Here is a 46804-nt window from a genome sequence, read left to right as displayed (position 1 = left end):
CCCAGCCGTGGCACCGCGCCATGCCGCGCCCGGCAGCCGCGTAACGCCCAATTCCCCAACCATCGGGGATGGTTGGGGGTGCGTCAATCGCGCGCGGGGGGGGGGGGCGTTCTCTTTTTTTTTTGTGGGGTTGGGGGTGGCTGGCTGGCGGGGGGCGGATGGGCGGGGGCCCAGGGTGGGGGGCCGAAGTGGCCCGGCCCGCGGGCGTCCTCGCTCCCAGCCGTGGCACCGCGCCATGCCGCGCCCGGCAGCCGCGTAACGCCCAATTCCCCAACCATCGGGGATGGTTGGGGGTGCGTCAATCGCGCGCGGGGAAGGGCCTCGTTCTCTTGTGACCGGGTGGTTTCGCCGGCCCCGGCGGGCACGCGCGTACCTCAGCTCGCGGGGGAGTCGCTGACCTTGCCGACCGGGCCGATGGACAGCTTCGGGCCGCTGTCCGAGGAGTCCTCGCCGCTCACCGGGAGGGAGCCGGCGGGCCAGGCGATCGTGACGGTCTTCGTCTCGTTCGGCGGGGTCACCAGGATGTTGGTGATACGGACACCGGAGCCGCCGGTGGTGTTGACCGGGAAGGTGATGTTGAAGGCGGCGGACTCGCCGTCCTTGAGGACGTCGGGGTGGGGCTGGTCGCCGTCGCGGTCGACGGACAGGGTGTCGCCGGTGGCCGTTTTGAGGTCGACGCCCGCGTAGCCGCTGATGGCGCAGTCGCGGCCGCCGCCGTTCTTGAACTGGACGGTGATGACGCCTTCCGTCTTGTCGGTGGTGTTGTCGGCGGCGGTCACTTCCAGTTCGTCGCTGCGGCAGTTGCCGACCTCGCTGTCGGTGTTGCCCTCCCCGGAGGAGCCGGAGCCGGACGATGAGCCGGAGTCGCCCGTTCCGCCGCTGCTGTCGGCCCCCGTGGACACCGTCGGCTTTGCACCGGACGGGGTGTCTCCCGCCTTCACGCCGCCGTCGTCGTTGTTGCAGGCGGTGAGCGAGAGCGCGCCGAGGAGCGTGAGGCCGGCGAGCAGGGTCTTGGAGGCGTGCGTGAGCTTCATGGGGTCCCCGGTGAGATGCGAAGCGCGAAGTGCGAAGTGGCGTGGGCATTGGTGTTGGCCTTGTGTGAAGCCGTGTTTCCTGGCTTGGCCAACAGCGAAGCCGTCCCCGGCGGGCGGGGGCAAGGGACGCTGGGCGATCGGGGACGCTGGAATGCTTCCAGGGGGTCCGACCTGGGGTGACGCACTTCGCGTGGGACGTGGGGGTGGGATGCGGGGGTGGGACGGGCCGGTGTGTCAGGCCCGTTCAGGCCCGTTCAGCCCCTTTCAGGCCCTGGGCTCTCCGTACCACCGCCACTTGGTCAGGCGCTCGCGGCCCGGGAGTTCACCTCGGCCCGTCGCCCACAGGAGGGTGGGCCAGGGGGCCGTGTCCGTGGGGGCGTCGGGGAAGAGGCGGCGCAGGACTCGGGTGCAGAGGTCCGCGGGCGGGGTCCAGGCGGCCCCGATGCCGAGTCCGTTCGCGATGTCGTACGTGTGGACGAGGGTCTCTACGACTCCCATCGCGGCGAAGCCCTCGGGGTCCGAGGCGCCGAAGCCGTGGTGGGCGCGGACGGTCGGCGGGGTGGTGGCGACCATGGCGGTCAGCAGTGCGCCGCACGCCTCCACGACCATGAGCAGTCCGGCCGGGCCTGCCGCGGGGTCGGCGAGGGTGACGTTCGCGGGGCCGCCCGGGGTCCGGCTGACCCAGCGGAAGGGGACCTCTCCGTCCAGCGGCGGGTGTTCGGGGCCGAGTTGGGCGGCGTACGCGAAGAGGTCGTCGGCGAGGTGCTCGCCGGTCTCCCAGCAGTCCCACTCCAGGCCGCCCGCTTTGACGCTCCAGTCGGCGTCGGCGGGAGCTGCCCGGAGGGTCGCTACGGCCTGGCGGACGGCTCGGGTGACGTCGTCGGCGGTTACGGGGCTGGGGCAGTGAGAGGGCTCAGACATGGCGGGACGGTAACAGCAGTTGGCCCGAGGGTGGTCAGCGGTTTTCGAGCGGATGTGTCCGTCGGGCGGTGTCAGTTCTGGTCGATTCCTTCTACGAAATGATCGAATTCGCCTGCCTGTACGCCGAGTACGAAAGCGTCCCACTTTTCCTGGGTGGTGGTGACGACGTTGTCCGGGGTGCTGGTCTCGCGGAGGTAGACGGCGTCGCCCTCTCCGAAGGCGATCTCGATCCAGGGGCCGGGGCCTTGCTCGTCCTCGGGGGCGGCGCGGATCCAGTCGAGGCCGGCCGGGGGCGTGGGCGTGGGGCGGGGGCTGTCGGTCATGGCTGGGGGCGGCGCCCTTTCTTCGTCTGTGGGGCGGGGCCGCGGGGGTATGTGCGTACTCGCCATCTCTGCTGTGCTGCCCTCGCGGCCGCTCGGGACGCGGAGTGCTCGGTGCTCCGTGCGCACATACCCCCACGTCCCCTCAGGCCGGTTCGGCGCCTGCGGGCTGCTTGGCGGTGCGGATCAGCGCCGCGAAGGCTCTGGGCGTGGCGCTGACTATCGCGCCGGTGGGGTCGCTGCTTTCGGTGAGTTCGACTGTGCCGGTGGCTGTCGCGGCGACGTGCACGCAGGAGCTGCCCTCGGAGCAGTACGAGGACTTCTGCCAGTGACGGTTCATAAGTGCTTCCCCTACAGATCTTTCATCACGGCGTGGATAAGGTCTCGGGTTTTTCCGGGGACGAGTGCAACTGCCTCCAGACGGTCGAAGAGGGTCCGGTACTTGTGAAGTTGCGCCTCGGCATCGAGGAACGCGAGCCCGTGAGACTGGTCGAGATAAACCGTGTCGAGCGGGGGTACCGGCCCGTGTACGTAGTAGATCGACTGTCCGGACCCGGGGTAAGCACCGGCGTCGAACGTGACCGCACGCAAGGTGACTCCGTCACGCTCGCTCATGTCGAGGAGATGTTGCAGCTGACGCCGCGCAATGGCGGAGCCGCCGACCTTCATGCGGAGCGCGGCCTCGTGAATGACTGCCTCGTAGGGGAGAGGGGCGTCGCGGTACAGCACGGACTGGCGCTTGATGCGGAACGAGAGGCGGTGCTCGATGTCGGGCGGCGAAAGCTCGATAACGGCCTGGCGGAAGATCTCGCGGGCATGGTCGTGCGTCTGGAGCAGGCCGGGGATCCGTGCGGTGACGCTGTCACGCAACGCCCGGGCGTGATGCTCCAGTTCCGCCAAATCGAGCAGTGAGCTGGGCAGCAGCTCACGGTAGTCCTCCCACCAGCCGCGCGTGCGGTCGCTCGCCATGCGGGTGAGGGCTTCGACGAGGGCCTTGTCCGGGCACTCGTAGTGACAGGCAAGCATCCGTACGCGCTCGGGGCTTACGCCCATGCGGCCGGACTCCATGTTGCTGACCTGGTTCTGCTTAACGCCGAGCAGTTGACCCGCTTCGGTCGACGTCAGGCCCGCGCGTTCACGGAGTTTGCGCAGCTCCGCGCCGAGTCGGAGTTGACGGCCCGTCGGGTTGGATCTCACCGTTCGCTCGCCTCTCACCACGACTGGTCACCCACACGAGTGGCAGATCAGCCCTTTTACGCGATGCCGATAATTTCTTATCCGGGCCTCGCTACCTTATAGCTCAGGTCATCCACCCAGAAGAACCCCGCTCGACGGAGCGGCAAGGTCACTGGGCCTACCCGGCAACTACCGTCCCGCAGGGGAGACTTCCATGAACGCCACCGTATCGCCGCCCTGGACCTACACCCTCCAGCTGCCCCACGACCCTCGCGCACCCGGAATCGCCCGCGCCACCCTCCGCGCGGTCCTGGAGGCGTACGGGCTCGGTGAACTCTCCCCCACCGCCGAACTCCTCGCAGGAGAACTGCTCAGCAACGCGCACTGCCACACCGAAGGGCCCTACGCCCTTCGCGTCCGTTCCCGCTCCCCGCAGGGGATCCGCGTGGCCGTATGGGACTCCGATCCGCGGATCCCGCCCGGGTTCGGGGGCGACGGAGGCGTCCTCGACCCCTACCCGCCGGGAACGGCGGAGAGCGGCCGGGGGCTGCACCTCGTGCGGGCCTGTGCGGACAGCTGGGGGGCCGGGGCCATAAAGGAAAGGTGCGGGGGGAAGCTGTTGTGGGCGGAGGTCTCGCCCGGGTGACCCGGCGGGGCCCCGCCCGCATAGCGCGCTGGCGCTGTCGTACCCGGCCTCTACACTGAGCGGCGGTGGACTCCCGTCGGGTGAGGGGTGGTTGACGGTGCGTAAGGCGTGGCTGGTCGCGGCCGTCGGGATCGGTGGCGCCCTCAGCTTCATCGCGCTCCTCGTCCTGGGGACGTACATGGCCGCGGGAAGCATCGCCGGCGGCGTGGGCGGCGGGTCCGTCGGGCTCGCCAAGGGAGCCGTGCCCGCGACCTATCAGCCCCTCGTCCAGAAGTGGGGCAATCTCTGCAAGGCCATCAACCCCGCCCTGCTCGCCGCCCAGCTGTACCAGGAGAGCGGGTGGAACCCGCGGGCGACGAGTCCCGCCAAGGCGCAGGGGATAGCGCAGTTCATCCCCGGGACCTGGGCGACGCACGGCCTCGACGGCGACGGTGACGGCGACCGCGACGTCTGGGACCCCAAGGACGCCATCCCCTCCGCGGCCTCGTACGACTGCAAGCTCGCGGGCTATGTGAAGGACGCCCCGGGGGACCCCACGAAGAACATGCTCGCGGCGTACAACGCGGGCGCGTACGCCGTCATCAAATACGGGGGCGTGCCGCCCTACCGCGAGACGCAGAACTACGTGAAGACCATCACCACCCTCTCGAAGAGCTTCGCCAAGCCCGTGGGGCGCGTCCAGCCGTCGCAGCAGGCGGCGGGGGCGATCGCCTTCGCGCAGAAGAAGCTCGGCACGCCCTACCTGTGGGGTGGCAACGGCACGCCCGAGCAGAACGGCCGTTTCGACTGCTCCGGTCTCACCCTCGCCGCCTACCGCACGGTCGGCGTCACGCTGCCGCGCGTCGCCAACGACCAGTACAACGCGGGACCGCACCCCAAGCGGGACGAGCTGCTCCCCGGTGACCTGGTCTTCTTCTCGGACGACCTCACCAATTCGCGCGCCATCCGGCACGTCGGGATCTACGTCGGCGGGGGTTACATGATCAATGCCCCGCGGGCCGGCGCCGTGATCCGCTTCGACCCGATCGACACGCCGGACTATTTTGGCGCGACTCGTGTGACGGATGAGGGCGCCAAGGCGGCCCCGGTCAAGCCCACAGCGGTCTGAGGGGGGCGCGGGCAGGGGCGTGCGGAGGGCGCACGCGGGGTGTGACGTGGCTTGAACTCTCTGTAAAAACACTCCCCTGAGCTGCGGTGATGTGTCTCTCTTCGATAACGTCTGAGTGATCTTTCGGTGGAGAGTGGAACGTAGGGGTGGGGACCGTGCGTTCCCTTGACTGGACCGACCGCGGGGGTTGATGGAAGGGCGCACGGAAAAGTGCGTCCATGGGCTAGGAGACAAGGGGCCGCAGCGCCATGGCTGGACTCGAGGAATCCGGGTCGAACCCCGACGTCGGCCTGCTCTACGACATCAACGGCCTGACGCGGGATACGCCGCACTGGCTCGACCGCGCCCTGGCGTTCGCCGGTGAGTACGGACTGCTGCTCGCCCTCGTCCTGCTCGTGGTGTGGTGCTGGTGGGGCCAGCGCAAGCGGGGCACCCTCGACGACGCCGCCTCGTCGGTCGCCGCCGTCGTCTGGGCACCGCTCGCCGCCGGCATCGCGGTCCTCGTGAACGTCCCCATCAGGGGGTTCGTGGAGCGGCCCCGCCCATTCCGTGACCACAGCGGCATCGACGTCCTGGTCGAGGGCAAGAGCGACTTCTCCTTCGTCAGCGACCACGCCACGCTCGCCATGGCCATCGGCGCCGGACTCTTCGTGGCCCACCGCAAGTTCGGATTCGTCGGCCTCGGGCTCGCCGCCGTCGAGGGCTTCTGCCGGGTCTTCATGGGCGTCCACTACCCGACGGACGTCATCGGCGGCTTCGCGCTCGGCACGGCCGTCGCCCTGCTCCTCTCCCCGCTCGCCATGGCGCTGCTCACCCCGCTCGCCAAGGCGATCGGGCGCTCGCGGCACGCGGGGTGGCTGGTGTGGGACCGCGAGGCCGGGCCGGTTCCCCCATCGGCGGTGAGCGAATCCCCGGCGTCGTCGTCGTCGGAGGCCGCGGCGGACCCGGACGAGCGGGACCTCGCGGCCTAGACCGAGCGCCCAGGAGGTCCGGCGGCCGCCCAGGAGGTTCGGCGGCCGCCCAGCGGGCTCAGCCGTCAGCCAGGAGGCTCAGAGCGCCTGCGGGAAGTCGAAGAAGCGGCCCGGGTCGTACTGCTTCTTGAGCTGCTTCAGGCGCGGCGCCGCCGCCCCGTAGTACGCCTCGCGCCAGTTCGTCAGCGTCGAGTCCGTGTAGTTCTGGTACGCCGCGCCCGACGCGTAACGCCCCATCGCCCCGTGCGCCGACTTCAGCCACGCCCGTGCCGGTGAGCCCGAGGTCCCCGCGCGCCACGACGCGATGTACTGCGCCAGCATCCGCGAGCGGCGGTGCACGAACGCCGTCGCCGTCGGGTCGACGCGGTTGATCGCGCCGCCGAGCGCCGTCAGCGCGACGCTGCCCGCGCTCGCGCCCGTCACGTTCTCGATCTGCGACAGCAGCGTGCGGATGCCCGCCGCCGACAGGGAGCGGTCGAAGAAGTCGGAACTCGCCGCGTACGTCTCCCGCTTGAGGGCGCCCTGCGGGCTGCGGCCGGGCGTCGTGCCGGGCAGATGGCACTGGGCGTCCGTGGCGAACGACGAGCAGCCCGCGTACACCTCCATCGCCTCCTCGTACGTACGCCGCTTCAGGGAGACGCTGCGCGCGGGGGCGCCGATCTTGTCGGCGAGGCGGTCGACGGCGTTCTGTAGTTCGCCGTACGTGCCCAGCGAGAAGCAGGCGACGGAGACGGTCGGGGTGCCGCCCGGGGTGTTCGCCAGGTGGAGGGACGACCAGATCTCGTCCGGCTGGTCCGGGCCCCACGCCTGCCACGCCTTGACGACCGCGGCCGCCTTCGACCAGGGCCAGGTCAGGTACGCGGAGACGGCCTGGGGCGCGGGGTGCGTGCGGTAGGACAGCTCGGTCACGACGCCGAACTGGCCGTTGCCCGCGCCGCGCAGCGCCCAGAAAAGGTCCTTGTGCTCGGACTTGGAGGCGGTGAGCTGCTTGCCGTCCGCCGTGATGAGGGTGGCGGAGGTGAGGCTGTCGCAGGTCAGGCCGTACGCGCGGGAGACCACGCCCTGGCCGCCGCCGAGGGTGAGCCCCGAGATGCCGACGGTCGGGCAGGAGCCCGCGGGGATCGTCACGCCCTTCGCGGCGAGCGAGCGGTAGACGTCGATCAGCTTGGCGCCGCCGCCGATCGTGGCCGTCCTCCCGCTCGCCCGGATCCTGCTCAGCTTGGATACGTCGATGATCAGCCGGCCGGTGCCGGAGGACCAACCCGTGTACGAGTGGCCGCCGTTGCGGATCGCGACGGGGGTGTGGTGGGCGCGGGCGTACGTCAGGGCGGTGCGGATGTCGTCCGGGTGCGCGACATAGGCGACCGCGGTGGGCCGCAGGTCGTCGAAGCGGGTGTTGTACAGCTGCCGGGCCGCCGCCCACTTGGCCTCGCCGGGACGCACGAGGGTGCCGTCGAGATCCTTGGCGAGGGCCTTGAGGCTCGCGGGCGCCGCGGCGGCGGCGCTGGACGTCCTGATGGGCGTACCGCTGCCACCGCCGGCGCCGGTGCCGCTGCTGCGCGTCGCGGTGCCCCCTTCCCCGGCGCCGCTCGTGCAGCCCGCGACCGTGGCCGCGGCGAGCGTGGCGGCCGTTGTACCGATGAACGTACGTCGTTCCATGACGCCTCCCGTTGCTTCCCGGAGAACGAGACGGTGCGCGGGGCGGGCGGGTTCCCTCGGTGGGCTCCCTCGGCGAGTGCCGGGTGCCGGGTGCTCTCAGGGGGACGCCTCGTGCTCGGCCGCGTCCGTACGGGCCTTGCTGCGGGCTCTGCGGGCCGGGCCGCGCCAGCCGCAGGAACAGTGGGCGGCTATGAAACGGCCCTTCTCGACGGTCGTCGTGCGGTGCGGGGCGGAGACTTCCTGTTCGGCCACGCCGTCACGGTACCGACCCCGGGTGAAGCCGCGTCGGCCGGTCCGCCACGGGCGCCGCGGCGTGACGGGTCAACGTACCGGTCGTTATCCCGTACGACGGGGGGATCGACAAGCGCGGAAACGCTTGGGGGTACACAGGCGATGGGGCAGCAGCACAGGCGCACGGGCCGGGCGGTCACCGCGGTCGTGGCGGTGGCGCTGATGGCCGTCGCCACCGGCTGTTCGGGCGGTGCCGTCGCCGAGGGCAGCGGTGCGGGCGCCCCCGGTGACCCCCGCGAAATGGTGCGGAGGTCCGCCGACTTCCTGGTCCGGGCGGGCAGCGCCAAGGCGCGTACGTCCATGGAGATGGCCAGCGGCGGCACGCGCGTGACCGTCCGGGGCGAGGGCGTGTACGACTTCCGGCGGCAGCTCGGGGAGTTCGAGGTGGTGCTCCCCCAGGACCCCGCAGGGGGCCGGGCGCGGCGTCCGGTCACCGAGCTGATGTCGGACGGCGCGCTCTACATGAAGAACCGGGGGGCCGGGGTGCCCGCCGACAAGTGGGTGCGGATCGAGACACGTTCGCTCTCCGACGGGAATCTGGTCACCGGCGGCGCCACGGATCCGCTCGCGGCGGCGGAACTGCTGCGCGGGGCGCGGAAGGTGACCTACGTGGGGGAGGAGCGGGTCGGCGGCGCGGAGGTGCGGCACTACCGCGGGGTCGCCGATCTGCGGGCTGCGGCGAAGGCTTCCTCCGCAGGTCAGCGTGGTGCGCTGGGGGCTGCCGCGGCGAAGGGGTTCAGCGGGGGGAAGGTGCCCTTCGAGGCCTATCTCGATGAGCGGGGGCGGGTGCGGAAGCTGCGCCAGCAGTTCACCGTGGCCAACGCCGATGTGGCGTCGACCACGCTGCTCTACGGTTTCGGGGTGCCCGTCGGGGTGCGACTTCCGGCCGAGAAGGACATCTTCGCCGGGAAGATCGCCGGTTCCTAGTCGCGTACGGCTGGAGGAAATGGTCCGTCCGTGCCATGCGCGGCGTGTGGGCCGCTCCCTACTCTAGGAAGTCGGTAAATCGGGAAGAGGTGATGAACGTGGCTCCTCTGCGTGGCGGTACGGCGGTTCAGGACCACGTCGCCCTCGCCGAGATCGAGCTGTGCGGCGAACTCATCATCGCGGCGAGTGCGGCGGCCGAGCGGCTCAGTGTCGACCGGATCGACGAGGTACTGAGGGTCTGGGACCCCCATGACAACGCGCCGCCCTCGGCGGGCGAGCGCGGCTAGTCGCTTGGGCGGCGGGGGAGGCTCCCTCGCCGCCGCGTGGGCGCGGGGGGCCGGGCCCCGCCGGAGCGGGCCTGGGCTGTTCCCCTCGCGGGAGCGTTACGTGCGGAGCATGCGTGCGATCGCCTTCGTCGCCTCTTCGACCTTCGCGTCGATCTCCGTACCGCCCTTGACCGCCGCGTCGGCCACGCAGTGCCGCAGGTGCTCCTCAAGGAGCTGGAGCGCGAAGGACTGGAGGGCCTTCGTGCTCGCCGAGACCTGCGTGAGTATGTCGATGCAGTAGACGTCCTCCTCGACCATGCGCTGGAGGCCGCGGATCTGGCCCTCGATGCGGCGCAGGCGCTTGAGGTGTTCGTCCTTCTGCTTGTGGTACCCGTGCACACCATGAGCGTGGTCACTTTGGCCGGAGGGCGCTTCGGGCGTCTCCGGGGTCACCGCTGCCGCGTCGGTGGTCGTCATCGCGTCCTCCTCCTGAAAAGGGGCCTGGGGCATTTCCGCTGATCCATATACCCCCGGTGGGTATATCTTAGCCGATTTCTCGGGGGGTGTGCTGATCACTGTGCCTGATGGGCGACACTGGGGGGCGGCCGGTTAGCCGTGGCCGGATGATGCGCCTAGCATCAGCCTGACCGCATCCAGAGCACCCCGAGGACCCCACGTGCGCTTTCGTCTGACCCCCAGGGAGACGAGCTTCTACGACATGTTCGCCGCATCCGCGGACAACATCGTCACGGGCTCGAAGCTCCTGATGGAACTGCTCGGAGCGGACTCTTCCGCGCGGGCCGAGATCGCAGAGCGTATGCGGGCCGCGGAACACGCGGGAGACGACGCGACGCATGCGATCTTCCACCAGCTGAACTCCTCGTTCATCACGCCGTTCGACCGCGAGGACATCTACAACCTCGCGTCGTCCCTGGACGACATCATGGACTTCATGGAGGAGGCCGTCGACCTGGTCGTCCTGTATCAGGTCGAGGAACTTCCCAAGGGCGTCGAGCAGCAGATCGAGGTCCTGTCCCGGGCCGCCGAGCTGACGGCCGAGGCCATGCCGAACCTGCGGACCATGGAGAACCTCACCGAGTACTGGATCGAGGTGAATCGCCTGGAGAACCAGGCCGACCAGATTCACCGCAAGCTCCTCGCCCAGCTCTTCAACGGCAAGTACGACGCCATCGAGGTGCTGAAGCTGAAGCAGATCGTGGATGTGCTGGAAGAGGCCGCCGACGCCTTCGAGCATGTGGCGAACACTGTGGAGACCATCGCGGTCAAGGAGTCCTGAGGCCCAGCCATGGACACCTTTGCCTTGATCGTGACGATCGGCGTCGCGCTCGGATTCACGTACACGAACGGCTTTCACGACTCCGCGAACGCCATCGCCACCTCCGTCTCCACCCGTGCGCTGACGCCCCGCGCGGCGCTCGCCATGGCCGCGGTGATGAACCTCGCCGGTGCCTTCATGGGCAGCGGGGTCGCCAAGACCGTCAGCGAGGGGATCATCGAGACCCCGCACGGTGACAAGGGGATGTGGATCCTCTTCGCGGCGCTCATCGGCGCCATCGTGTGGAACCTCATCACCTGGTACTTCGGCCTTCCCTCGTCCTCCTCGCACGCGCTGTTCGGCGGCATGGTCGGAGCGGCGCTCGCCGGCGGGATCGGAGTCATCTGGTCCGGGGTCGTCGACAAGATCGTCATTCCGATGTTCCTGTCGCCGCTCGTCGGTCTCGCCGTCGGTTACCTCGTGATGTGCGCGATCATGTGGATGTTCCGCAAGTCCAACCCGCACAAGGCCAAGCGCGGCTTCCGTATCGCGCAGACCGTGTCGGCGGCCGGCATGGCGCTCGGCCACGGCCTCCAGGACGCCCAGAAGACGATGGGCATCGTGGTGATGGCCCTGGTCATCTCCGATGTGCAGAGCGCCGACGCGCCCATCCCGATCTGGGTCAAGGTCGCCTGTGCGCTGATGCTCTCCGCCGGTACGTACGCGGGTGGCTGGCGCATCATGCGGACCCTCGGGCGCAAGATCATCGAGCTGGACCCGCCGCAGGGCTTCGCCGCCGAGACGACCGGCGCGGGCATCATGTTCACCACCGCGTTCATGTTCCACGCGCCGATCTCGACGACGCACGTCATCACCTCCGCGATCATGGGCGTGGGCGCGACGAAGCGGGTGAACGCGGTGCGGTGGGGGGTTGCCAAGAACATCATTCTTGGCTGGTTCATCACGATGCCTGCGGCCGCCCTGGTCGCGGCGGTCAGTTTCTGGATCGTCAACCTCGCATTCCTCTAGGCGCGGCTTGGTGGGGGTTGCTCGCGCAGTTCCCCGCGCCCCTTCGGGGCGCCCCCCCGTGCATTGGAAAGGCCCGCCCCCGGGAGCCAGGGGCGGGCCTTTCTTGTTGTCCCTGCGGTGGCACCGCCATGCAGCACCGCGGGGAGTCGGGGTGGGCCGAGCCCGGGGCGGCTAGCCGAAGCGGCCCGAGATGTAGTCCTCGGTGGCCTGGACGGACGGGTTGGAGAAGATCCGCTCCGTGTCGTCGATCTCGACGAGCTTGCCGGGCTGGCCGACCGCGGAGAGGTTGAAGAAGGCCGTACGGTCCGAGACGCGGGCCGCCTGCTGCATGTTGTGCGTCACGATGACGATCGTGAAGCGCTCCTTCAGCTCGCCGATCAGGTCCTCGATGGCGAGGGTCGAGATCGGGTCCAGGGCCGAGCAGGGCTCGTCCATCAGGAGGACCTGGGGCTCGACCGCGATCGCCCGCGCGATGCACAAACGCTGCTGCTGGCCGCCGGAGAGGCCCGAGCCGGGCTTGTTCAGGCGGTCCTTGACCTCGTTCCAGAGGTTCGCGCCCTTGAGGGACTTCTCGACGACGTCGTTCAGCTCGGACTTCTTGTACGAGCCGTTGAGCTTCAGGCCCGCCGCCACATTGTCGAAGATCGACATCGTGGGGAAGGGGTTCGGGCGCTGGAAGACCATGCCGATCGTGCGGCGCACGGCCACCGGGTCGACGCCGCTGCCGTACAGGTCCTCGTCGTCCAGGAGCACCTTGCCCTCGACGCGGCCGCCGGGGGTGACCTCGTGCATGCGGTTCAGGGTGCGCAGGAACGTGGACTTGCCGCAGCCGGACGGGCCGATGAAGGCGGTCACCGAGCGGGGCTCCACGGTCATCGAGATGTCGTCGATCGCCTTGTGGGAACCGTAGTAGGCGGTCAGGCCCGATACGTCGATTCGCTTGGCCATGGGGATCACTGCTTCTTTCGGGTCTCTACTACGAGGGTCGCTGACTGGCCTCCGTCGGCGGAGCCGACTCATGGACACTTAGCGGCCCGTCTTGGGGGCCTTCCAGCGGGCTACGCCACGGGCCGCCAGGTTGAGGATCATGATGAAGGCGATCAGGGCGAGCGCTGCCGCCCAGGCGCGGTCGTACGACGCGTCGGTGCCTGCCGCGTACTGCTGGTAGACGTACAGCGGCAGCGAGGCCTGCGAACCGTCGAAGGGGTTCGTGTTGATCAGGGGGTTCACCCAGACCAGCAGCAGGACCGGCGCGGTCTCACCGGCGATGCGGGCCACCGAGAGCATGACGCCTGTGGTGATGCCGCCGATCGCGGTGGGCAGGACGACCTTCAGGATGGTCCGCCACTTCGGTACGCCGAGGGCAAGGGAGGCCTCGCGCAGCTCGTTCGGGACGAGCTTGAGCATCTCCTCGGTGGAGCGGACGATCACCGGCATCATCAGGATCGCGAGCGCCATCGCACCGGCCCAGCCGGAGTAGCCGAAGCCGAGGATCAGGATCCAGAAGCTGAGGACGAACAGGCCCGCGACGATCGAGGGGATGCCGGTCATGACGTCCACGAAGAACGTGATGACCTTGGAGAGCTTCCCCCGCCCGTACTCGACGAGGTAGATCGCGGTGAGCAGGCCGATCGGCACGGCGATGACCGAGGCCAGGAGCACCTGCTGGAGGGTGCCGATGAGGGCGTGGTAGATGCCGCCGCCGGTCTCGTCGTCGGAGAGGACGCCCATCGAGTGGGTCAGGAAGTAGACGTCGAAGACCTTGATGCCGCGCTGGACCGTCTCGTAGATCAGCGAGGCCAGCGGGACGACGGCCAGCAGGAACATGACCCACACCAGCGAGGTGGCGAGGCGGTCCCTGGCCTGGCGGGTGCCCTCCACGGTCACCGCGAGGGCGTACGAGCCGACGATGAAGAGGATCGCGGCTATCAGGCCCCACTGGATGCGGCTGTGCAGTCCGGCGCCCGCGCCGATGCCGATGGCGACGGCGGCCGAGCCGGCGGCCACGGCCAGGGGGGACCAGCGCGGGAGGCTGGCCGCCTTGAGCGTCGAGGGGCGCTTGGTGAGCGGCCCGGTCGGGGTGGGTGTCGTGGTGCTCATGCGTTGGCCCCCGAGTACTCCTTGCGGCGCGCGATGATCAGGCGGGCCGCGCCGTTGACCAGCAGCGTGATGATGAACAGGACCAGGCCGGAGGCGATGAGCGCGTCCTGGCCGTACTCGCTGGCCTCGTTGAACTTGCTGGCGATGTTCTGTGCGAAGGTGCCGCCGCCGTAGTCGAGCACGGACGCGTTGATCAGGAAGGACGGGGAGAGCACGGTGGCGACGGCGATCGTCTCGCCGAGCGCGCGGCCGAGGCCCAGCATCGAGGCGGAGATGATCCCGGAGCGGCCGAAGGGGAGCACCGACATGCGGATGACCTCCCAGCGGGTCGCGCCGAGGGCCAGCGCGGCCTCCTCGTGCATCTTCGGGACCTGGAGGAAGACCTCGCGGCTCACGTTCGTGATGATCGGCAGGATCATGATCGCGAGGAGGATGCCGACGGTCATCAGGGAGCGCGGGGCGCCGCCGTTGTACTCGAAGATCCCGGTCCAGCCGAAGTAGTCGTCGAGCCAGCTGTAGAGCCCGGTGAGGTTGGGCGCGACCACGAGGGCGCCCCACAGGCCGTACACGATCGAGGGCACGGCGGCCAGCAGGTCGATCACGTACGCGATGGGGGTGGCCAGCCTGCGCGGCGCGTAGTGCGAGATGAAGAGCGCGATGCCGATGGCGACGGGGACGGCGATCACCAGGGCGATCAGTGAGCTGACCACGGTGCCGAAGACCAGGACGGCGATGCCGAAGTACGGCTTGCCGCCGGTGGAGGCACCGGCCGGGTCCCACTCGAAGGTGGTGAGGAAGTTGCCCGTGTTGTCGGCGAGGGCGAGGGCCGTGCGGTAGGTGAGGAACACCGCGATGGCGGCCATGATCGCGAGGAGCGCGATGCCGGAGCCCCGGGAGAATCCGAGGAAGATCCGGTCACCGGGACGGGTGGCGCCGCGGGCGGCGGCCTTGTCCACGGGGGCGACGGGCTTGGCGTCGTCGACGGGTGGAGGTGCGGTCGTGTTGCTTGCTATGTCCATGGGGTTCTCCGGTCTGCGGAGCTGCCGCGCGTGTGCTGCGGGCGCTCCGTGGCGGCGGTGCACCGGACGGTGCGGCCGGCCCGGTCCTGCGGGGCCGGCCGCACGCGGTTTGGCTAGCTCAGGCCCGCGACGGTGGAGCGGACCTTGGTGATGATCTCGGCCGGGATCGGCGCGTAGTCGTTCTCCTTGAGGACGTTCTGGCCGTCCTCACTGGCGATGTAGGTCAGGAAGGACTTGGTGGCGGCGAGCGTGTCGGCCTTGTTGCCCTTCTCGCAGACGACCTCGTACGTCACCAGGGTGATCGGGTAGGCGCCCTCGGCGGTGGGCTTGTAGTTCAGCGCCAGGGAGAGGTCCTTGCCCTTGCCGACGACCTTGGCCTCGGCGATCGCCTTGGAGGCGTTGTCGACGGTGGCCTTCACCGGCTCCTTGGCCTGCGTCTTCAGGTCGACGGTCTTGATGCCGTCGCCCGCGTAGGACAGCTCGAAGTACGAGATGGCGCCCGCGGTCTGCTTGACCTGGCTCGCGACACCGGCGGAGCCGTTCGCGGACTGGCCGCCCTTGGGCTCCCACGACTTGCCCGGCTCGTACGGCCAGGCGCTCGGGGCGGCGCCCTTCAGGAACTTGGTGAAGTTGTCCGTGGTGCCGGACTCGTCGGAGCGGTGGAAGGCCTGGATCTTGGTCTTCGGGAGCTTGACGTCGGGGTTGAGCTTGGCGATCGCCTTGTCGTCCCAGGTCTTGATCTTGTCGTTGAAGATATCGGCCAGGGTCTTGGCGTCGAGGTTCAGCTTGTCGACGCCCGGGACGTTGTAACCGACGGCGATCGGGCCGCCGACCATGGGCAGGCCGATGGCCTGGCTGTCCTTGCAGACCTTCTTCGACTTCTCGATCTCGTCGGGCTTCAGCGCCGAGTCGGAACCGGCGAACGCCGTCTGGCCCTGGAGGAACGCGGTGATGCCGGCGCCCGAACCCGTCGGGTTGTAGTTCAGCTGCACGTCCTTGCAGTTGGTCGTGTAGACCTTCCGCCAGGCGTCGATCGCGTTCTTCTGCGCGGACGAACCGGAGGCCGCGAGCTGGCCCTTTGCGTCGTCACACTTGATGTTGGCGTTGGCGTTCGTCTCCTTGCCGCCGTCGCCCGAGCCGCTGGTGTCGTCGGAGCCGCACGCCGTGAGGGCCAGGGCGCCGGAGACGGCGAGGGCGCCGAGGGAGAGGGCGCGGAGCCGGTTCTTGCGCTGAAGCTTCACTTTCGGATTTTCCTTCCGGGAGCCGCCGGCCCTGTGCTGGCGGCGTGCGATGTCTGTCTTGTGTAAGGCCGAAATTAGGCAGGACAGGTGAAGGCGCCGATGGACAGGAGTGAACGGAGGGTGAACCTCGGCGGTCGGCCTGGTGCGACATCACGTCACGGAACGTATCCGACAGGTTACGCCAAGTGAAGGGCGCTGAGGAGGGCGTCTACGAGGTCCCGGTCGCGGGGGTGCGTGAGCCGGGCGCGCGCGGCGGCGGGACGCAGCCAGCTGACGCGGTCGACCTCGCGGCTGGGCTCGAAGTGGCCGCCGCCGGCCTCGGCCGCCCAGTAGTCGACCTGCTTGGGGCGGCCCTGCGCGAGGTAGTGGAGCGTGGGGAGGCGGGCGCCGGGGACGCAGTGGTGCCCGGTCTCCTCCAGGACCTCGCGCACGGCGGCGGCCAGGGGCTCCTCGGCGTGCTTCAGCTTGCCCTTGGGGTGTGACCAGTCATCGTATTTCGGGCGGTGGACCAGGCAGATCTCCAGCGCCCCGTTCGCCGGGGAGCGGCGCCACAGGACGCAGCCTGCCGCGTGGACGGAGCCCGCCGCGGGGGCGGAGCCACCGGCGCGCGTCACCTCGTACTCACCGTCTCGTGCTGCCAGGCCTGCTGGAAGGCGAACCTCGCCGCTTCGACCTCGTGGCGCTGGTCGGCGTGGAGCACGCCCAGGGCGTACGCCGTGGCGGGGGCGATGCGGGGGGTGCGGGCGGCCTGCGCGGCCGCCGACGCGGCGGCGGCGGCCTCGCGGTGGATGTTCAGGGCGTGGCTCGCCTCGGTCAGGCGGGGCTCGGGGGCGGCGTGGCCGTGCAGGACCTCCAGGGCGTATCTGTGCAGGCGCAGCAGGGAGCGGACCGTCAGCCAGGGGGCGTCCTGGGCGTCCGGCGCGGTTTCGGCCGCCAGGCCGTGGACGAGGGCCTCGGCGTTGTACGGGTGTCCGGCCTGCCCGAGAGGGAGTGCGGCGACCGCTTCGGCGAGGTCGGCGTCGGCCTTGGCGGCCGGCGGCTTCAGGTCGTCCGCGCCGTCGCGCAGGGGGACCTCGCTGGCGAGTACGGCCACGTTGTCCGCTACCGCGTGGAAGCGGGAGGAGCCGATGGCTTGCAGGGCTGTGGAGTGGGCCCTCGTCCTTGCGAGGGTGAGTTGGCGTTCCAGGAGGGCCGCGGCTTTGGCTGCGCCGACCGTTAGGCCTCGGGGGGTGCTGCCTCTTTCGTCGGCACCCCGCGCTGGGGGCTGTGCCGGGCTCGGCACCAAGGGCGGACCCGAGAGGCGGTGCAGGGCGTCCAGGAGGCGGTGCAGGCGCGTCGCGTACGCGTGTTCCTGGGCCAGGGTGTCCGAGAGCCAGGACAGTTCGGGGCGCAGGGACGCCGCCCACTCGGTGTCCAGGAGCGGGCGGAACGTGTGCAGCGTGGCGCCGATGCGGCGGGCCGCGCGGCGCAGGGCGCGGGCCGCCTCCAGGGACGCCTCGGCGCCCTGCGCGTCCGTCGTGGACTCGCGGTGCTGCCGCAGCGACCGCAGGAACTCCGTGGCCTGCTCCTGGAGGTAGGCCGCGAGGACCTCGCCCGCCGTGCCGGTGGTACCCGTCATCTCATGGTGTTGCTGTGCCACGCCGGCGCCTCCGGGCGTCTATGAGCATCTCCTGGACGTTCCGCAGGGGCTGGCCGTCCGGGTCCACCGAGTGGCGGGTCCAGTTGCCGTCCGCGCCCAGGTGCCAGGAGGCGGTGGTGTCCGACATGCCGGTCTCCAGGAGCCGGCTGAGGGCCGCTCGGTGCGCCGGGTCCTGGACCCTGACCAGCGCCTCGATACGGCGGTCGAGATTGCGGTGCATCATGTCGGCGCTGCCGATCCACACCTCCGGTTCGCCGCCGTTGCCGAAGGCGAAGACGCGGGAGTGCTCCAGGAAGCGGCCGAGGACGGATCGTACGCGGATGTTCTCCGAGAGCCCCGCGACGCCGGGCCGCACCGCGCAGATGCCGCGCACCCACACGTCCACCTCGACGCCCGCCTGCGAGGCGCGGTACAGCGAGTCGACGACCGCCTCGTCGACCATCGAGTTGACCTTGATGCGGACGTAGGCGGGGCGGCCCGCGCGGTGGTGCTGTATCTCCTTGTCGATGCGGGAGACGAGGCCGTCGCGCAGGGACTTGGGGGCCACGAGGAGGCGGCGGAAGGTCTCCCTGCGGGAGTAGCCGGAGAGGCGGTTGAAGAGGTCGGAGAGGTCCGCGCCGACCTCCGCGTTCGAAGTGAGCAGGCCGAGGTCCTCGTAGAGGCGGGCGGTCTTGGGGTGGTAGTTGCCGGTGCCCACGTGCGAGTAGCGGACCAGGGTCTCGCCCTCCTGGCGTACGACGAGGGAGAGCTTGCAGTGGGTCTTCAGGCCGACGATGCCGTAGACGACGTGGCAGCCCGCCTCCTCCAGCTTGCGCGCCCACTTGATGTTGGCCTGCTCGTCGAAGCGGGCCTTGATCTCGACGAGGACGAGGACCTGCTTGCCGGACTCGGCGGCGTCGATGAGCGCGTCGACTATGGGGGAGTCGCCCGAGGTGCGGTACAGCGTCTGCTTGATCGCGAGGACGTCCGGGTCGGCGGCCGCCTGCTCCAGGAACGCCTGCACGGACGTGGAGAAGGAGTCGTACGGGTGGTGCAGGAGTACGTCGCGTTCGCGAAGGGCGGCGAAGATGTCGGGCGCGGACGCCGACTCCACCTCGGCCAGGTCGCGGTGGGTGCCGGCCACGAACTTGGGGTACTTCAGCTCGGGCCGGTCCAGCTTGGCGATGCTGAAGAGGCCGGTGAGGTCGAGCGGACCGGGCAGCGGGTAGACCTCGGCCTCGCTGATCTTCAGCTCGCGCACCAGGAGGCTGAGGACGTTGGGCGCGATGGTCTCCTCGACCTCCAGCCGCACCGGAGGCCCGAAGCGGCGGCGCATCAGCTCCTTCTCCAGGGCCTGGAGGAGGTTCTCGGCGTCGTCCTCCTCGACCTCCAGGTCCTCGTTCCTGGTGAGCCGGAACATGTGGTGCTCCTGGATCTCCATGCCCGGGAACAGCTCCTGGAGGTGCGCGGGAGCGGCGATGACGTCCTCTATGGGGACGTACCGCTGGGGGGAGGCCTCCAGGAAGCGGGAGAGCAGCGGAGGTACCTTCACGCGTGCGAAGTGCTGGTGTCCTGAGACCGGGTTGCGTACGACCACGGCGAGGTTGAGCGAGAGCCCCGAGATATACGGGAAGGGGTGCGCGGGGTCGACGGCCAGCGGCGTCAGGACGGGGAAGATCTGCTGCCGGAAGAGCGTGAAGAGCCGGGACTGCTCCTTCTCCGTCAGCTCGTGCCAGCGCACCAGGTGGATGCCCTCCTCGGCGAGGCCGGGGGCGACGTCGTCGTGGTAGCAGGCGGCGTGCCGGGCCATCAGCTCGCGGGAGCGGTTCCAGATGAGTTCGAGGACCTCGCGGGGCTGGAGGCCCGAGGCCGAGCGGGTGGCGACGCCGGTCGCGATGCGGCGCTTGAGCCCGGCCACGCGGACCATGAAGAACTCGTCAAGGTTCGAGGCGAAGATGGCGAGGAAATTAGCCCGTTCGAGGAGGGGTGTCTGGGGATCCTCGGCCAGTTCGAGGACCCGTTCGTTGAACGCGAGCCAGCTGCGCTCCCGGTCCAGGAACCGCCCCTGCGGCAGCTCGACGCCGTCGTGCCCCACCTGGGCGTCCTCGTCGTACGCGTCCAGATCGGCGTCGATGTCCGGGGCCAGGTCGGAGATGGTGGCGGCGATGGTGTGCGGCCTGTGCGCGGCGATGGAACCGACGGAAGGCTGGGCGTGCTGGACCTGTCCATGCGTGTTCTGCTGGCTCATAGAGCCATTCTTCCGCGTGGGTACGCCGATGGGCGCGTCGGAGAGCGCGGGAGTGAGGCGGAGCTTCCCGTTCTCCGGGGGCGGGTCGGGCACGGCGGGCTGCATTGGCCGAGCGTCGCAAGCCTGTCTGAATCAGCGGTTACGGCGATATGACGTGCGGGACATCGACGGGGGACCCCCGGGGGTTCGTGGTGCCGGGGGTCTCGGGGAACGTACGTTTCAGGGGGTACGGCGGCGGAGGAGGAGGAACGCGGCGTACGTTGCGGCGGCCGCGAGGGCGAGGACGATGCCGGTCTCCATGAGCTGGAGCGGCCAGAAGTGGGACGAGGGGTGGAAGTCGTTGTACCACCCGGTGACTTGGTGCTCGGCGAAGCACGGGTCGGAGTCCCGTACCGGGTCCCAGCACAGCGACTCCGGCAGCCGGCTCCCGTCGGAGGTGAGCATGCCCCGCTCCACCGGGTAACCGGAGCCGGGGGTGGCCGGGGGAGAGGTGCGCGACCAGCTGACCGTCTCGGTGGCCCACAGGTGGGGCCGCGCCAGTGGCAGTACGGCGACCGCGCTCACGATGACGGCCCCGGCGCCGGTCATCGCGGGCAGCGTGCGGCGCAGCAGGATTCCGGCGAGCGCTCCCACGGCGAGCCCGAGCAGGGCGTACCCGACGGCGACCGGCCCGACCGATCCGTATATCGCGCGCTCGTACCAGGCCGCCCTGTCGTACTCGAGTTCTGGGCCGCTGGTCCATGCCCAGCGCTGCACGGCGGCGAGGAGACCCATTCCGGTGATCACGACTGCGGCGCACACGGCGAGGCGGGCGGCGAGCCAGCGGGCCGGGGAGTACGACTGGGTCCAGGCCAGTTTGTACGTGCCCGTTTCCAGGTCCCTGGCGATGAGCGGGCCCGCGACGAAGACACCGATCAGACAGGGCAGAGCGAGGATCGCCATCCCCATGTAGTCGAGGTTTCTGCCGAACTGCATCTCGGCGTCGAGGTAGCCGCGGACCGGGCCGCCGCACTCCTTCGCGGTCTGCCTGATCGAGCAGTCGGACGCCGCGAAGGCATCGGCCGCGTGTGCGACCCACAGACGGTCGGCGATCAGCGCCGCGGCGCCGAGCGCGAAGAGCCCGAGCGCGATCCACAGGGCGGTCCGGTGCTGGAGCAGGACCGCGCGGTACGGGCCCGGCAGGGTGAAGGCGGTGCGGCGACCCGTCGGCTTCGCGGGCGCCGTCGTCAGCGTGGTCACGCGTTCACCCCCGCCCGGGACGGGGCGGTCGTGCTCGGCGTCAGGAGCACGGGTGCGTCCGGTGATCGGAGATGGGCCAGCAACAGTTCCTCCAGGGAAGGTTCCTCGACCTCCCAGCCGTCGTCGGGTGGGCCCTCGGGGCGGATCAGGGCGGTCACTCCGCGTCCGGTGGCGCGGGATTCGATGACCGTGTGCGGGGCGAGGTCCGTGGCCGGGCGGGCGCCGGTCACCAGGGCGTGCGCGGCGACGAGGTCGTCGATGCCGCCGCCGAGCCGGATCCGCCCGCCGGACACGAGAAGCAAGTGGTCGCAGGCGTCGGCCAGTTCGCCGACGATGTGCGAGGACATGACGACGGTGGTGCCGTGTTCGGCGGCCTCCGCCATGAGCGTGCCCATGAGTTGGTGCCGGGCGAGCGGGTCGAGATCGGCCATCGGCTCGTCCAGGAGCAGGAGTTCGGCGCGCTTGCCGAGGGCGAGGGCGAGGGCGACGCGGGTGCGCTGGCCGCCGGAGAGCGTGCGGACGCGGGCGCCGGGGTCGAGGTCGCTGCCGCCGACGACGCGTTCGGCGACGGCCATGTCCCAGCGGCCCGGGTTGAGTTCGGCGCCGAGGCGCAGCGTGTCGGCGATGGTCAGCCGTGGGTGGAGGGGCTTGTCCTGGGCGACGTACGCCACGCGGGCGCGGGCCTGCGCCGGGCTGGCGCCGAGGACGGTCAGGGCGCCCTCGGTGGGCCGGTCGAGGCCCGCCGCGAGGGCGAGCAGCGTGGACTTGCCCGCGCCGTTGGGGCCGACGACCGCGCAGATCCGCCCGACGGGCAGGCGGAACGAGCAGTCGTGCAGGGCGCGTCGGCGCCCGTGGCGTTTGGTGAGGCCGTGTGCCTCGATGGCGGTGTCGGTCATACGGAGTTCCCCCTGGTCGGTGCGGGTGAAGCGGCCGGTGCGGGTGAGGCGGCCGGTGCCGGTGAAGCGGCCGATGCGCGGGTGGCCGTCGGCGCTTGCGGCAGTGCGAACTGCTCTTCGAGTACGGCGGTGAAGATCGCCGCCATGTCGTCCTTCTCCAGGCCCGCCGCGCGGGCCCGCGCGGCCCACTCGGCCAGCTCCCCCCGGAGCGGCGAGTCGGCGGGCGCGCTGCCCAGTGACTTCCGGACGAAGGTGCCGAGGCCTCGGCGGGCCTCGACGAGGCCCTCGCGCTCCAGTTCGCGGTAGGCCTTGAGCACGGTGTTCGGGTTGATGGCGGTCGCCTCGACGACCTCGCGGGCCGTGGGCAGCTTGTCGCCGGGCGCCAACAGGCCCAGGCGCAGGGCCTGTTGGGTCTGCTGGACGATCTGGAGGTAGGTGGCGACGCCGCTGCGCCGGTCGATGCGGTATTCGACCACTGCCTTGCACCACCCTTTCACTAATTGAGTAGTGAAAGGGTGGTGCAAAAGAGGGGCGGCGTCAAGTGACGCCGCCCCTCGAAGAGCCTGCCGGTCCGGGCAAGGGCCCCCGCGCGACCCCGGTCAGGACTCCGTGCGGTACATCAGATCCGTCTCGTGCGTCACGAAGCCGAGCCGCTCGTAGACGCTCACGGCCGCCTTGTTGTCCGCGTCCACGTACAGCATCGCCGTCGGCAGGCCCGCCCCCGCGAGGTGGCGCAGGCCCGTCGTGGTCAGGGCCTTGCCGAGGCCGCCGCCCTGGGCGTCGGGGCGCACCCCGACGACGTACACCTCGCCGAGGTTCTCCTGCGCGTGCACCTTCGTCCAGTGGAAGCCGACCAGCTCCCCGCCCTTCTCGGCGAGGAAGAAGCCGGCCGGGTCGAACCACGGCTCCGCCTTGCGGTCGTCCAGGTCGCGCTGAGTGAGGGAGCCCTGCTCCGGGTGGTGCGCGAAGGCCTCGGCGTTCACCGCGAGCCAGGCCGCGTCGTCCTGCCCGGGGACGAAGGTGCGTACGGACACGCCTTCCGGGAAGGCCGGCTCGGGCAGGTCCAGATCCGCCAACGGGCGCCGCATCTGCCGCAGTTCGCGGAAGAGGGCGAGGCCGAGCACCTGCGCCAGGTGCCGGGCGGCGGAGTGGCCGCCGTGCGCCCACACGCGAAGGCGCCGCCCGGACTCCCCGAGCAGCGCCGCGCCGAGCGCCCGGCCGTGGCCGCGCCCGCGGTGCGCGGGGTGCACGACCAGCTCGGCGGCGGGGGCCTCCACGGGGTCGGTGTCCTCCAGCTGCGCGTACCCCGCGAGCTGGTCGCCGACGCTGAGCAGCAGGTGCCGCACCCCCTCCCGCGCGCCGCCGCGGAGCTGGAGCCGCCCCTGCTCGGACACCGCCTGCTGCCCGTCGGCGCGGGCGGCCTCCGCGAGGAGCCCGAGCACGGCATCGGCCTGTGCGGGGGCGAGGGCGGCGAGAGTGTCGATCTTCCGGAGGGGAGCGGGAGCCTCGGCGGGCCGGTCGTCAGTCATGGGTCGAGGGTACGGCGGCGGGCCACGGGAGGGACGGACCGCCGGGAACGCGGGACGCACACGGGGGCGGCGGGGCTGGTGGCCGGACACGTCCTAGGGCGTGGCAGTGAAGTCCCGCCTGCGCCGCGACGCCCGGCACGCACGACTCTCGCCGCGTCGGCCGAAAGCCCAAGTGAGCCCGGTACGAGGGCTTCCGGCCGGCTTGCCGAGAGCACGCACCGGACTCCGCGACGCCCGCCCGCCCGCCGGGCGAACAACGGGACTTCGCGGCCACGCCCTAGGGTGCGCGCATGAGAACTCCCCGTGAGGCGGCGCGAGTTGCCGTCGTCGACCCCGAAGGCGCCGTCTTCCTCTTCCGTTACGACAACGAGGAGGTCGGAGTCCACTGGGCCATGCCCGGCGGCGGCCTGGAGCCCGGGGAGTCGCCCGAGGAGGGCGCGCTGCGCGAGCTGCGCGAGGAGACGGGGTGGGCGGATGTGGCGCCCGGACCGCTGCTGTGCACATGGGAGCACGACTTCACGCGCGCCGGGGTGCCGGTGCGCCAGCACGAGCACATCTACCTCGCCCACGGCCCGCGCCGGGCGCCGGCCGAGCGGGCGGCCGCCGCACGTGCCGCGGACAGGATCCTCCACTGGCGCTGGTGGGCCCCGGCGGAGCTGGCCGCCACGGCCGACGCGCTGTGGCCGCCCCGGCTGCCTGAGCTGCTCGCGCCCCTGCGCGGGGCGGGCGGCGCGGCGCCCACTCCGGTGGACTTCGGTTACGTACCGAACCGAACCGCCCAGCGGGGCGGCCCAGCCGGGTGACAGAACCGGACATCGGGTGAAGTGCCCGTATCGCTCCCGATGGCAACCACCTCGTAACCCGTAACCCCCTGTTGCGCTACGCGCGTTGACTTTAGGCTGCGCTCGGCGGAATCGCCCTCCCAGTCGTCTCACACCACCCCCAGGGGGGACACGTGTCAACCACACCCCATCCACGCAGGCCCGGACGCCGCGCCACGCGCGTACTCGCCGCGGCCGCCTCGCTCGCCACGCTCGGCGCGCTGGCCGCCGCGCTTCCCGCAAGCGCGGGTCAGGAGCAGGCGGGCGGGGGCAAGGGCGGCAAGAAGCGCACGGTGGACGTGCAGCTGCTGTCCTTCAACGACTTCCACGGGAACCTCCAGCCGCCCGCCGGTTCGTCCGGGCAGGTGACGGAGAAGCAGCACGACGGGACCGAGAAGAAGATCGACGCCGGCGGTGTCGAGTACCTCGCCACCTCGCTGCGCACCGCGCGCAAGGCGCACCCCTACAGCGTCACAGCCGCCGCCGGTGACCTGATAGGCGCCAGCCCGCTGCTCTCCGGCCTCTTCCACGACGAGCCGACGGTCCAGGCGATGAACAAGCTGGACCTGGACGTCAGCAGTGTCGGCAACCACGAGTTCGACGAGGGCGCCAAGGAGCTGGCCCGCATCCAGAACGGCGGCTGCCACCCCAAGGACGGCTGCTTCGAGAAGGACGGGAAGGGCAGGCCCAAGAAGTTCGAGGGCGCCGACTACCCCTACCTCGCCGCGAACGTCACCGACGAGAAGACCGGCAAGCCCATCCTCAAGCCCTACTGGGTGTGGAAGCACAAGGGCGTGAAGGTCGGCTTCATCGGCGTCACCCTCGAAGGCACCCCGGACATCGTCTCCGCCGAGGGCATCAAGGGCCTGAAGTTCCACGACGAGATCAAGACGGTCAACAAGTACGCCGAGATCCTCGACAAGCAGGGCGTGAAGTCCATCGTCACGCTCATCCACGAGGGCGGCGCCCCCGCCAGCCAGTCGTACAACTACGACTGCGACTCGCCGGGCGCGGGCGACGGCATCTCCGGGCCCATCACCGACATCGCCAAGGGCATCACGCCCAAGGTCGACGCGCTCGTCACCGGGCACACGCATGCCGCGTACGTCTGTACGATCCCCGACCCCGCGGGCAAGCCGCGCATGGTGACCTCGGCGTCGTCCTACGGGAAGCTCTACACCGACACCACACTCACGTACGACCGCAGGACCAAGGACATCGTGCGGACGAGCGTGAAGTCCGCGAACCACGTGGTCAGCAGGGAGCAGGCCAAGGCGCCGGACATGACCTCGCTGATCAACCGCTGGGACAAGCTGGCCGCGCCCATCGCCAACAGGCCCGTCGGTTACATCTCCGGGGACATCCCCGGCCGTGGCGCCGGAGTGCCCGAGGCCCCGCTCGGCGACCTCATCGCGGACGCGCAGCTCGCCCACGCCAAGTCGCTCGACCCCGAGGCCGATCTCGCGCTGATGAACCCGGGCGGCATCCGCTCCGACCTCGTCCACAAGGCGAGCGGCAGCGAGGGCGACGGGGTCGTCACGTACGGCGAAGCCTTCACCGTGCAGCCCTTCAGCAACACGGTCAACCTCGTGGACCTGACCGGCGCGCAGCTCGTCACCGCCCTGAAGCAGCAGGTCGGCGGGGCCAACCAGGCCTCCCCGAAGATCCTTCAGGTGTCGGAGGGGCTGACGTACACGCTGGACATGACCAAGACCGGCGCCGACCGTGTCGTGACGGACTCCATCAAGCTGAACGGCAAGGCGCTCGACCCGGCGGCCACCTACCGCGTCGCGCTGAACTCCTTCCTCGCGGGCGGCGGCGACGGCTTCCCCGAGCTGGGCAAGGGCACGAAGCCGCTGGTCGGCGCCGACGACCTGAAGGCGTTCAACGACTATCTGGCCGCCAACTCCTCGGCGGACAAGCCGATCGCGCCGCCGAAGGCGGACCGCATCACGATCGTGAAGTGACGCAGCCGACGTCCGGCTGAACTTGGGGTGGGGTGTGAACGTATGGTGAGATCATCTGATGCGTTCCCCCCACCGCATAACCACGGAACCACCCCCGGACAAGCCCTACACCAACCCGTACGACGAGCTGGCCGCACTCGCGCCGAACCCGCTCGACGAGTTCCTCCACGAGGACAAGCCCGACGCGGCCGACGAGGCTCCCTGGGAGCCGCCCAACCACCGGCGCGGCAGCCGCCGCCGAAGCAGGTCCAGGGGCCGCGGCCGTAGCAGGGGCAGGGCCCGCGGCCGCTTCGCCGGGCTGCCGCTCGCCGCGAAGGCCCTGGTGGCGGTCCTGGTCGCCGCCGCCTTCCTCGTCCTGGGCGACCGCTGGGCCCTGCTCTACGCCGAGCACGAGGCCGCGGAGAAGCTCAAGGAGCAGATGGACCTGAGCGCGGCGCCCGAGGTCGAGATCGAGGGGTTCCCGTTCCTCACGCAGGTGCTCGACAAGCGCCTGGACCAGGTGAAGGTGACCGTCCCGGACGTGGCCGCCGACCGCGTCTCGCTCGCCAAGGTCTCCGCGACCGCCACGGACATCACGATCCAGGGCGATGGGCCCACCTCGGTCAAGGGCGCCCGCATCGGCGCGATGGAGGGCGAGGTGCTGCTCTCCTTCGAGGACCTGAACCGCGAACTGGGCGCCTCCCAGGTCACGTTCACCGGCAAGGGCCGCGACCAGGTCCTCGCGCGCGGCACGCTGCCCGTCGCGGGGCACGACCTGAAGGTGCGCGCCGACGCCCGCATCCAGCGCAACGGCGAGCGCGGGATCTCCACCGACATCGGCCGCATGAGCCTGCAACTCGGCGACCTGGCGACCTACCGACCGGGCACGCGCGAGAAGGAGGGCCTGCACCTGTCGCGCGCCTCGGCGGACCGCGTGGCCAAGGAGACCGCCAAGGCGAAGGCACTGCTGTCCGTGCCCGCGATCGTCAAGCGGCTCGGCGTGCCCGAGTCCGTGGTGCGGGAGGCCCTCAAGAGCGACGCCAAGCTCCATGACCTCACCGGTTCGCCGCGCTTCGTGAACGACGTGATGGGCCTGAACCTCATCGACGTGGCGATGGGCCACCCCTGGCTGCTCAAGAAGCTCGGCCTGGACCCCGCCCTGCTCAAGGGCCTCTCCCAGCTCACCCGCCCCGCCCTGGCCGACCGCCTCACCCTCGCCTTCCAGCTGCCGAAGCTGCCGGGCGAGGGCACGGTGTCGCTGCGGGACGTGACGGTGGAGAAGGAGGGGATCCGGGTGCGTCTGACGGGAGTGGGGCTGGGCTTCGGGGGCTGAGCCGCCGGGCTCCGGTCAGGGCGCGCCCGGTGGCATCGCGTCCGGAGGGGGTGTCGACGCGCCCGGCAGGCGTACGGAGGCCACCGTGCCGCCGCCGTCCGCCGCGCCCAGAGTGACCTCGCCGCCGGCCTGGCCCACCGTGCGGGCCACGATCGAGAGGCCGAGGCCCGAACCCGGCAGGCTCCTGGCGGAGGGGGAGCGCCAGAAGCGGTCGAAGACGTGGGGGAGTTCGTCCGCGGGGATGCCGGGGCCGTGGTCGCGTACGGTCAGCTCGCCGCCGCGCAGGGCCACCTCGACGGCGGAGCCGGGAGGGCCGAACTTCACGGCGTTGTCCAGGAGGTTGACCACGGCTCGTTCCAGGGCGGCGGGCTCCGCGCGGACGTACCAGGGGGCCACGTCGGCGGTGAAGGTCAGCTCCGGGCCGCGCAGCCTGGCCCGTTCCAGGGCGGCCTCCACGATGTCGTGCAGGGCGATGACCTGGACCTTGCTGCCGTGGCCCGCGTCGGTCCTGGACAGCTCCTGCAAGTCGCCGATGAGCGCGGCGAGTTCCGTCATCTGCGCCTTGACGGAGGCGAGCAGGGCGCGGCGGTCGTCGGGCGGGATGGCCCGGCCGGTGTCCTCGCTGCGGACAAGGAGTTCGATGTTCGTCCGCAGGGAGGTCAGCGGGGTGCGCAGCTCGTGGCCCGCGTCGGCGATCAGCTGCTGCTGGAGGTCGCGGGAGGAGGCCAGCGAGGCGGTCATGGAGTTGAAGGACTCCGACAGCCGGGCGATCTCGTCGTCGCCCTCGACGGGGATACGGAGGTCCAGGTCCTCGGTGCGGGCCACGTGCTCCACGGCCTCGGTGAGGCGGTCCACGGGGCGGAGTCCGGTGCGGGCCACCCACAGGCCGGCGGCGCCGGCGCCGAGGATGCCGATGCCGCCCACGGCGGTCAGCAGCAGGGCCAGCTTGCTCAGCGGTTCGTCGATCTCCGAGAGCGGGCGGGCCAGGGTCACCGTGTAGCGGCTGTCGGGGTCCACCAGGGTCAGCACGCGCACCGCGGCCCCGTCGTCCGTCCTGGCGTCGTGCAGGCTCTCCGCCCGCAGGTGCTGGGCCACCTCGACGTCGGAGTCCTGCACCACCACGGGCGTGGAGTCGCGGCCCACGCAGCGCGAGCCGTCCGGCCGGATGATCTGGACGAAGACGGTGGTGGTGCCGGGGGCCGTCTCACCGTCGGGGCGGGTGCGGCCGTCGTTGCAGTCCGCGGCCGTCACGTCCAGGTAGACGCGGCCCACGTTCAGGCTGCGCAGCGAGGCGTCCAGCTGGTCCCGCAGCTGCGCGCGGGTCAGCACCCAGCAGGAGACCGCGACCGCCGCGACGGCGAGGGCCACCGCCACGGTGACCAGCAACGCCAGCCGGGAGCGCAACGGCAGCCCCCGGAACCGCCGGACGAGCCCGCTCACTCGCCGCCCCGCAGCACATACCCCACGCCCCGCACGGTGTGCACCAGGCGCGGCTCGCCGCCCGCTTCCGTCTTGCGGCGCAGGTACATCACGTACACGTCGAGGGAGTTGGAGGTGGGCTCGAAGTCGAAGCCCCAGACGGCCTTGAGGATCTGTTCGCGCGTCAGGACCTGGCGGGGGTGTGCGAGGAACATCTCCAGGAGGGTGAACTCCGTGCGGGTCAGCTCGACGGTGCGCCCGCCCCGCGTGACCTCGCGCGTCGCCAGGTCCATCCGCAGATCGGCGAAGGCGAGGGTGTCGCCCTCCGCGGCCCTGCCCGCCCCGGCGGCGTACGAGCTGCGCCGCAGCAGCGCGCGGATACGGGCGAACAGCTCGTCCAGCTCGAACGGCTTGACCAGGTAGTCGTCGGCCCCCGCGTCGAGGCCCGTGACGCGGTCGCCGACCGTGTCGCGCGCGGTCAGCATGAGGATCGGCGTGGTCGAGCCGGTGGCGCGGAGCCTGCGGGCGGCGGTGAGGCCGTCCATGCGGGGCATCTGGATGTCGAGTACGACGAGGTCGGGGCGGCAGTCCGCGGCCTTCTCCAGCGCGTCGGCGCCGTCGACGGCGACCTCCGTGCCGTACCCCTCGAAGGCGAGGCTGCGCCGCAACGCCTCCCGCACGGCGGGTTCGTCGTCCACGATCAGGATGCGCAGCTGCTCGCGGTCACCGGTGCGGTCGCCTTCGGCGGGGCTCATGGGCTTCGGACTTCCTCGGGTAAGGGGCGAAAACGGGGCCGCTATCAGCCTCGCACGCGGGCACGGGCGGCGCGGGTCAGGTCTTCGAGCCGGACCGGAGCTTGCCGAGGTCGTCCTTGACGGTGTCGATGGGGATGGCGAAGCCGAGGCCGACGCTGCCGGATCCCGACTCGGCGCCCGCCTGCGCCGAACTGGGCGAGTACATCGCGGAGTTGATGCCGATGACATTGCCGTTCATGTCGAAGAGGCCGCCACCGGAGTTGCCGGGGTTGAGGGAGGCGTCGGTCTGGAGCGCCTTGTACGTGGTCTTCGACGACCCGGTGTCGCCGTTGAACTCCTGCCCGCCGAACTCGAACGGCCAGCCGCCCCGCGGACTGCGCGGCTGCTCCTGGTCCTCGCCGGTGGAGACGGTGACGTCCCGTTCGAGCGCGGAGACGATGCCGCTGGTGACGGTGCCGGTCAGGCCCTCGGGGGAGCCGATGGCGACGACCTCGTCGCCGACCTTGACGCTGTCGGAGTCGCCGAGGGTCGCGGGCTTGAGCCCGGAGGCGCCCTTCAGCTGGATGAGCGCGAGGTCCTTCTTGCTGTCGGTGCCGACGACCTCGGCGTCGTACGTCTTCCCGTCGGCCGTCCGCACCTTGATCGAGGTGGCCCCGGCGATGACGTGGTTGTTCGTGACGATCTCGCCGCCGCTCGTGGTGATCACACCGGAGCCGGTGGACTTTCCCTGGGCGGTGGCGGCGCTGATCTCGACGATGCTGGGACCGACCGCCTCGGCGACACCGGAGACGGTGCCCTTCTTGCTGGTCGGCACGGCGTCCGTGCTGGTGGCGGAGGAGTGGGTGCCCTGGTCGGTGAGCGTCTGCACGGCGTACGCGGTTCCGCCGCCGACCGCCGCGGCCGCGATGGCGACGGCGGCGAGGAGGGCGACGGGGCCCTTGGCACGGCGGCGCCTCGGGGCGGGCCCGGTCCGTGGTGCCTCCGGCGCGTGGGCGGGCGGGGGCGGCCAGGCGCCCTGCGTACCGCCGTGGTGCACAGGCGCGGACGACTGCTGCGGGGGGTACTCGCCGCTCGGGCGGAAGGTCTCGGTCATGCCCTTGAGATTGACCGGCGTACATGAGAGCGGGCTGAGTACGTCCTGAGAAGGGCGGCAGAAGTACGTATGCCCCTTATAAAGGCCCGGGGGCCCCGCCCAAGGCCAGAGGCCAGCTACTCGCAGCCGCAGGACTGCCGTACGACCAACCGCGAGGGAAACAGCTTCAGCCGCTCCCGGCGCGAGCCGGCGACGCGGAGGCCGTCGTCCAGGACCAGGTCCACCGCCGCGCGGGCCATCGCGGGCCGGTCCGAGGCCACGGTCGTCAGCGGGGGATCCGTCAGCCCCGCCTCCTTGACGTCGTCGAAGCCGGCCACGGCCAGCTCCCCGGGGACGTCGATGCGCAGCTCCCGCGCCGCCCGGAGCACGCCGATCGCCTGGTCGTCCGTGGAGCAGAAGATGGCGGAGGGCCTGTCGGGCCCGGCGAGCAGCTCCAGGCCCACCTGGTACGCGTCGTAGCGGTTGTACGGCGCTTCGAAGAGCCGCCCCGCCACCGACCGCCCGGCCTCCCGCATCGCGCGCCGCCAGCCCTCGACGTGGTCGGAGACGGGGTCGCCGACGGTCGGGGTCTCGGCCATGCCGCCGAGGCAGGCGACGTACTCGTGGCCGTGTTCGAGCAGATGCCGGGTGGCGAGCTGTGCGCCGCCGATGTCGTCCGTGACGACCGCGACGTCGTCGATGGCCTCGGGCCGCTCGTGCAGCAGCACCACGCGCGCGTCCCACGCGTCTATCTCGGCGGCGGCCTGGTCGGTCAGGCCGTGGCTGACGAGGATGAGGCCGGAGACCCGCATGCCGAGGAAGGCGCGGAGGTAGTGCGTCTCGCGCTCCTCCACATAGTCGGAGTTGCCGACGAGGACCATCTTTCCGCGCTCGGCCGCCGCCTGTTCGACCGCGTGCGTCATCTCCGCGAAGAACGGCTGGCGCGCGTCCGGCACGATCATGCCTATGAGGTCCGTGCGGCGGGACGCCATGGCCTGGGCGACCCGGTCGGGGCGGTAGCCCAGCTCCTTGATCGCGGCGAGTACGCGCTCGCGCGTGGCCGGGGCGACCGGCCGGGGTCCGTTGTTGATGACATAACTGACGACAGCGGTCGAAGTACCCGCCAGTCGCGCCACATCGTCCCGCGTCACCTTGGCCACGCGCGCAGTCTACGCGGATGGACCTACCGTGCCGTAGGGCGTACGGCGGCTTCCTCCTCGGCGGACTCGGTCCGCGGTGTCGCCGCCTTCGCCTTCTCCTCGTCGGCCGCCCGTTCCACCTTCTCCGGGGTGACGAAGCGGTAACCGACATTCCGGACCGTGCCGATGAGCGACTCGTGCTCGACACCGAGCTTCGCCCGCAGCCGCCGCACATGGACGTCGACCGTGCGGGTGCCGCCGAAGTAGTCGTAGCCCCAGACCTCCTGGAGCAGCTGGGCGCGGGTGAAGACCCGGCCCGGGTGCTGCGCCAGGTACTTGAGCAGTTCGAACTCCTTGAAGGTCAGGTCGAGGACCCGGCCCTTGAGCTTCGCGCTGTACGTCGCCTCGTCCACGGAGAGATCGCCGTTGCGGATCTCCATGGGGGAGTCGTCGGAGGTGATCTGCTGGCGGCCCATCGCGAGCCGCAGCCGCGCCTCGACCTCGGCGGGACCCGCCGTGTCGAGGAGTACGTCGTCGATGCCCCAGTCCGCGGTGACGGCCGCGAGGCCGCCCTCCGTCACGACGAGGACCAGCGGGCAGCCCGGCCCGGTGGAGCGCAGCAGCTGGCAGAGGCTGCGCACCTGGGGGAGGTCACGGCGGCCGTCGATGAGGATGACGTCGGCACCGGGGGTGTCGACGAGAGCGGGCCCCTCCGCGGGGGCGACGCGCACGTTGTGAAGGAGCAGGCCGAGGGCGGGGAGCACCTCCGTCGACGGCTGGAGGGCATTGGTCAGGAGCAGCAGAGAACTCACCGCCGACCACCTGCCCGGGTCGTCTGACTGTCGTGCACGTTTCGCTCGCCCATAACGTCTGGTTCCTCCTCGGTCCCTGCGGAGGGGTCCCCCTGCTCATTCAGAGCTTGGGGCGTTTACGGCACTGCTTCGTACTGGGTCACGCTGTCTTCCATAACCCGCGCCCGGGGTTCTGAAAGCACAAAAGGACCCGGGGGCTGCGCTGCCCGGATCCTCTGCCCAGCAGAATAGCCCACATGAGTTCCGGTCCGGCAGGTCGAGCGGTGCGATCTTCTGTGCGGCCGATCACTCGCCTTCGGGCTCCGCACGCGAATCCACCCGCACGAGTGGGGCCCTGTCCCCCTTTCGCCGGTCGAGAGCGGGGGCCACGGCATCATGGACGTCGGCAACGCCGACCGAGGCCTCGGCGACCGCCGACTGAAAGGGGAGTCGCATGGTGAACGGCACCATTCGTTACTGGGCCGCTGCCAAGGCGGCCGCGGGCGTCGCCGAGGAGCCGTACGCGGCGGCGACGCTCGCCGAAGCGCTGGAGGCCGCCCGCGAGCGGCACCCGGGAGAACTGGTCCGGGTGCTCCAGCGCTGCTCCTTCCTGATCGACGGTGACCCCGTCGGGACCCGCGGGCATGAGACCGTACGGCTGGCCGAGGGCGGCACGGTCGAGGTGCTCCCGCCGTTCGCAGGAGGATGAGCGCCATGTCCAATCAGCCGTACGAGGGGCACGAGGGGTACGAGGGGTACGACCCGTACTCCGAGCAGGGGCAGTACCCCGGGGCTCCGTACCCGGACCAGCAGCAGTACGCCCAGCAGCCGTATCCGGACCAGCAGCAGTACGCGCAGGAGCCGTATCAGCAGCAGTACGGGCAGCAGCCGTACGCGGATCAGCAGCAGTACGCCCAGCAGCCGTATCCGGATCAGCAGCAGTACCCGCAGGCGTACGCCCAGGACCACTCCACCCAGCAGTGGGAGGGGCAGACCTGGGAGACGCAGGCGCAGCCGCCCGTCGTCGCGGTGGACGTGACGGAGACCGCGTATCTGCCCGCGCAGGGCGACACGTACGACCGGCCCGCCGAGGGCCCGGGTGGGGACTTCGACGGCGGCTCCGGTGACGCGCCCACCTACGGCCCCGCCACCACCACCGGCAACGCCCGTGTCACCGACGCCCAGCGCGCCCGCGCCGAGGGCCGCTCGCCCGTCATAGAGCCGGGGATGCAGCCCGCGGCCCTGACCGCGGTCCTCGGGCTGCTGCTCGCCGCGGGCGCCGCCGTCGGGTCGTACGCGCTGCTCGTACCGCTGGTGATCCTGCAAGCGGTGACCGCGGCCGGCTGGTTCCGGCTCAACGGCATGTGGCCGGCGCGGCAGGGCATCGCGCTGGCCTTCCTCGGCGGGGTCGTCGCCGACGCCGTCCTGCTCGGCGTCGGCAAGGAGAACGCGCCCGCCGCCATCCTCGGCACGCTCGGCGTGTGGGTGCTGCTGGTGCTCGTCCTCCAGCTGCGCAGCCGCGCGGGTGCCGACGAGCGGATGTACGGGCTCATGGCCACCGTCGTCTCCGCCGCGCTCGCGATCATCGCGGCCGGGCACCTCGCGGCCGCGTCCGACGCCGTCACCGTGGGCGGTGCCGCGGTCGCCGTCGCGGTCCTCGCCCGCGCGCTGCCGCTGCCCACGCCCGTCTCCGTCGTCGTCGCGCTGCTCGCGGCCACCGGTGCCGGGGTCGCCGTCGGCGGGATGACCGACCTGGGGAGCAAGGGGGCGCTGCTCGCCTTCGGCGCGGGGGTCTGCGCGCTGATCGGGCACCGCGTGGCGAGCTACGACTACCCGTCCCGCTTCGTGCACATGACGGCGGGCGTCGCGCTGCCGCTGGCCGCCGCCGCGCCGGCCGTCTACGTCCTCGGGCGGGCCATCGGCTGACGGCCGTACACCGTCACAGCTGATCGACAAGGTCCCCGGCCGGTCCCACCGGCCGGGGACCTGTCCTTTAGGCTCGCGGAAAGGACAGTTGAGGCGGGGGACAAGGTGGGGGAACGCCGGACATGAGCAAGCGCGCCATACGCATACTTCTGGTCGTCGTGGTGATCCTCGGAGGGCTCTTCGTGGCGGCCGACCGGCTCGCCGTGAACTTCGCCGAGGGCGAGGCGGCGAAGAAGCTGCGCACCAACGAGGGGCTGAGCGAGACGCCCGACGTCTCCATCAAGGGGTTCCCGTTCCTGACGCAGGTCGCGGGCGGTGAGCTGGACGAGGTCGAGGTCGGCATCAAGGACTACGACGCCAGGTCCGGCTCCGACTCGATCCGCATCGCCGATCTGACGGCCCACATGAAGGGCGTGAAGTTCTCCGGCGACTACAGCTCGGCGACCGCCGCGACCGCCACGGGCACGGCCCGCGTCTCGTACGACGAACTCCTGAAGGCCGGCAAGTCCGAGCCCGTGGAGCTGCCGCTCGGCGCCACCGGCAAGGTGGTCGGCCTCTCCGACGGCGGCAACGGCAAGGTCAAGGTCGAGGTCGAGGTGAGCAAGGGCGGCACGAAGCTGCCCAAGCCCGTCCACGTGCTCAGCTCGGTGCGGGTCGAGGGCGACAGCATCGTGGTCCACGCGGACGAGATCCCGAAGAAGCTGGAGGTCCTCGGCGTCTCCCTCCCGCTGCCCGAGGGCATGGTCCGCGACGTCACCGACTTCAAACAGAAGGTCGACGACCTGCCGGCCGGGATAAAGCTGGAGAAGGTCGAGGCGGCGCCGGACGGCGTGGACATGTCCGTGACGGGTACGGACGTGAGCCTGACCGGCTGAACCCCGCCGCCGGGGCTTTCACCGCGGCTTCGGCCGCGGCTTCCGCCGGGGCTTCGTCCGCAGAGCGAGACGGACCCGTCCGGCGGGCGGATGTGATGGGCGTGACATGGAGCCCGGGGCCCCGTCGGGGCGGCCCCGGGCTTCAACCATTCCCACATGGTGGACGATCGTGTCTCAGTATGCGGAGCCCCGGTGACACAGCCGCCTCCGCATCCCTACGATCGGCCCTATGAACCGACAGGCGGACCTCACGAAGCGGCGGGCAGTAGACCTGTGCCGCGTCGCCGCCATGCTCTGTCGCACCTTCTAGCGGGAGATCGACTCCCGTATTCCCCCGGCCCGTCGACGACTTCGGTCAGGGCCACCCCCGTGCCACGTACGCCGCGCCTCCCCGCGCTTGTCCGCCGTACCCGCACGTCCCCTCGCACAGCCGTACCGCCGTAACTGCCCCGGAGGAGAGAAGCATGAGCCGCAGCGACGTCCTGGTAGACGCCGACTGGGTCGAGGCCCACATCGAGGACCCGAAGGTCGTCATCGTCGAGGTCGACGAGGACACCTCCGCGTACGACAAGAACCACATCAAGAACGCGGTCCGCATCGACTGGACCAAGGACCTCCAGGACCCGGTCCGCCGCGACTTCATCGACCAGGAGGGCTTCGAGAAGCTCCTGTCGGCGAAGGGCATCGCGAACGACTCCACCGTCGTCCTCTACGGCGGCAACAACAACTGGTTCGCCTCGTACGCCTTCTGGTACTTCAAGCTCTACGGCCACCAGGACGTGAAGCTCCTCGACGGCGGCCGCAAGAAGTGGGAGCTGGACTCCCGCGACCTGGTCGACGGCGCCGAGGTCCCGCAGCGTCCCGCCACCGACTACAAGGCCAAGGCCCAGGACACCTCGATCCGCGCCTTCCGCGACGACGTCGTGGCGGCCATCGGCGCCAAGAACCTGGTCGACGTGCGCTCGCCCGACGAGTTCAGCGGCAAGCTGCTCGCCCCGGCCCACCTCCCGCAGGAGCAGTCGCAGCGCCCCGGCCACGTGCCGAGCGCCCGCAACATCCCGTGGTCGAAGAACGCCAACGACGACGGCACCTTCAAGTCCGACGAGGAGCTGAAGGCGCTCTACGAGGCCGAGCAGGTGGACCTGTCGAAGGACACGATCGCCTACTGCCGCATCGGTGAGCGTTCGGCCCTGACCTGGTTCGTCCTGCACGAGCTGCTCGGCCAGACCAACGTCAAGAACTACGACGGCTCCTGGACCGAGTACGGCTCGCTCGTCGGCGTGCCGATCGAGCTGGGCGCCAACAAGTAATCGCGGACCTCCCGTCCCCTCCCCCTCATCCTCAGGAGTACGACATGTGTGGAGCAAAGGCCGGCGGCCCCGACGCTTCGACGATCAAGCCCGGTGAGACCACGATCCAGGGCCAGGTGACCCGCGACGGCGAGCCCGTCACCGGTTACGTGCGCCTGCTCGACTCGACCGGCGAGTTCACCGCCGAGGTGCCCACCTCGGCGACCGGCCAGTTCCGGTTCTACGCGGCCGAGGGCACGTGGACCGTCCGGGCGCTGATCCCCGGCGGCACCGCCGACCGCACGGTCGTCGCCCAGACGGGCGGCCTCGCGGAGGTGGCGATCGCGGTCTGATCCGCGGCGCACCGTGAACGGCTGAAGGGCCGCACCCCAGGGGGTTGGACGCCACTGGAACGGGGTGCGGCTCTTCGGCGCGTACGGGCCTACGCTGGACGTATGTACGCACGGCGGCGTCATATGTACTTCGTCATGATGGGCAGCTGTATCGCCCTGTTCGTCCTGGCCTGGGGCGTCGTGCGGCTGTGGTCGATCCCCGTCGCCGTCGGCATGTGCGTCGTGGCGATGGTGATCCCGCCGGTCGCCGCCATGGTCGCCAACCGGCGGGGGCCCGAGGACCGCTGGTGGGACGATCCCTCGGGCGATCCGAAGTCCGACGAGTGGTGGGACGAGCTGGACGGCAAGCGGCACCCGCGGTAGGCAGCCGAGCAATACCTCAGTACACGAGCGCCTGGACGCCGTCCGTCGTCGCCTCCTGGACGAAGACCTGCGCGCCCGCGATCCGTACGCCCGCGATGACGTCCTGCTCCGAGATGTCCCGGCGTGCCGCGCACTGCGTGCAGAGCGTGATCCGGCCCGCCGCCATGATCGAGTCGATCAGGTCCGGCAGCGGCGCCGCGTGCGGAAGGTCGAAATCCGCCGCCCGGCCCGGCAGCGCGAACCACGCCGACTCACCGGTCAGCCAGAGCGACACCTCCACCCCGCTGGCCACGGCCACGGCCGCCACCGTGAAGGCCTGCGAGCAGCGCTCGGGGGCGTCGGCCCCGGCGGTCACCTTGATCACGAGCTTCTTCGCCATGGCCGCATCGTAAGGCCCCTCACAGAGAGGGACGGGCGCCGCCCGACTACAGTGGGACCGGCTCTGATACCTGCCCCAACAGCTCACCGAGGAGCACCCCGTGCTTGAGGCCTTCTTCTCCGCCCTGCTGGTCCTTGTCTGCATCGGCGTTCTCGCCTTCGCCGGGCTCACCGTGAAGAAGCTGTACCAGGGCCAGCGCTGACCACCGCCACCACCCCCTCCACAGATCGTCTGAGCTTCCCATGATCGAGATTCCGTCCGACCTGAACCCCGACCTCGTCCCCCTCGCCTTCCTCCTCGGCAACTGGGCGGGCGCGGGCGTCACCGACTTCCCCGGCGCCGAGAAGGCGAACTTCGGCCAGGAGGTCTCCTTCACGCACGACGGGCGGGACTTCATCGAGTACCGCTCGTACACCTGGGTGCTCGACTCCGAGGGCAACAAGGTCAAGCCGCTGGAGACCGAGTCCGGCTTCTGGCGCATCGACAAGGACCGCAAGGTCGAGGTCGTGATGGTCCGCGACGACGGCGTCGTCGAGGTCTGGTACGGCGAGCTGGCCGACAAGAAGCCGCAGATCGACCTGGTCACGGACGCCGTCGCGCGCACCGCGGCCGCCGGCCCCTACACCGGCGGCAAGCGGCTCTACGGCTATGTGAAGGGCGACCTGATGTGGGTCGGCGAGAAGCAGACCCCCGAGGTGTCGCTGCGCCCCTACATGTCGGCGCAGCTGAAGAAGGTCGTCACGCCCGAGGAGGTCGCCGACATGGCGCGCAACCTCGGCGATCTGCCCGACGACGGCATCGCCTTCTTCAAGTAGAGGTCGTCTCCTCCAGTCTTCTCCAGTCTTCGCCAAGTAGACCTAGACTTGTCGGCGTGGCGAGCACCGACTCCGACTGGAAGAGCGACCTGCGGCAGCGCGGCTACCGGCTGACGCCGCAGCGCCAGCTTGTCCTCGAAGCCGTCGACACCCTTGAGCACGCGACCCCCGACGACATCCTCTGCGAAGTGCGCAAGACGGCGTCGGGGGTCAACATCTCCACGGTCTACCGCACGCTGGAGCTGCTGGAGGAGCTGGGCCTCGTCTCGCACGCCCATCTCGGGCACGGCGCGCCCACCTACCACCTGGCGGACCGGCACCACCACATCCACCTGGTCTGCCGGGACTGCACGGGCGTCATCGAGGCCGACACCTCCGTGGCCGCGGAGTTCACCGCCAAGCTGCGGGAGACCTTCGGGTTCGACACCGACCTGAAGCACTTCGCGATCTTCGGGCAGTGCGAGAAGTGCCGGCAGAAATAAAAGCCGCCGCCCACTGGTCGTAGTCTTTGTGAACATGAAGAGCCCCCTGTTGTCCCTGCCCGGCGCCGTCCCCGCCGAGGGCGTGGACGAAGGCGTCGCCGCCCACTACGGCGAACTGTTCCGTGAGCAGCGCGCCCTCGCCGACGGCGCCGGATTCGTCGACCTCTCGCACCGCGGGGTGGTCACCGTCACCGGCTCCGACCGGCTGAGCTGGCTGCACCTGCTGCTCACCCAGCACGTCAGCGAGCTGCCGGCCGGTCAGGCCACCGAGGCGCTGATCCTCTCCGCCAACGGCCATATCGAACACGCGCTCTATCTCGTGGATGACGGCGAGACCCTCTGGGCGCACGTCGAGCCCGGCACCCAGGACGCGCTCATCGCGTACCTGGAGAGCATGAAGTTCTTCTACCGCGTCGAAGTCGCCGACCGGACCGACGACTTCGCCGTCGTCCATCTGCCCGCCGGCTCGATCGCCCCGGCCCCCGAGGGCGTCGCCGTACGCGAGACGGCACACGGCCGCGACCTGTTCCTGCCGCGTACGGACCTGGAGGCGTACGCCGCCGAGAACGGCCCCGCGGCCGGGCTCCTCGCCTACGAGGCGCTGCGCGTGGAGGCCCACCGGCCGCGCCTCGGCTTCGAGACCGACCACCGCACGATCCCCCACGAGCTGGGCTGGATCGGCACGGCCGTGCACCTACAGAAGGGCTGCTACCGCGGACAGGAGACGGTCGCCCGCGTCCAGAACCTGGGCAAGCCGCCGCGCCGCCTCGTCTTCCTCCACCTGGACGGGAGCGAGGTGCATCTGCCGGTCGCGGGGACGCCCCTCCAGCTCGCCGCCGACGGGGCCGAGGGCCGCAAGCTCGGGTTCATCACGACCGCCGTACGCCACCACGAGCTGGGGCCGATCGCGCTCGGGCTCATCAAGCGGAACGTGCCCGTGGACGCGGAGCTGGTCGCCGGGGACATCGCCGCTGCTCAGGAAGTGGTCGTTCAGCCCTAGGTCACATCTCCAGGAGCACCGTGAACGGGCCGTCGTTCGTCAGGCCCACCCGCATCCGCGCCCCGAAGCGGCCCGTCGCCACCGTCGCGCCGAGGGAGCGCAGCCGGGCGACCACCTCGTCGACCAGGGGTTCGGCGACGGGGCCGGGGGCGGCCGCGTTCCAGGTGGGGCGGCGGCCCTTGCGGGCGTCCCCGTAGAGCGTGAACTGGCTGATGACGAGCAGCGGCGCGTCGATGTCGCTGCACGACTTCTCGTCGGCCAGCATGCGCAACGTCCAGAGCTTGCGGGCCAGTTGGGCCGCCTTCTCCTTGGTGTCGTCGTGCGTGACGCCCACCAGGACGCACAGGCCCTCGCCGCTGATCTCGCCCACCGTCTCGGGGCCGTCCTCGCCCTCGACGACCACACTCGCGCCGTCGACCCTCTGCACCACTGCTCGCATACGGGCCATCATGCCGTGCCGGTGGCCCATCCAGAGGCTCCGGATCCCCCCATCCGGGGCCGATTCCGGGCACTCATTCACATAGCGGCCACTCGGGGTGGCACCATGCTCACACGCGGTGCACCCGCGTCGGCCGGTCGAGGGGACGGTAGAGCGATATGAGCACACCAAGTACGGGGCAGTCGCCCGGCCGCGTCTCGCTGCGGCGTACGGCGGTCCCGCGTCCGCCGCAGCAGCGCACCGGCAGCCCACTGCTGCCCGAGGTGCCCGAGCACGACCTGGCCGCGCGGCGCCTGCCCGAGCTTCGGGAGCTGCGCCGGGCCGCGCAGCAGGACGAGGCCGACCTCAGCTATGTGCGGCGGCTGCTGCAAGGGCGCATCGACATCCTGCGGGCCGAGATCGCGCGCCGCGGGGACTCGCCGGCGCCCAGCCCGGAGGCGGCCGTCGTCGACCGGCTCTCGGAGATCCTCGCGGACGCCCCGGCCCGGCACCGCTCCTCGGCCCGCCACGTCACGCTCGGCACCCCGCACAGCGAGGAGTACCGCCTGCTGGCCACGGAGATGCTCGCCGAGGTCGAGCTGTCCGACCTGGCGGCCCGCACGGACGAGGAGCTGCGCACGGCCATGGGCCGCCTCGTCCGCTACGAACAGCAGGTGTCGCGGCGCAGGCAGTCGCTCCAGCGCACGGCCGACGACTGTAGCGGGGAGATCGCCCGGCGGTACCGGGAGGGCGAGGCGCAGGTGGACGACCTGCTGGTGTGAGCGCGGCGGGCGGCGGGGTGAAAATCCGGTGCGGCGGCGGTGGTGCGCTGCCTAGCGTGGGCGCATGAGTGATGTTGAGGGCGATGTCGAGGTAAGGGCCATCACCGACGCCGAGTTGCCCGCCTGGCTGAGGGCCGTGCAGGCGGGGTTCCTCCAGGCGCGGGCCGGCATGTCGGACGAGGCCGTGGCGAACATACGCGCTCGCGGTGACATCGGGGGCATGCGGGGCGCCTTCGACCGCGGCCGCTGTGTGGGCACCTACCGGTCCTTCCCGCAGGAGCTGACCGCGGTGGGCGGCGCGCCCGTCGCCGCCCACGCCGTCTCCGCCGTGACCGTCTCCCCAACGCACCGGCGCCGCGGCATCCTCACCCGCATGATGACCGCCGACCTGGCGGCGGCGAAGGAGCGCGGTGACGTCGTCGCCACGCTCATCGCCGCCGAGTACGCGATCTACGGCCGGTTCGGCTTCGGGCCCGCGACCTCGGTCACCGAGTGGACGGTCGACGTGACGCGCTCGGGGCTCGACCCGCGCTGGTCGGGTCCTGAGGAGGCCGGTGCCCGTATCGACCTGGTCGACGGCGACGACGTACGCAAGGTCGGCCCCGAGCTGCACGAGCGGTTCAGGGCCGTGCGGCACGGCGCCATCACCCGCGACGAGCACTGGTGGCTGCGGAGCACCGGGCAGCAGGTGACCCCCGAATTCCCGTGGGACGAGCCGTTCTACGCCCTTTACCGCGACCCGTCGGGGCGCGTCGACGGTCTGCTCGTGTACGAGACGACGCATGACGAGTGGGGCGACTCCCTGCTGCCGCGGAACACCGCGACCGTGCGCTCGATGACCGCCGTCACGCCGGCCGCCGAGCGTGCCCTGTGGCACTACGTCTGTTCGGTCGACAAGGTCGTCACGGTGAAGAGCGGGTGGCTGGCCCCCGACGACCTGCTCCCGCACCTCCTGCCGGACCCGCGCGCGGCCCGCGTGACCGGGCACGCGGACTGGCTGTGGGTGCGGATCCTGGATGTCGTACGGGCCCTGGAGGCGCGGACCTACAGCGGGGCGGGCACGCTCGTCCTGGAGGTCACCGACGCGGCGGGGCTCGCGGGCGGGCGCTACCGGCTGGAGGCGGCGCCGGACGGCGGGGCGGTGTGCTCGCCGACGGGGGCGGAGCCCGATCTCGCCCTGGACATAGCGGAGTTGGGGCGGCTGTGGCTCGGGGACGAGTCCGTGGCGCGGCTGGTGGCGCTGGGGCGGGCGGCGGAGGAGCGGGCCGGGGCGGCGGCGGTCGCCGACGCCCTGTTCGCCACGGCCCGGCGTCCGTGGTGCCAGGACCTCTTCTGAGGTGGGGCGTGTGTGAGCCCCGGCTCCCCCGTAGCCGGGAGCCGGGGCTCGGTTTTCCGCCGGTCGGTCGGACTCCCGGCTCCCCTCCGGATGGGAGCCCGGCCGGCCGGGTCCGTGCAGCCGGGCCGTCAGCCCGACTGGGCGAGGAGCAGGACGAGAAGAGCTGCCCCGACCCCGCCGATCTTGGTGTTCCTGGCCTTGACCCCCACGGTGAGCAGGACGAGGGCGACGATGCCCAGCGGGCCGTACTTCCACTGGACGAGTTGCTCCAAAGCGATGGCGAGGGCGGCGACGACGATGGCGATGAGCGGCATGATGTTCCCTCCTTGGTGGCCAACCCGGAAGGGCCTGACCATGTCGCCAAAGTTGGCTACCAACTTCAACTGACTTATCTCCGCTGGGAGTCGACTCATAACCACCTTTCCTGCAACTCCCGTAAGATGGCGCGAAGTTGTACTGTTTGGTTGTGAGTACGGAACACGCCCCCGTCAACGGGAGCAAGAGGCGTCGTTCCCACCGCGAGGTGGCCGACGTGCTGCGTGACCGGATCAGGTCCGGGTCGCTGCGGCCGGGCCAGCGCATGCCGACCCAGGCCGAGCTGGCCGACGAGTTCGGCGTGGAGCGCGGTGCCGTACGTGAGGCGCTGCGGATCCTGCACCGTGAGCACCTTCTGTCCAACGTGTCCAAGGGCAGCCCCGCCACGGTGGCGAAAGCCCCGGAGCGGGCGCACGACGGGGCGGCGTCCGCGCGCCCCCAGCCCACGATGGTCGGCCTCGCGCCCCGCATCGCGTCGGCCTTCGAGGCCCCCCACGTGGAGATAGACGCCCTCTGCCTCACCTCCGTCTCCCTCACCATGGCGATCGGCGAACCGCTGCGGCAGATCCACGCCGGGCGGCGTAAACCGGCCAAGGTCGACGTCCGGGTGCTGCTGCCGAGCCGTGACATCGATCTGGCGTTCCCCGCGCCGGTCGACGGCGGCGACGAGGAGGGCGGCTGGGTGCACCGCCGCTGGCTCGACCAGCGCAACGCCCAGGGGCAGGTGCTGCGGCACAACCTCCTGGCGCTGCGGGCCTCGCACGGGATCGACGTATCGGTGCAGTTCCGCGCGCTGCCGTTCACCCCGCCGGTGAAGCTGTACCTGATCAACGGCACGGAGGCGCTCTTCGCCTACTACACACTCACCAAGCGGGACGAGGAGATCGGCCAGGAGTCCCTGGAGATGTACGACGCGCAGGGCACGCGGTCGATGCTCTTCCCGTTCCAACAAGGGGACGGGTTGCGTGACACGACGTTCGTGGAGCAGTCCCACCTGTGGTTCAACGCCCTGTGGAACACGATCAGTCAGGATCTGAGGCTGGCGTCGGGCTGACCGCCGCGGTCACAGTGCCGGGCCGGATGCAGTGCCGGGCCGGTCATAGCGCCGGGCCGGTCACCATCAGGGCGAGGACCGCGGCGCCGATGGAGCTGCACGTGTGGTTCCTCGCCTTGAGGCCGATGGTCAGCAGGAGGAGACCGGCGATGCCCATCGGGCCGTACTTCCACTGCACGAGCTGTTCGACGGTGACGGCGACCAGGGCTGTGAGGAGGGCTATGACGGGCATGATGGTGGTTCCCCCTTCTACCATCTTGACCAAGTTGGCAACCAACTCTGCTTTAGTTGTCCCCACTTGGTCCGACGGAATAAACAACTCCCATCAACTGCCCTGAGATGGCGGTCAGTTGTATCGTTTGGCCGTGACCCAGGAGAATGTTGCAGTGAACGGCAACAGGAAGCTCTCGTCCCAGGACATCGCCGACGCCGTACGTGGTCGCATCCGGGCGGGTGAGCTGCGGGCGGGGGACCGCCTGCCGACCCAGGCGGAGCTGGCCGAGGAGTTCGGTGTGGAGCGCGGTGCCGTGCGCCAGGCGATGCGGAAGCTCCAGAGCGAAGGCCTCCTGACCAACGTCAGCAAGGGCAGCCCGCCCCGCGTCGCCGAGGCGGGCCCGGCCCCCGCGAGCCGGGGCCCGCAGCCGTCCATGGTCGTCCTCGCGCCCCGCCTCGCGGAGGCGTTCGCGGCGACGGAGGTACGGATCGACGTCGTGTCCTACACCGCCGAGACCCTGATGGTCGCCCTCGGCGAGCCGGTCCGCCTGATCCACGAGGGCCGCATCCGCCCCGAGTCGATCAAGGTGCGCATCCTGCTGCCGAGCAGCGATATCCAGCTGGCGTTCCCGGTGCCGATCGCGGGCGACGCGGAGAGCAGGGAGCGGCTCCACCAGCGCTGGCTCGCTCAGCGGAACGCGCAGGGGCAGGTGCTGCGGCACAACCTGCGCGCGCTGCGGTCCTCGCACGGCATCGACGTCGACGTCACGTTCCGCGCGCTGCCGTTCACCACGCCGGTGAAGCTGTACCTGCTCAACGGCCGGGAGGCGCTCCTCGCGTACTACACGCTGGGGCCCGCGCAGCTCGAAATGGACCCGGACGGCGACGGGGAGATGCTGGACCTCTACGACGTGCCGGGCGTCAAGGTGCCCCTCTTCTCCTTCGAGAAGTCCGGGCACGGCACCCGCGACACCACGTTCGTCGACGAGTCGCAGAAGTGGTTCGACGCCCTATGGGCAACCATCACAACTGACCTGACACTCTCTTAGGTGACCTCTGACCCGACACAATCCGACACGGTGTGGCCCGAGATGCTCGACGAGGAGACCGAAAGGCTCCGCGATCTGATCGGCCCTGTTCGTTTCGTGCTCTTCGACTTCGACGGTCCCATGTGCGACCTCTTCGCCGGACTCCTGGCCGAGGACGTGGCGAGGGAAATGGTGCGGCGTCTGGAGGGGTGGGGCCTGCGCGACCTGCTCACCACGGACGAGCGGCGGGAGCCCGACCCCTACGTGCTGCTGCGCGCCGTCGACCGCCGCAGCCCCCGCGGCGAGCTGGTGGAGGAGCTGGAGGCGTGGCTCACCCAGCAGGAGCTGAAGGCCGTGGCGAACGCCTGGCCCACCGCGCACGTCGATCCGCTGATCCGCACCTGGACGGCCGTCGGTGTCCGGCTGGCCGTGACCACCAACAACGCCCCGGCCGCCGTGCGCACCTACCTGGCCTCCCGCGGCCTCCTGGAGTGCTTCGCCCCGCACATCTACGGCCGCACCCAGGATCTCGGCCTGCTCAAGCCCCACCCCCACTGCGTGCACCGCGCCCTGCGCGCCATGGGCGCCGACCCCGCGGCGGCCCTGATGATCGGCGACAGGCCCTCGGACTTCCTGGCGGCACGACGGGCGGGCGTGGGCTTCCTGGGCTTCGCGCGCAACCCGCGCAAGGCCGGACTGCTGCGCGGCGCCGGCGGGACGCACCTCGTGTCGTCCCTGGAGCCGGTCCTGCGCTGTGTGCGCGACGGGAGATGCTGACAGAACCGCGACGGGAGATGCTGACAGGACCGCGACAGGCGAGCCAGCAGGAACGGTTCGGTGGGCTACGCTCTGCGCTCATGCCGTCACCTCCGCCTCGCTTCCCCCACGAGGCGCCGAAGAGCGGTCGCCGCGAGTCGTGGATCCGACGTCTCGCCGACTCGCACAGGGACCATCCGGACCGCGAGGTCGTGGCGGGTCACCACAACATCAACTACGTCGTGCCGCTGAGCTGGCCCCTGGCCGTGCTGCTGATCACGATGCCGTTCCGGGCCCGGGTCAAATGCCGGATGCCGCGCGAGGCCGTGGAGGTGGTGCCGCGCATCTGGCCCAGCGAGACGGAGCTGCTCACGGTGGTGAGCCGGCGGCTCAAGGAAGTCCCGCGCTGCTTCCGGGACTTCGGGGACTGGTCGCTGCACTCCTACCGGGCGGGGCAGGCGCTGTCCGAGGTCCAGCCCGAGGGGCCCGTCGGGGAGGCGATGATGCGCTCCCTCGCCGAGTTCTTCGCCAGGGCCGCGTCCGTGCCCGAGAAGGAGCTGCCGCCCAGGCCCGACGGCTGGCCCGAGCCGGGGCGGAGCCAGGAGTTCCTCGACTGGCTGATCGGCTTCA

Annotated in this window: 54 protein-coding genes (1 of these 54 cut by a window edge); 26 read left to right on the top strand and 28 right to left on the bottom strand. The window is 70.7% G+C overall.

Going from position 1 to position 46804, the window contains the following annotated elements:
- Positions 1 to 374: 374 nt before the first annotated feature.
- From IG54_RS0118420 to IG54_RS0118400, 5 genes are all read right to left on the bottom strand, one after another.
- Positions 375 to 1034, bottom strand: a complete 660-nt coding sequence (locus tag IG54_RS0118420; protein ID WP_030784939.1) for a DUF4232 domain-containing protein — start codon at positions 1032 to 1034, stop codon at positions 375 to 377.
- Between the two features lie 264 nt (positions 1035 to 1298).
- Positions 1299 to 1955, bottom strand: coding sequence for a hypothetical protein (locus tag IG54_RS0118415; RefSeq protein ID WP_030784936.1), 657 nt, complete (start codon positions 1953 to 1955; stop codon positions 1299 to 1301).
- Positions 1956 to 2026: 71 nt separating this feature from the next.
- A complete protein-coding gene (locus tag IG54_RS0118410) occupies positions 2027 to 2278 on the bottom strand; it encodes a DUF397 domain-containing protein (RefSeq protein ID WP_030784933.1) in 252 nt (83 codons plus the stop codon).
- Positions 2279 to 2420: 142 nt separating this feature from the next.
- The gene (locus tag IG54_RS38030; RefSeq protein ID WP_037897373.1) at positions 2421 to 2615 is read right to left on the bottom strand and encodes a DUF397 domain-containing protein; all 195 of its coding nucleotides are present in this window, start codon (positions 2613 to 2615) and stop codon (positions 2421 to 2423) included.
- Between the two features lie 11 nt (positions 2616 to 2626).
- Positions 2627 to 3472 carry a helix-turn-helix domain-containing protein gene (locus tag IG54_RS0118400; protein ID WP_030784930.1) on the bottom strand — a complete coding sequence of 282 codons (846 nt, stop codon included), beginning with the start codon at positions 3470 to 3472 and terminating at the stop codon, positions 2627 to 2629.
- Positions 3473 to 3665: 193 nt separating this feature from the next.
- On the opposite strand from IG54_RS0118400, the gene IG54_RS0118395 reads away from it, so the two are divergent.
- The 3 genes from IG54_RS0118395 to IG54_RS0118385 all read left to right on the top strand — a co-directional run bounded on the left by IG54_RS0118395 (position 3666) and on the right by IG54_RS0118385 (position 6176).
- Positions 3666 to 4097 (top strand): ATP-binding protein, encoded by a 432-nt coding sequence (locus IG54_RS0118395; protein ID WP_030784927.1) that lies wholly within the window; start codon positions 3666 to 3668, stop codon positions 4095 to 4097.
- Positions 4098 to 4194: 97 nt separating this feature from the next.
- Entirely contained in the window at positions 4195 to 5205 is a 1011-nt protein-coding gene (locus IG54_RS0118390) for an NlpC/P60 family protein (protein WP_051819620.1), read from the top strand.
- Positions 5206 to 5453: 248 nt separating this feature from the next.
- On the top strand, positions 5454 to 6176 hold the full coding sequence (locus IG54_RS0118385) for a phosphatase PAP2 family protein (RefSeq protein WP_030784922.1): 723 nt from the start codon (positions 5454 to 5456) through the stop codon (positions 6174 to 6176).
- Between the two features lie 78 nt (positions 6177 to 6254).
- Here IG54_RS0118385 and IG54_RS0118380 read toward each other — a convergent pair whose 3' ends face one another.
- The gene (locus tag IG54_RS0118380; protein WP_030784919.1) at positions 6255 to 7835 is read right to left on the bottom strand and encodes an FAD-binding oxidoreductase; all 1581 of its coding nucleotides are present in this window, start codon (positions 7833 to 7835) and stop codon (positions 6255 to 6257) included.
- Between the two features lie 96 nt (positions 7836 to 7931).
- Positions 7932 to 8087 carry a hypothetical protein gene (locus IG54_RS42540; RefSeq protein ID WP_199809555.1) on the bottom strand — a complete coding sequence of 52 codons (156 nt, stop codon included), beginning with the start codon at positions 8085 to 8087 and terminating at the stop codon, positions 7932 to 7934.
- Positions 8088 to 8228: 141 nt separating this feature from the next.
- Here IG54_RS42540 and IG54_RS0118370 point away from each other — a divergent pair, with 141 nt between their 5' ends.
- Both IG54_RS0118370 and IG54_RS0118365 read left to right on the top strand, forming a co-directional pair.
- A complete protein-coding gene (locus IG54_RS0118370) occupies positions 8229 to 9053 on the top strand; it encodes a hypothetical protein (protein WP_030784917.1) in 825 nt (274 codons plus the stop codon).
- Positions 9054 to 9145: 92 nt separating this feature from the next.
- Positions 9146 to 9340 carry a hypothetical protein gene (locus IG54_RS0118365; RefSeq protein WP_030784914.1) on the top strand — a complete coding sequence of 65 codons (195 nt, stop codon included), beginning with the start codon at positions 9146 to 9148 and terminating at the stop codon, positions 9338 to 9340.
- Between the two features lie 96 nt (positions 9341 to 9436).
- Here the strand turns inward: IG54_RS0118365 and IG54_RS0118360 are convergent, their stop codons facing one another.
- On the bottom strand, positions 9437 to 9796 hold the full coding sequence (locus IG54_RS0118360; RefSeq protein WP_030784911.1) for a metal-sensitive transcriptional regulator: 360 nt from the start codon (positions 9794 to 9796) through the stop codon (positions 9437 to 9439).
- 199 nt (positions 9797 to 9995) lie between these two features.
- On the opposite strand from IG54_RS0118360, the gene IG54_RS0118355 reads away from it, so the two are divergent.
- Both IG54_RS0118355 and IG54_RS0118350 read left to right on the top strand, forming a co-directional pair.
- Positions 9996 to 10616 (top strand): DUF47 domain-containing protein, encoded by a 621-nt coding sequence (locus tag IG54_RS0118355; protein ID WP_030784908.1) that lies wholly within the window; start codon positions 9996 to 9998, stop codon positions 10614 to 10616.
- 9 nt (positions 10617 to 10625) lie between these two features.
- Positions 10626 to 11624, top strand: coding sequence for an inorganic phosphate transporter (locus IG54_RS0118350; protein WP_030784904.1), 999 nt, complete (start codon positions 10626 to 10628; stop codon positions 11622 to 11624).
- Positions 11625 to 11795: 171 nt separating this feature from the next.
- Here the strand turns inward: IG54_RS0118350 and pstB are convergent, their stop codons facing one another.
- From pstB to mshD, 11 genes are all read right to left on the bottom strand, one after another.
- A complete protein-coding gene (gene pstB, locus IG54_RS0118345; protein WP_030784902.1) occupies positions 11796 to 12572 on the bottom strand; it encodes a phosphate ABC transporter ATP-binding protein PstB in 777 nt (258 codons plus the stop codon).
- 78 nt (positions 12573 to 12650) lie between these two features.
- Positions 12651 to 13724: a phosphate ABC transporter permease PstA gene (pstA, locus tag IG54_RS0118340; RefSeq protein WP_030784899.1), complete on the bottom strand. Its 1074-nt coding sequence runs from the start codon at positions 13722 to 13724 to the stop codon at positions 12651 to 12653.
- Complete coding sequence (gene pstC, locus IG54_RS0118335) at positions 13721 to 14743, bottom strand: phosphate ABC transporter permease subunit PstC (RefSeq protein ID WP_030784897.1); 1023 nt, start codon at positions 14741 to 14743, stop codon at positions 13721 to 13723. The genes pstA and pstC overlap by 4 nt, the downstream gene beginning before the upstream one ends.
- 113 nt (positions 14744 to 14856) lie before the next feature.
- On the bottom strand, positions 14857 to 15984 hold the full coding sequence (gene pstS, locus IG54_RS0118330) for a phosphate ABC transporter substrate-binding protein PstS (protein WP_030784895.1): 1128 nt from the start codon (positions 15982 to 15984) through the stop codon (positions 14857 to 14859).
- A 176-nt stretch (positions 15985 to 16160) separates the two neighbouring features.
- Positions 16161 to 16598: an NUDIX hydrolase gene (locus IG54_RS0118325; protein ID WP_030784893.1), complete on the bottom strand. Its 438-nt coding sequence runs from the start codon at positions 16596 to 16598 to the stop codon at positions 16161 to 16163.
- Complete coding sequence (locus IG54_RS0118320) at positions 16595 to 17623, bottom strand: CHAD domain-containing protein (protein WP_030784891.1); 1029 nt, start codon at positions 17621 to 17623, stop codon at positions 16595 to 16597. Before IG54_RS0118320 ends, IG54_RS0118325 begins: the two co-directional genes overlap by 4 nt.
- Positions 17604 to 19955: an RNA degradosome polyphosphate kinase gene (locus IG54_RS0118315; protein ID WP_420712263.1), complete on the bottom strand. Its 2352-nt coding sequence runs from the start codon at positions 19953 to 19955 to the stop codon at positions 17604 to 17606. Before IG54_RS0118315 ends, IG54_RS0118320 begins: the two co-directional genes overlap by 20 nt.
- A gap of 114 nt (positions 19956 to 20069) precedes the next feature.
- Positions 20070 to 21089 (bottom strand): hypothetical protein, encoded by a 1020-nt coding sequence (locus tag IG54_RS0118310; protein WP_030784885.1) that lies wholly within the window; start codon positions 21087 to 21089, stop codon positions 20070 to 20072.
- Complete coding sequence (locus IG54_RS0118305; protein WP_030784882.1) at positions 21086 to 21985, bottom strand: ABC transporter ATP-binding protein; 900 nt, start codon at positions 21983 to 21985, stop codon at positions 21086 to 21088. The genes IG54_RS0118310 and IG54_RS0118305 overlap by 4 nt, the downstream gene beginning before the upstream one ends.
- Positions 21982 to 22461 carry a GntR family transcriptional regulator gene (locus IG54_RS0118300; RefSeq protein ID WP_051819612.1) on the bottom strand — a complete coding sequence of 160 codons (480 nt, stop codon included), beginning with the start codon at positions 22459 to 22461 and terminating at the stop codon, positions 21982 to 21984. The genes IG54_RS0118305 and IG54_RS0118300 overlap by 4 nt, the downstream gene beginning before the upstream one ends.
- Before the next feature lie 123 nt (positions 22462 to 22584).
- Complete coding sequence (mshD, locus tag IG54_RS0118295; protein WP_030784876.1) at positions 22585 to 23514, bottom strand: mycothiol synthase; 930 nt, start codon at positions 23512 to 23514, stop codon at positions 22585 to 22587.
- 290 nt (positions 23515 to 23804) lie between these two features.
- Here mshD and IG54_RS0118290 point away from each other — a divergent pair, with 290 nt between their 5' ends.
- The 3 genes from IG54_RS0118290 (at position 23805) to IG54_RS0118280 (ending at position 27614) form a co-directional block, all read left to right on the top strand.
- Positions 23805 to 24317, top strand: a complete 513-nt coding sequence (locus IG54_RS0118290) for an NUDIX hydrolase (RefSeq protein WP_030784873.1) — start codon at positions 23805 to 23807, stop codon at positions 24315 to 24317.
- Between the two features lie 152 nt (positions 24318 to 24469).
- On the top strand, positions 24470 to 26302 hold the full coding sequence (locus IG54_RS0118285; RefSeq protein ID WP_030784871.1) for a bifunctional metallophosphatase/5'-nucleotidase: 1833 nt from the start codon (positions 24470 to 24472) through the stop codon (positions 26300 to 26302).
- Positions 26303 to 26360: 58 nt separating this feature from the next.
- Positions 26361 to 27614 (top strand): DUF2993 domain-containing protein, encoded by a 1254-nt coding sequence (locus IG54_RS0118280; RefSeq protein WP_030784870.1) that lies wholly within the window; start codon positions 26361 to 26363, stop codon positions 27612 to 27614.
- 15 nt (positions 27615 to 27629) lie between these two features.
- On the opposite strand, the gene IG54_RS0118275 is transcribed toward IG54_RS0118280, so the two are convergent.
- The 5 genes from IG54_RS0118275 to IG54_RS0118255 all read right to left on the bottom strand — a co-directional run bounded on the left by IG54_RS0118275 (position 27630) and on the right by IG54_RS0118255 (position 32811).
- Positions 27630 to 29054 (bottom strand): HAMP domain-containing sensor histidine kinase, encoded by a 1425-nt coding sequence (locus IG54_RS0118275; RefSeq protein WP_030784868.1) that lies wholly within the window; start codon positions 29052 to 29054, stop codon positions 27630 to 27632.
- Positions 29051 to 29788, bottom strand: coding sequence for a response regulator transcription factor (locus tag IG54_RS0118270; RefSeq protein WP_030784865.1), 738 nt, complete (start codon positions 29786 to 29788; stop codon positions 29051 to 29053). Before IG54_RS0118270 ends, IG54_RS0118275 begins: the two co-directional genes overlap by 4 nt.
- A 76-nt stretch (positions 29789 to 29864) precedes the next feature.
- On the bottom strand, positions 29865 to 30881 hold the full coding sequence (locus tag IG54_RS0118265) for a S1C family serine protease (RefSeq protein ID WP_030784863.1): 1017 nt from the start codon (positions 30879 to 30881) through the stop codon (positions 29865 to 29867).
- A 116-nt stretch (positions 30882 to 30997) separates the two neighbouring features.
- A complete protein-coding gene (locus tag IG54_RS0118260; RefSeq protein WP_030784861.1) occupies positions 30998 to 32020 on the bottom strand; it encodes a LacI family DNA-binding transcriptional regulator in 1023 nt (340 codons plus the stop codon).
- 23 nt (positions 32021 to 32043) lie between these two features.
- The gene (locus tag IG54_RS0118255) at positions 32044 to 32811 is read right to left on the bottom strand and encodes a response regulator transcription factor (RefSeq protein ID WP_030784859.1); all 768 of its coding nucleotides are present in this window, start codon (positions 32809 to 32811) and stop codon (positions 32044 to 32046) included.
- 433 nt (positions 32812 to 33244) lie between these two features.
- Between IG54_RS0118255 and IG54_RS0118245 the strand changes: the two genes are divergently transcribed.
- The 7 genes from IG54_RS0118245 to IG54_RS0118220 all read left to right on the top strand — a co-directional run bounded on the left by IG54_RS0118245 (position 33245) and on the right by IG54_RS0118220 (position 37596).
- A complete protein-coding gene (locus IG54_RS0118245) occupies positions 33245 to 33499 on the top strand; it encodes a MoaD/ThiS family protein (RefSeq protein WP_030784856.1) in 255 nt (84 codons plus the stop codon).
- Positions 33500 to 33504: 5 nt separating this feature from the next.
- Positions 33505 to 34716 (top strand): hypothetical protein, encoded by a 1212-nt coding sequence (locus IG54_RS0118240; RefSeq protein WP_030784854.1) that lies wholly within the window; start codon positions 33505 to 33507, stop codon positions 34714 to 34716.
- Between the two features lie 122 nt (positions 34717 to 34838).
- Positions 34839 to 35591, top strand: a complete 753-nt coding sequence (locus IG54_RS0118235) for a DUF2993 domain-containing protein (RefSeq protein ID WP_030784852.1) — start codon at positions 34839 to 34841, stop codon at positions 35589 to 35591.
- Between the two features lie 229 nt (positions 35592 to 35820).
- A complete protein-coding gene (locus IG54_RS43795) occupies positions 35821 to 35901 on the top strand; it encodes a putative leader peptide (RefSeq protein WP_356580218.1) in 81 nt (26 codons plus the stop codon).
- A 154-nt stretch (positions 35902 to 36055) separates the two neighbouring features.
- Entirely contained in the window at positions 36056 to 36901 is an 846-nt protein-coding gene (locus IG54_RS0118230) for a sulfurtransferase (RefSeq protein ID WP_030784850.1), read from the top strand.
- 44 nt (positions 36902 to 36945) lie between these two features.
- Positions 36946 to 37233: a DUF1416 domain-containing protein gene (locus IG54_RS0118225; RefSeq protein WP_030784848.1), complete on the top strand. Its 288-nt coding sequence runs from the start codon at positions 36946 to 36948 to the stop codon at positions 37231 to 37233.
- Positions 37234 to 37335: 102 nt separating this feature from the next.
- Entirely contained in the window at positions 37336 to 37596 is a 261-nt protein-coding gene (locus IG54_RS0118220; protein WP_030784846.1) for a DUF3099 domain-containing protein, read from the top strand.
- A gap of 16 nt (positions 37597 to 37612) precedes the next feature.
- Here IG54_RS0118220 and IG54_RS0118215 read toward each other — a convergent pair whose 3' ends face one another.
- Positions 37613 to 37975: a DsrE family protein gene (locus IG54_RS0118215; RefSeq protein ID WP_030784844.1), complete on the bottom strand. Its 363-nt coding sequence runs from the start codon at positions 37973 to 37975 to the stop codon at positions 37613 to 37615.
- A gap of 242 nt (positions 37976 to 38217) precedes the next feature.
- Between IG54_RS0118215 and IG54_RS0118205 the strand changes: the two genes are divergently transcribed.
- From IG54_RS0118205 to IG54_RS0118195, 3 genes are read left to right on the top strand one after another with little or no spacing between them, the layout of a single operon-like run.
- Positions 38218 to 38790 (top strand): FABP family protein, encoded by a 573-nt coding sequence (locus IG54_RS0118205; RefSeq protein WP_030784840.1) that lies wholly within the window; start codon positions 38218 to 38220, stop codon positions 38788 to 38790.
- 56 nt (positions 38791 to 38846) lie between these two features.
- Positions 38847 to 39272, top strand: a complete 426-nt coding sequence (locus tag IG54_RS0118200) for a Fur family transcriptional regulator (protein ID WP_030784838.1) — start codon at positions 38847 to 38849, stop codon at positions 39270 to 39272.
- A 34-nt stretch (positions 39273 to 39306) separates the two neighbouring features.
- Positions 39307 to 40272, top strand: coding sequence for a YgfZ/GcvT domain-containing protein (locus IG54_RS0118195; protein WP_030784836.1), 966 nt, complete (start codon positions 39307 to 39309; stop codon positions 40270 to 40272).
- 1 nt (position 40273) lies between these two features.
- Here IG54_RS0118195 and dtd read toward each other — a convergent pair whose 3' ends face one another.
- Complete coding sequence (dtd, locus tag IG54_RS0118190; RefSeq protein WP_030784834.1) at positions 40274 to 40711, bottom strand: D-aminoacyl-tRNA deacylase; 438 nt, start codon at positions 40709 to 40711, stop codon at positions 40274 to 40276.
- A gap of 158 nt (positions 40712 to 40869) precedes the next feature.
- Here dtd and IG54_RS0118185 point away from each other — a divergent pair, with 158 nt between their 5' ends.
- Together IG54_RS0118185 and IG54_RS0118180 are read left to right on the top strand one after the other, a co-directional pair.
- On the top strand, positions 40870 to 41472 hold the full coding sequence (locus tag IG54_RS0118185) for a hypothetical protein (protein ID WP_030784832.1): 603 nt from the start codon (positions 40870 to 40872) through the stop codon (positions 41470 to 41472).
- Between the two features lie 64 nt (positions 41473 to 41536).
- Positions 41537 to 42808 (top strand): GNAT family N-acetyltransferase, encoded by a 1272-nt coding sequence (locus IG54_RS0118180; RefSeq protein WP_030784830.1) that lies wholly within the window; start codon positions 41537 to 41539, stop codon positions 42806 to 42808.
- 128 nt (positions 42809 to 42936) lie between these two features.
- Here the strand turns inward: IG54_RS0118180 and IG54_RS0118175 are convergent, their stop codons facing one another.
- On the bottom strand, positions 42937 to 43122 hold the full coding sequence (locus IG54_RS0118175) for a hypothetical protein (RefSeq protein WP_030784824.1): 186 nt from the start codon (positions 43120 to 43122) through the stop codon (positions 42937 to 42939).
- Positions 43123 to 43268: 146 nt separating this feature from the next.
- On the opposite strand from IG54_RS0118175, the gene IG54_RS0118170 reads away from it, so the two are divergent.
- The gene (locus IG54_RS0118170) at positions 43269 to 44177 is read left to right on the top strand and encodes a winged helix-turn-helix domain-containing protein (RefSeq protein WP_078594232.1); all 909 of its coding nucleotides are present in this window, start codon (positions 43269 to 43271) and stop codon (positions 44175 to 44177) included.
- A 43-nt stretch (positions 44178 to 44220) separates the two neighbouring features.
- On the opposite strand, the gene IG54_RS0118165 is transcribed toward IG54_RS0118170, so the two are convergent.
- Positions 44221 to 44409, bottom strand: a complete 189-nt coding sequence (locus tag IG54_RS0118165) for a hypothetical protein (RefSeq protein WP_030784821.1) — start codon at positions 44407 to 44409, stop codon at positions 44221 to 44223.
- Positions 44410 to 44536: 127 nt separating this feature from the next.
- Here IG54_RS0118165 and IG54_RS0118160 point away from each other — a divergent pair, with 127 nt between their 5' ends.
- The 3 genes from IG54_RS0118160 to IG54_RS0118150 form a co-directional block, all read left to right on the top strand.
- Positions 44537 to 45439 (top strand): FadR/GntR family transcriptional regulator, encoded by a 903-nt coding sequence (locus IG54_RS0118160; RefSeq protein WP_030784819.1) that lies wholly within the window; start codon positions 44537 to 44539, stop codon positions 45437 to 45439.
- Positions 45440 to 46195 carry an HAD family hydrolase gene (locus IG54_RS0118155; RefSeq protein WP_420712262.1) on the top strand — a complete coding sequence of 252 codons (756 nt, stop codon included), beginning with the start codon at positions 45440 to 45442 and terminating at the stop codon, positions 46193 to 46195.
- 80 nt (positions 46196 to 46275) lie between these two features.
- Positions 46276 to 46804: the 5' portion of an aminoglycoside phosphotransferase family protein gene (locus IG54_RS0118150; protein WP_051819610.1), read on the top strand. The gene runs 599 nt beyond the window's last position; the window shows 529 of its 1128 coding nt (coding positions 1–529); the start codon lies at positions 46276 to 46278; the stop codon falls past the right edge of the window.

This window comes from Streptomyces sp. NRRL S-920, from assembly GCF_000717945.1.
In the GTDB taxonomy this organism is placed as follows: Bacteria; Actinomycetota; Actinomycetes; order Streptomycetales; family Streptomycetaceae; genus Streptomyces; species Streptomyces alboniger.
This window is presented reverse-complemented; position numbering and strand designations above follow the sequence as displayed.

Coding starts and splice junctions, on each gene's coding strand:
- IG54_RS0118420 (WP_030784939.1), bottom strand. CDS start 1,034: ATGAAGCTCACGCACGCCTCCAAGACCCTGCTCGCCGGCCTCACGCTC.
- IG54_RS0118415 (WP_030784936.1), bottom strand. CDS start 1,955: ATGTCTGAGCCCTCTCACTGCCCCAGCCCCGTAACCGCCGACGACGTC.
- IG54_RS0118410 (WP_030784933.1), bottom strand. CDS start 2,278: ATGACCGACAGCCCCCGCCCCACGCCCACGCCCCCGGCCGGCCTCGAC.
- IG54_RS38030 (WP_037897373.1), bottom strand. CDS start 2,615: ATGAACCGTCACTGGCAGAAGTCCTCGTACTGCTCCGAGGGCAGCTCC.
- IG54_RS0118395 (WP_030784927.1), top strand. CDS start 3,666: ATGAACGCCACCGTATCGCCGCCCTGGACCTACACCCTCCAGCTGCCC.
- IG54_RS0118385 (WP_030784922.1), top strand. CDS start 5,454: ATGGCTGGACTCGAGGAATCCGGGTCGAACCCCGACGTCGGCCTGCTC.
- IG54_RS0118380 (WP_030784919.1), bottom strand. CDS start 7,835: ATGGAACGACGTACGTTCATCGGTACAACGGCCGCCACGCTCGCCGCG.
- IG54_RS0118370 (WP_030784917.1), top strand. CDS start 8,229: ATGGGGCAGCAGCACAGGCGCACGGGCCGGGCGGTCACCGCGGTCGTG.
- IG54_RS0118365 (WP_030784914.1), top strand. CDS start 9,146: ATGAACGTGGCTCCTCTGCGTGGCGGTACGGCGGTTCAGGACCACGTC.
- IG54_RS0118360 (WP_030784911.1), bottom strand. CDS start 9,796: ATGACGACCACCGACGCGGCAGCGGTGACCCCGGAGACGCCCGAAGCG.
- IG54_RS0118350 (WP_030784904.1), top strand. CDS start 10,626: ATGGACACCTTTGCCTTGATCGTGACGATCGGCGTCGCGCTCGGATTC.
- pstB (WP_030784902.1), bottom strand. CDS start 12,572: ATGGCCAAGCGAATCGACGTATCGGGCCTGACCGCCTACTACGGTTCC.
- pstA (WP_030784899.1), bottom strand. CDS start 13,724: ATGAGCACCACGACACCCACCCCGACCGGGCCGCTCACCAAGCGCCCC.
- pstC (WP_030784897.1), bottom strand. CDS start 14,743: ATGGACATAGCAAGCAACACGACCGCACCTCCACCCGTCGACGACGCC.
- IG54_RS0118315 (WP_420712263.1), bottom strand. CDS start 19,955: ATGCAGCCCGCCGTGCCCGACCCGCCCCCGGAGAACGGGAAGCTCCGC.
- IG54_RS0118305 (WP_030784882.1), bottom strand. CDS start 21,985: ATGACCGACACCGCCATCGAGGCACACGGCCTCACCAAACGCCACGGG.
- mshD (WP_030784876.1), bottom strand. CDS start 23,514: ATGACTGACGACCGGCCCGCCGAGGCTCCCGCTCCCCTCCGGAAGATC.
- IG54_RS0118290 (WP_030784873.1), top strand. CDS start 23,805: ATGAGAACTCCCCGTGAGGCGGCGCGAGTTGCCGTCGTCGACCCCGAA.
- IG54_RS0118280 (WP_030784870.1), top strand. CDS start 26,361: ATGCGTTCCCCCCACCGCATAACCACGGAACCACCCCCGGACAAGCCC.
- IG54_RS0118270 (WP_030784865.1), bottom strand. CDS start 29,788: ATGAGCCCCGCCGAAGGCGACCGCACCGGTGACCGCGAGCAGCTGCGC.
- IG54_RS0118265 (WP_030784863.1), bottom strand. CDS start 30,881: ATGACCGAGACCTTCCGCCCGAGCGGCGAGTACCCCCCGCAGCAGTCG.
- IG54_RS0118245 (WP_030784856.1), top strand. CDS start 33,245: ATGGTGAACGGCACCATTCGTTACTGGGCCGCTGCCAAGGCGGCCGCG.
- IG54_RS0118240 (WP_030784854.1), top strand. CDS start 33,505: ATGTCCAATCAGCCGTACGAGGGGCACGAGGGGTACGAGGGGTACGAC.
- IG54_RS0118235 (WP_030784852.1), top strand. CDS start 34,839: ATGAGCAAGCGCGCCATACGCATACTTCTGGTCGTCGTGGTGATCCTC.
- IG54_RS43795 (WP_356580218.1), top strand. CDS start 35,821: ATGAACCGACAGGCGGACCTCACGAAGCGGCGGGCAGTAGACCTGTGC.
- IG54_RS0118230 (WP_030784850.1), top strand. CDS start 36,056: ATGAGCCGCAGCGACGTCCTGGTAGACGCCGACTGGGTCGAGGCCCAC.
- IG54_RS0118225 (WP_030784848.1), top strand. CDS start 36,946: ATGTGTGGAGCAAAGGCCGGCGGCCCCGACGCTTCGACGATCAAGCCC.
- IG54_RS0118220 (WP_030784846.1), top strand. CDS start 37,336: ATGTACGCACGGCGGCGTCATATGTACTTCGTCATGATGGGCAGCTGT.
- IG54_RS0118215 (WP_030784844.1), bottom strand. CDS start 37,975: ATGGCGAAGAAGCTCGTGATCAAGGTGACCGCCGGGGCCGACGCCCCC.
- IG54_RS0118205 (WP_030784840.1), top strand. CDS start 38,218: ATGATCGAGATTCCGTCCGACCTGAACCCCGACCTCGTCCCCCTCGCC.
- IG54_RS0118195 (WP_030784836.1), top strand. CDS start 39,307: ATGAAGAGCCCCCTGTTGTCCCTGCCCGGCGCCGTCCCCGCCGAGGGC.
- dtd (WP_030784834.1), bottom strand. CDS start 40,711: ATGCGAGCAGTGGTGCAGAGGGTCGACGGCGCGAGTGTGGTCGTCGAG.
- IG54_RS0118185 (WP_030784832.1), top strand. CDS start 40,870: ATGAGCACACCAAGTACGGGGCAGTCGCCCGGCCGCGTCTCGCTGCGG.
- IG54_RS0118180 (WP_030784830.1), top strand. CDS start 41,537: ATGAGTGATGTTGAGGGCGATGTCGAGGTAAGGGCCATCACCGACGCC.
- IG54_RS0118175 (WP_030784824.1), bottom strand. CDS start 43,122: ATGCCGCTCATCGCCATCGTCGTCGCCGCCCTCGCCATCGCTTTGGAG.
- IG54_RS0118165 (WP_030784821.1), bottom strand. CDS start 44,409: ATGCCCGTCATAGCCCTCCTCACAGCCCTGGTCGCCGTCACCGTCGAA.